The sequence below is a fragment of the Elusimicrobiota bacterium genome (assembly GCA_026388095.1).
GTDB lineage: Bacteria > Elusimicrobiota > Elusimicrobia > UBA1565 > UBA9628 > UBA9628.
Window position 1 is genome coordinate 115,344 of record JAPLKL010000040.1, and the last position, 41,621, is coordinate 156,964.

Annotated in this window: 34 protein-coding genes and 1 pseudogene (1 of these 35 only partly in view); 29 read left to right on the top strand and 6 right to left on the bottom strand. The window is 68.0% G+C overall.

Going from position 1 to position 41,621, the window contains the following annotated elements:
* Window positions 1–840, top strand: partial view of a DEAD/DEAH box helicase gene (locus NTY77_09180; GenBank protein ID MCX5795652.1) — the 3' portion only. The gene continues 444 nt to the left of window position 1, outside the view; 840 of the gene's 1,284 nt are visible here — the last part of the coding sequence; the start codon falls outside the window, past its left edge; its stop codon occupies window positions 838–840.
* A 23-nt stretch (window positions 841–863) separates the two neighbouring features.
* On the opposite strand, the gene NTY77_09185 is transcribed toward NTY77_09180, so the two are convergent.
* From NTY77_09185 to NTY77_09200, 4 genes are all read right to left on the bottom strand, one after another.
* Window positions 864–1,109 (bottom strand): hypothetical protein, encoded by a 246-nt coding sequence (locus NTY77_09185; GenBank protein ID MCX5795653.1) that lies wholly within the window; start codon window positions 1,107–1,109, stop codon window positions 864–866.
* Window positions 1,110–1,113: 4 nt separating this feature from the next.
* Window positions 1,114–1,365, bottom strand: coding sequence for a hypothetical protein (locus tag NTY77_09190; protein MCX5795654.1), 252 nt, complete (start codon window positions 1,363–1,365; stop codon window positions 1,114–1,116).
* Between the two features lie 27 nt (window positions 1,366–1,392).
* The gene (locus NTY77_09195; GenBank protein ID MCX5795655.1) at window positions 1,393–1,557 is read right to left on the bottom strand and encodes a hypothetical protein; all 165 of its coding nucleotides are present in this window, start codon (window positions 1,555–1,557) and stop codon (window positions 1,393–1,395) included.
* A 97-nt stretch (window positions 1,558–1,654) separates the two neighbouring features.
* Window positions 1,655–2,497: a hypothetical protein gene (locus NTY77_09200; GenBank protein ID MCX5795656.1), complete on the bottom strand. Its 843-nt coding sequence runs from the start codon at window positions 2,495–2,497 to the stop codon at window positions 1,655–1,657.
* 156 nt (window positions 2,498–2,653) lie between these two features.
* On the opposite strand from NTY77_09200, the gene NTY77_09205 reads away from it, so the two are divergent.
* The 20 genes from NTY77_09205 (at window position 2,654) to NTY77_09300 (ending at window position 29,486) form a co-directional block, all read left to right on the top strand.
* Entirely contained in the window at window positions 2,654–3,919 is a 1,266-nt protein-coding gene (locus tag NTY77_09205) for a hypothetical protein (GenBank protein ID MCX5795657.1), read from the top strand.
* 98 nt (window positions 3,920–4,017) lie between these two features.
* On the top strand, window positions 4,018–5,460 hold the full coding sequence (locus tag NTY77_09210) for a hypothetical protein (GenBank protein MCX5795658.1): 1,443 nt from the start codon (window positions 4,018–4,020) through the stop codon (window positions 5,458–5,460).
* Window positions 5,457–6,467, top strand: a complete 1,011-nt coding sequence (locus NTY77_09215) for a hypothetical protein (GenBank protein ID MCX5795659.1) — start codon at window positions 5,457–5,459, stop codon at window positions 6,465–6,467. Before NTY77_09210 ends, NTY77_09215 begins: the two co-directional genes overlap by 4 nt.
* Before the next feature lie 45 nt (window positions 6,468–6,512).
* On the top strand, window positions 6,513–10,655 hold the full coding sequence (locus NTY77_09220; GenBank protein MCX5795660.1) for a hypothetical protein: 4,143 nt from the start codon (window positions 6,513–6,515) through the stop codon (window positions 10,653–10,655).
* Between the two features lie 174 nt (window positions 10,656–10,829).
* Complete coding sequence (locus NTY77_09225) at window positions 10,830–13,541, top strand: S8 family serine peptidase (protein MCX5795661.1); 2,712 nt, start codon at window positions 10,830–10,832, stop codon at window positions 13,539–13,541.
* A 26-nt stretch (window positions 13,542–13,567) separates the two neighbouring features.
* Entirely contained in the window at window positions 13,568–13,978 is a 411-nt protein-coding gene (locus NTY77_09230) for a response regulator (protein ID MCX5795662.1), read from the top strand.
* Between the two features lie 328 nt (window positions 13,979–14,306).
* The gene (locus NTY77_09235) at window positions 14,307–14,534 is read left to right on the top strand and encodes an antitoxin, RHH family protein (protein ID MCX5795663.1); all 228 of its coding nucleotides are present in this window, start codon (window positions 14,307–14,309) and stop codon (window positions 14,532–14,534) included.
* Between the two features lie 110 nt (window positions 14,535–14,644).
* On the top strand, window positions 14,645–14,974 hold the full coding sequence (gene trxA / locus NTY77_09240; protein ID MCX5795664.1) for a thioredoxin: 330 nt from the start codon (window positions 14,645–14,647) through the stop codon (window positions 14,972–14,974).
* A 55-nt stretch (window positions 14,975–15,029) separates the two neighbouring features.
* Window positions 15,030–17,627: a DNA polymerase I gene (locus NTY77_09245; GenBank protein ID MCX5795665.1), complete on the top strand. Its 2,598-nt coding sequence runs from the start codon at window positions 15,030–15,032 to the stop codon at window positions 17,625–17,627.
* The gene (locus NTY77_09250; GenBank protein ID MCX5795666.1) at window positions 17,627–18,475 is read left to right on the top strand and encodes a rhomboid family intramembrane serine protease; all 849 of its coding nucleotides are present in this window, start codon (window positions 17,627–17,629) and stop codon (window positions 18,473–18,475) included. Before NTY77_09245 ends, NTY77_09250 begins: the two co-directional genes overlap by 1 nt.
* Window positions 18,475–19,080, top strand: a complete 606-nt coding sequence (gene coaE, locus NTY77_09255) for a dephospho-CoA kinase (GenBank protein MCX5795667.1) — start codon at window positions 18,475–18,477, stop codon at window positions 19,078–19,080. Before NTY77_09250 ends, coaE begins: the two co-directional genes overlap by 1 nt.
* 112 nt (window positions 19,081–19,192) lie before the next feature.
* Window positions 19,193–20,461 carry a transcription termination factor Rho gene (rho, locus tag NTY77_09260; GenBank protein MCX5795668.1) on the top strand — a complete coding sequence of 423 codons (1,269 nt, stop codon included), beginning with the start codon at window positions 19,193–19,195 and terminating at the stop codon, window positions 20,459–20,461.
* An 86-nt stretch (window positions 20,462–20,547) separates the two neighbouring features.
* Window positions 20,548–21,441, top strand: a complete 894-nt coding sequence (locus NTY77_09265; protein MCX5795669.1) for a M23 family metallopeptidase — start codon at window positions 20,548–20,550, stop codon at window positions 21,439–21,441.
* Between the two features lie 50 nt (window positions 21,442–21,491).
* Entirely contained in the window at window positions 21,492–21,845 is a 354-nt protein-coding gene (gene rpmE, locus NTY77_09270) for a 50S ribosomal protein L31 (GenBank protein MCX5795670.1), read from the top strand.
* 50 nt (window positions 21,846–21,895) lie between these two features.
* On the top strand, window positions 21,896–22,957 hold the full coding sequence (prfA, locus tag NTY77_09275; GenBank protein ID MCX5795671.1) for a peptide chain release factor 1: 1,062 nt from the start codon (window positions 21,896–21,898) through the stop codon (window positions 22,955–22,957).
* On the top strand, window positions 22,954–23,865 hold the full coding sequence (gene prmC / locus NTY77_09280) for a peptide chain release factor N(5)-glutamine methyltransferase (GenBank protein MCX5795672.1): 912 nt from the start codon (window positions 22,954–22,956) through the stop codon (window positions 23,863–23,865). The genes prfA and prmC overlap by 4 nt, the downstream gene beginning before the upstream one ends.
* Window positions 23,866–23,916: 51 nt before the next feature.
* Entirely contained in the window at window positions 23,917–25,170 is a 1,254-nt protein-coding gene (gene murA / locus NTY77_09285; GenBank protein MCX5795673.1) for a UDP-N-acetylglucosamine 1-carboxyvinyltransferase, read from the top strand.
* Window positions 25,167–26,441 carry a bifunctional folylpolyglutamate synthase/dihydrofolate synthase gene (locus NTY77_09290; GenBank protein ID MCX5795674.1) on the top strand — a complete coding sequence of 425 codons (1,275 nt, stop codon included), beginning with the start codon at window positions 25,167–25,169 and terminating at the stop codon, window positions 26,439–26,441. Before murA ends, NTY77_09290 begins: the two co-directional genes overlap by 4 nt.
* Window positions 26,434–27,384 carry an ROK family protein gene (locus tag NTY77_09295; protein MCX5795675.1) on the top strand — a complete coding sequence of 317 codons (951 nt, stop codon included), beginning with the start codon at window positions 26,434–26,436 and terminating at the stop codon, window positions 27,382–27,384. Before NTY77_09290 ends, NTY77_09295 begins: the two co-directional genes overlap by 8 nt.
* 188 nt (window positions 27,385–27,572) lie before the next feature.
* Window positions 27,573–29,486: a hypothetical protein gene (locus NTY77_09300; GenBank protein MCX5795676.1), complete on the top strand. Its 1,914-nt coding sequence runs from the start codon at window positions 27,573–27,575 to the stop codon at window positions 29,484–29,486.
* Window positions 29,487–29,492: 6 nt separating this feature from the next.
* Here NTY77_09300 and NTY77_09305 read toward each other — a convergent pair whose 3' ends face one another.
* Window positions 29,493–31,259 carry a tetratricopeptide repeat protein gene (locus NTY77_09305; protein ID MCX5795677.1) on the bottom strand — a complete coding sequence of 589 codons (1,767 nt, stop codon included), beginning with the start codon at window positions 31,257–31,259 and terminating at the stop codon, window positions 29,493–29,495.
* Window positions 31,256–33,106 (bottom strand): tetratricopeptide repeat protein, encoded by a 1,851-nt coding sequence (locus tag NTY77_09310; GenBank protein MCX5795678.1) that lies wholly within the window; start codon window positions 33,104–33,106, stop codon window positions 31,256–31,258. Before NTY77_09310 ends, NTY77_09305 begins: the two co-directional genes overlap by 4 nt.
* A 77-nt stretch (window positions 33,107–33,183) precedes the next feature.
* Here NTY77_09310 and NTY77_09315 point away from each other — a divergent pair, with 77 nt between their 5' ends.
* From NTY77_09315 to NTY77_09350, 8 genes and pseudogenes are all read left to right on the top strand, one after another.
* Window positions 33,184–34,161, top strand: coding sequence for an SDR family oxidoreductase (locus NTY77_09315; GenBank protein MCX5795679.1), 978 nt, complete (start codon window positions 33,184–33,186; stop codon window positions 34,159–34,161).
* Window positions 34,162–35,184, top strand: a complete 1,023-nt coding sequence (rfbB, locus tag NTY77_09320) for a dTDP-glucose 4,6-dehydratase (protein MCX5795680.1) — start codon at window positions 34,162–34,164, stop codon at window positions 35,182–35,184.
* On the top strand, window positions 35,181–35,777 hold the full coding sequence (locus NTY77_09325; protein MCX5795681.1) for a thymidine kinase: 597 nt from the start codon (window positions 35,181–35,183) through the stop codon (window positions 35,775–35,777). The genes rfbB and NTY77_09325 overlap by 4 nt, the downstream gene beginning before the upstream one ends.
* Window positions 35,778–35,819: 42 nt before the next feature.
* Complete coding sequence (locus tag NTY77_09330) at window positions 35,820–37,541, top strand: glycosyltransferase family 39 protein (GenBank protein MCX5795682.1); 1,722 nt, start codon at window positions 35,820–35,822, stop codon at window positions 37,539–37,541.
* 27 nt (window positions 37,542–37,568) lie between these two features.
* On the top strand, window positions 37,569–39,179 hold the full coding sequence (locus tag NTY77_09335; protein MCX5795683.1) for a glycosyltransferase family 39 protein: 1,611 nt from the start codon (window positions 37,569–37,571) through the stop codon (window positions 39,177–39,179).
* Window positions 39,176–40,954: a tetratricopeptide repeat protein gene (locus tag NTY77_09340; GenBank protein ID MCX5795684.1), complete on the top strand. Its 1,779-nt coding sequence runs from the start codon at window positions 39,176–39,178 to the stop codon at window positions 40,952–40,954. Before NTY77_09335 ends, NTY77_09340 begins: the two co-directional genes overlap by 4 nt.
* Before the next feature lie 84 nt (window positions 40,955–41,038).
* Window positions 41,039–41,137, top strand: a pseudogene (locus NTY77_09345) (prepilin-type N-terminal cleavage/methylation domain-containing protein).
* Window positions 41,138–41,483: 346 nt separating this feature from the next.
* Window positions 41,484–41,621: prepilin-type N-terminal cleavage/methylation domain-containing protein (locus NTY77_09350; GenBank protein ID MCX5795685.1), on the top strand; the 138-nt coding region annotated here is incomplete at its 3' end.

Below are 41,621 nucleotides of genomic sequence, written 5' to 3' on the forward strand. Positions count from 1 at the left end.
GTCATCGACGAGGCCGACCGCATGTTCGACATGGGATTCTTGCCCGACATCCGCAAGATCCTCAGGCAGCTTCCCGCGCACCGGCAGACCTTGCTCTTCTCGGCCACCATGCCCGACGACATCCGCAAGCTCGCCCACGAGATCCTGCGCCAGCCGGTCACCGTGCAGGTGGACCACACCGTGCCCCTGGCCACGGTGTCCCACGCTCTCTACCCGGTCGTCGAGCACCTCAAGAGCGAGCTGCTGGCCAAGCTCCTGGCGCAGGCCGGGGGCTCGACCGTGCTGATCTTCACGCGCACCAAGCACCGCGCCAAGCGCCTGGCCCAGCGCCTGCACGACCAGGGTTTGGACGTCACCTCCCTGCAGGGCAACCTCTCCCAGAACCGGCGCAAGGCCGCGCTGGAGGGCTTCCGGGAGGGCAAGTTCAACATCATGGTCGCCACGGACATCGCCTCGCGGGGCATCGACATCTCCCAGATCACGCACGTGATCAACTTCGACGTGCCGGACACCACCGAGGCCTACACCCACCGCATCGGCCGCACGGGCCGCGCGGCCAAGACCGGCGACGCCTTCACCTTCGTGACCCACGAGGACGAGTCCATGGTGCGCGACATCGAGCGCGCCTTGGGCTCCAAGATCGAGCGCCGCAAGCTCGAAGGCTTCGATTATTCAGCCCGGCAGGCTGCCGCACCCCAGCGTCCGCAGCATCACGCGCATCATGCGCACCACGGCGCGCAGGCGCCCAGGCATCCGGCGCCGGTCGAGGCGGGGAAGAAGCCCGCGGGCGGCTTCCACGGGCGTTTCGGCAGGTTCCGCTTCCGCAGGCGCCGGCCGTAAGGAAATCCGTCCGGGACGGCGGGTCAGTCGTCCTTGAGCGAGCGGCGGATATGCTGTTTGCTGGCGCCGGTCTCGCCGGCCACCTTGTCGATGAGTTCGGACCGGCTCAGGCCGCGGCCTATGGAAAGGCCGTATTTGTTGTGGCCGCGCCAGCGCTTCATGCTGGCCTGGATCACCTTCTCGTTCTCCCTGGTCTGCGCGAGCACTCCGGACGGCGAGCCGGCACGCGGGCGGCGCCCTTTCTGCTCTTGGGCCTTGTTGTCGTTCATGAGTTCACTCCCGGTGCCGTCCGGTCTTCGGGTTGGTCGTGCTCTTGCTCCCGAACCGGAAGATGGTGACCTGCTTCTTGTGCTGCAGCTGGGCGTAGAGCTCGGAGAGAAGGTTGCCGAGGCAGTTCAAACGGCCCAGCTCCGGCTCGGACGCAGAGGCGGAGAGCCGGTCGACCAGCCGGAGCTGGTCCTGGATGTCCGGCAGGCCCACGACGATGCGGCAGTGCGGCCCTTGGGCCTTGTCAGAGTTTGCCATTCTGCCTCCTGAGAGCTGTCCGGGACGTCAGGGCCTGCCGCCGCCGGCGTCGAGCGCGGCTTTCCGGTCCCGCATGGTCCTGTGGTGCACGCAAAGGGTGCGCTTGCCGATCTTCTTGAGCCCGCTGCTCTTGAGGCAGCGATGCGCCTCGGAATAGGTCGAGGCGAGGGTCTGGGCTTCGCACTGGTTCATCTTCGAGTCTCCTAGGGCAGTATCCGCTATGATACCTGGTCAAAGTATACCAGTTTATGAATGGGGCGGGGGGATGCGGGCGCCCGGCCTTTGCCGGTCAGACCGACTGCTCGACCTGTTCGGCGAAGAGTCGGGCCTCGTCTTCGATGGCCTGGGTGCTGCCCTTCCGTGCCGCTTCCGTCATCTCCTGGTTGAAGACGTTCCACACGGAAAGGATCCGGCGGATCTGACCGTCGAGAGGCTCTCCGGGCTTGAGCATGGCCTTGACCAGGCGGACCACCTGGGCCTGGACCGTGCGCGCGGCCGCGTAGGCTTGCGGGCTGGGCGCCTTGGATCGGTACTGCTCGGCGTAGCGGGCCAGGCCGGCGTCGAGCATGTCGAGGAAATCCTGGCCCTGCATCCGGCTGGACTTGAGGCCGCGTTCCGCGCCCCAGTCCTCGGCCAAGGTGGCGAGGTCCAATGCGGCTTTGGCCGTGAAAGCCAGCTCTTCTTGCGAAGCTTGCGGCGCGGCCGGGACGGGCTCGGCGGCGCGGCTGCGTCCGGTGAGGATGTCCTCGACCTGGTCGCCCGCTTCGCGCACCTGCGCCGGAGCCGGGGCATTCAGGCGCGAGAGCCCCTCCGTGACCGCCTGCACTCCCGCGCTCATGACCGCGAGCTTGACCGCGGGAGTCCCAGGCGCGGCCGGGAGGTCTTTCGGGGTCATGGCGACCAAGGGCGCGGGGAGGACCGGAATGAATGGCGGCGCGGACAAGGAAAGGCCGGAAGCGATGGTCAGCGCAGAGGGCGAGGCGAGAGCGGGTCCGCCCGCAGTCTGCAAGACGATGGTCTGGGGCGCGGCGCCGTAGGTCGCGGGCCTGAGCATGAGCTGGGCAGCCAGGGGCCGTGCTGAGACGCAGACCGTGAGCGAAGCCGCGAAGATGAGAGGGTGTGGCAAGCGCATCGGTGCATATGATACCCCGCCCGGCGCGCCGGCTCCTGGGCCGAACGGGGCAGCCGCTCGTGAGGAATTGGACCTGCCCATGCTTGGGCCGAATGCCGTGAGACTCTGGGACCGATTGCCCTTCTGCGCGGCCATCGGTGGCGGTAAACTTCCCCCGTGCTCTTGTTAGCGCTGGCCCTGCTCTTGCCCGCACGCCTGGGAGCAGCCCAGATCGAAGCGCGCGCCGTTTCAGGGCCCGTAGGCCTTAACGCCTACTGGGCGGGCCCGCGCACGCCGGGCGTCGGCCAGTCCCCGGCCCTGTCGCTCCTCGCCCCCAGCCTCAGCCCCTCCGTCCTGACGCCCCTCCCGCAACTCGCCGCCCCGACAGTCACTTTCCAGCCCTTGGCCGCGGCGCCCCAGCTCCCGGCCGGAGCCCCGGCAGTCCCCGTCCTCTCCGGTCTGGAACTCTGGTACTCCCAGACCTCCGAGAAGTCCGCGCCGCAGGCCTCGGCTTTGGCCGCGTTATGGGACGGCTCCCAGATCAAGGCCCCGGCTTCAGCCGCGGACGTCGTGTCTCCCGTCTCCGGCTCGGGCGAGGCTTCGGCCCTGGTCAAGGCCGCGCCGGAGACCTCCGGCTCATTCGATCTCTCGCCCGGCAGCATATTCGATTGGAAGCCGGTCGCGCAGTCGCCAGGCCACGGCTTGCCGCCCATTGACCGGCTCATCCGCTGGCTGCTGGGCCGCGAGGACGGGCGTTTCCGGCAGGGCTATGAGATGAGCAACGCGGCGCGGCGCGAGGACGCGCAGGTGTTCTTCTACGGCGAGCGGCATACGGATAAGGGCCTGATCCGCGAGAACATGCGCCGCATCGCGGCTGACATCCGTCCCGGCCGCGGGGCCCTGGTGCTCGATGAGGGATACTTCGGCCCCAAGCTCTTCGGCAGCGCGGCTGTCGAGTACCTGGAGAAAAAGGGGCTCGATCCTGAATGGCTCGGACCTTCGGCCGCCTTCGTCGCGGGCCTCGAACTGGCGGGCTGGGACGAGGAAGACGCCTACGACGAGTCCAAGCATCCGCTTCTGCAGCACCACATGAACCTTCTGGACATCAACGGACATCTCTACAGCACGGAGCGGGGGCTGCGCTACTATACGGAGCTGGCGCGCAAGGCTCTGGCGACCTTCAAGAACTGGCGGGTCCTGCGGCGCTTGGCCATCACGGAGCGCAACCTGGTCTTGGACCGCAGCGTGGCCGCGGCCCTGGAGCAGGCTCAGCGCACAGGCCAGAGCCTGCACGTCATCGCCGGGGCCGAGCATCTCGTTGAGCGGCCTTTGCTCGCTGGTTTTCCTGTGGTCGGCCGGCCGCACATGCGCCGCAGCCTCATTGAGGCTTTGGGCGGGCGGCCTTATTGGACCGGCAAGCCCGCTGACTCCGCCTCGGAATAAGGGCCCAAGCAAAGGCCGGGCCCAGGACCCACAGCCCCCCGGCCTTTAGACCCCTTCCAAACCTCAGAACGACTGTTATTCTTAAGGTGAGGATGACTATGAAGGCCCCTATCAGCAGGCTCAAGCAAGGCGTCGCGGCGGTCCTGGCCGCGGCCCTCATCCTTTTGAGCCCCGGCCTGGGCTGCTACGAGGCTTTCGCCGAGGTGGTCGCAAGCCCCATATCCGGCACGGCCCCGGTCGGCACGGCCCCGGCCAAGATGGGCTCCGCCTCTGTCCTGGGGCAGTCGACGCTTTCCGACAACGCGCGCTCGCTCTCGCTGGCCCCCGCGGCGCTCTCCCAGCTCCCCGTTTCCAACCCGACAGTCGTGGATCACGCCCAGCCGGTGCTCTTGGCGGCGCCGGTCGAATCCCAGATACCCTCAGCCGTCCCGGTCTTGGCGCGCTCCGCCGCGCTCCTTGCGGCCCCGGCCTCGGAAAAGCCCCAAGAGCCCGCGGCCAGCCCTCTGGCCAGCCTGCAGACGAGCCAGGACCAAGTCTCCGCCGTCCTGTCGCGCCAAGTCTCCAACGAAGACGCGACCACGGCTGCGGCCATGCCCTTCGAGGGCGATATCCGGACCGGAGCCATTGAGGCCGAAGCGTCCCCCTTGGAAGTCCCGGTGGCCGCCGCCCCGGCCGCGTCCAAGAGGACGACTTCGGGCCTGCGCCGCGCCGGCATCAACCTCGCCGGCGGCGCCGCGACCGGCATCGCTTTCATCGGCATCCAGCATGCCTTCACCAGCGCCGCCGTCCAAGTCCCGTCCTGGACCGCAGTCCTGGACCTGGTCGGCACGGCCGGCTACTACATCGGCAACGGCCTGGCTTTCGTCTTCGCGGTGCCGCAGATGCTCAAAACCTTCGAGGACGGGCATCACGGGGCCACGCCCATCAAGCGGGCTCTTCTGGGCATGAGCGCATCCTTGGCTTTGGGCCTCATCAGCGCGCCCTTGGCCGGACAGCTTTTCTGGGGCGTGCAGAACATCTTCGGCGCCCTGACCTTGGTCGCGCCGCTCTTGATCGGCAAGGTGCTGGCGCATGAGGGCGTGACGCTTTCAGGCGCCAGGGCCGTGGCTGCCACCGCCGCGGCCAGCGCGGCCTTGCTGGCCGTGAGCTTCGGTCTCTACGCGGCCGCCGCGGCCGTGCTGCCCGCTCTTCTGCCGGCCCTGCTGGGCAAGGCCGGCGTCTCCGCGCTGACCTTGGCCATCCAGGTGGCGACCGGCGCGGCCTTCCTGTTCCTTTTCGCCCCGGACGTCTCGGCCATCTTCAAGAGGAAGGCGCCCACGGGCTTCACGCCCTTCTTCAGCCTGCTCTTCTCCGCCGCTTCCGCCGGCTTCATCGCCTGGACCTTGCAGAAGGCCATAGAGGCGCCGGCCGGCTCCCCGCAGCGCCTGCAGTTCATCATCTACGCGGCCCAGAACATCTTGTACGCCGCGGTGGCCTGGATGAGCTACGTGTACAGCCGGAAGCACGAGCAGAAGGCCAAGGCCGGAAAGCTCTCGGCATGATCGTCTGGCTCGCTCTCGTCCCGGCCCTGGCCGCCTGCGTCCAGGCCGCGGACGTATATGACGCGCCCTTCGCCACGGCTGCCCGCGCCGCGCCGCGCGCGGTCCTGCGCGTGAGCCGCAGCCACGGCCTCTGGAACTTCCTCTGCGCCTTGACCAGCCGCCAGGATTGGGACCAACGCGACCTCGGCGAGCTCTTCGACAAGAGCCGGTTCAACACCCCCGAGCTGCGCAACGACTTCCACCGCTACAAGCCGGCCTGCGACGAGCCCGGGCTCTGGAGGGACATCACCGTCGCTGCGGCCAAGTCCCGCGACATGCAGGACTTCCGCCGCAAGCTCCGCCGGGTCATGCCCAAGCCCAGGGACGCGCAGATCATGCGCGAGGTCCTCTCCGACTTCGAGCCGGCCTACGAAGAGCTGGTCTGGCGGCCCTCGCTGGACAAGGTCCGGGCCTTCCAGGACCAGCTGGCCGAGCTTTCCCGCAAGACCGACTTCGCCGCGCTGCACGCCAAAGCTGCGGCGTTCTTCCAGGCCAAGAACGACGCCCCTTTGCTCATCGCGCTGGCGCCCGTGCCGGGCGGGCACGGCGGCCGCCAGCCGCTGCTCGGAGACGTCTTCAGCCTCGAGATGCCGATCGACGAAGACACGCTCAGCGAGGAGCAGCTGGCCAGCAGCTACGGCGTCATCTTCCACGAGATGTGCCACCTGCTCGACGACCGCAGGCCCAAGAAGCTGGCCCGCCTGCGCGAGGCGATCGCGGGCAGCGGGCTCCATGGCCTGCTCGACGAGCCCCTGGCGCTGAACGCCGGCATCTGGGCCGAGGTGAAGGTCACGGGCAAGGAGAAGGACTGGTGGAAGGATTGCGGCTACGACCAGCGCACCTGCGGTCTGGCCAAGGCCCTGCAGGGCCGCATCCGGGCCTACCTCGACGCCGGCAAGCCCATGGATGAGGATTTCCTGCGCTTCGCCCGCGAGCAGTACGACCTGTTGCCTTTGCCGCCGCAATAGTCCTATACTCGGCCCAAGCTGGAATCTCTCGGTCCAGGGGGCCTCATGAAGGATCTGCCCGCCAAGTTCTCCTCTTTCCTCATCATCCTCGGCCTGACCGCCTCCGCCGCGGCCGCTCCCATCGCCCGTGAAGACGTCCCCGGACCCCTGCAGGGCTGGATCTCCTGGGTGCTCAAAGGGCAGGAAGGCGCCTTGTGCTCCTTCTTCCACGGCCAGGACCGCAAGGAATGCCTCTGGCCCGGCGCCTTGAAGCTGGCCTTGGATGAGAAGGGCGGCCGCTTCGAGCAAGGCTGGCGCGTGGAGGCTCCGGGCTGGGCCGTGCTGCCGGGCGGCTCCGAGCATTGGCCGCAGGACGTGCGGCTCGACGGCGGCCCGGGCCTGGTGCTGCGCCGCGGCGATAGCCCCGCGCTTTTCCTCAAGAAGGCCGGCGCGCATGTGATCACCGGTTCTTTCCGCTGGGAGCGCCTGCCCGAGCAGTTGGTGGTCCCGCCGGAGACGGGCCTGCTGGCGCTCGCGGTGCGCGGCGAGGCGGTGGAGTTCCCGCAGCGCGATGAGCTCAACCATCTTTGGCTGCAGGCCAAGGCCAGGCCGGTGACGAGCCGCGAGGAGGCCCGCATCGTGGTCACGGTGCATCGCCGCCTCGTAGACGAGGTGCCCCTGCAGCTGTTGACGCGCGTGCAGCTCAAGGTCTCGGGACCGGATCGCGAGGCCGTGCTGGGCCGCGCCTTGCCCGAGGGCTTCACGCCCATGGCCCTGGTCAGCCCCATCCCGGCCCGTCTGGACCCGGACGGGCATCTGCGCGTGCAGGTGCGCGCGGGCCTTTGGGACGTGGCCCTTTCCGCCCGGCGCGCGAGCCAGGAAGAAGAACTGCGCGCTCCGGTTCCGGGGGGGACCTGGGACAACGACGAGGTCTGGGTCTTCGACGCCAAGCCGGACCTGCGCCAGGCGGACCTGGAAGGCGCGCCGGCGCTGGACCCGCAGCAGACGCAGCTGCCCGAGGATTGGAAGAGCCTGCCCGCTTTCTTGGTCAAGCCGGGGACCGTCCTGCGGCTGGTCCAGCGCCGGCGCGGCGACGACCCGCCGCCCGCGGACCGGCTGAGCCTTTCGCGCGAGCTCTGGCTGGATTTCGACGGACGGGGCTTCTCCGCGCGCGACCGCATCAAGGGCACCTTGAACCGGAGCTGGCGGCTGGATGCGGCGCCGGGCACGGACCTGGGCCGGGTCTCCGTGGACGACGAGGACCAGTTCCTCACTTCCTTGACCAGCGGCGCCGCAGCCGGGCTGGAGATGCGCAGGCAGGAGGTCAACGTGACGGCGGACAGCCGTTTCGAAGGCCGGCGTCCGCCGGCGGCGGGCTGGCGGCATGACTTCGAGTCCGTGTCGGCCCTACTGCATCTTCCTCCGGGCTGGCGCTTGTTCGCGGCCGGCGGCGTGGACCAGGCCTCCTCGACCTGGACCGGGGCCTGGACCTTGCTGGATTTCTTCTTGCTGCTCATCGCCGTGGCCGCGTTCCAGAAGCTCTTCGGCCGGCCTTGGGGGCTGACCGCCTTGGTGGGGCTGGGCTTGGCTTGGCATGAGCCGGGGGCTCCGCGCTGGCTGTGGCTGTTGGTCATTTTGTGCGCTGCGCTGCACCGGGCTTTGGCCGAGCATCCCTCCGCGGGCAAGACGGTGCTGTGGGCCCGCCGGGGCGCTTGGGCCGTCCTGGCCATGGTCTGCCTGCCCTTCTTCCTGACCCAGGCGCGCACGGGTCTCTTCCCCATCTTGGAACACCCTCTCTCCGTCCAGCCGCGAGGTGGAGACATGGTCGAGCCTGCGTCGCCGGCCGAGACCGTGTCGGACGAGGCTCAGATGGAGACCGAAGTGGACGCGGGCCGGAATATGCCGGCCGCGCCGGCCATGCAAATAGCGGCTTCGCTTGGCTCCGTGGAAAAAGCTCTCAAGAGGAGCTCTGCCAGACAGATGCAGATGAATTATGTGCGGGCCTACCCGGGGAGGAATCTCCTGCAGAACCAACTCGCTCGCGACCCCAACGCGCGGGTGACCACTGGCCCCGGAATCCCGTACTGGCAGTGGAGCACGGCGTCTCTGACCTGGAGCGGACCGGTCCCGCAGGGCCACCGCATGCGCCTTTGGCTGCTTTGCCCGGCCGCGAACCTCGTCCTGGCCTTCGCGCGCATCTTCTTCATCGCCGCGCTGGCTTTGCTCTTGGGCGGCTTCCCGGTCGAGGATTGGCTCAGGCGCCTGCGCGCGCTGGGTCCCCGTCCCAAGATGAGGGCCGCCGCGCTGTTGCTCATCGCCGTCCTGCCTATGAGCGCCGGCGCGCAGAGCTTCCCGCCGCGCGAGCTGCTCGACGAGCTGCGCGGCAGGCTGCTGGAAAAGCCCGAATGCGCTCCGCTCTGCGCGGAGAGCCCGCGCCTGCAGGTGACGGCCGCGGGCAGATGGCTCAGCCTCAAGCTGGAAATCCAGGCCGCCGCCGCGACAGCGGTACCCATCCCCACGGGCGGCCGCGACTGGACCCCCACGCGCGCCTCTTTGGATGGAACCGGCGCATCGGTGCGCCGGGCCGAGGACGGCCAGCTGTGGGCCGTCATACCCGCCGGCTCGCACCAGCTGAACTTGGAAGGCCCTTTGCCGGATAGCGACGCGGTGCAGGTCTCCTTGCCCCTGCGGCCGCGCCGCGTGGACGCTTCCGTCTCCGGCTGGACCTTGCACGGAGTGCGCGAGGACGGCCGGCCCGAGGCCAACCTCCAGCTTTCGCGCTCGCGCAGCGCGGCCGCGGTCCCGACCGCCTCGGCCCGGGCCCAGGGGACTTTCCCGCCCTTCCTCATGGTCCAGCGCACCTTGCGCTTCGGCCTCTCCTGGACCGTGGACACCTTCGTGACGCGCCTGACGCCCACGGGCACGCCCGTGGTGGCGGAGATCCCTTTGCTGCCCGGCGAGTCCGTGACCTCTTCCGATCTGCGCGTGGTCAAAGGCAACGCCCAGGTCAACATACCGGCCCAGGCCATGACCGTGGTCTGGTCCTCGGTGCTCAAGGAGACGCCGTCTTTGGCCTTGTCCGCGCCCAGGAACACGCTCTGGGCCGAGTCCTGGCGCGTCGAGCCCGGCCCTCTGTGGCATGTCACGGCCGAGGGGGTGCCGGCCATGCATCAGGAACCCGGCGCGGCGCCACGTTCCTACGCCTTCCGCCCCTGGCCGGGCGAGTCCGTGGCCGTGACGATCAGCCGGCCGGCCGCCGCCATGGGCCAGACCTTGACCATGGACCAGAGCGTGCTGGAGCTCAAGCCCGGCCTGCGCGCGACCGAGGCGGCCTTGACCGTCGCCTTGCGCAGCAGCCGCGGCGGCCAGCATGTGCTGGCCTTGCCCGCGGGCGCCGACCTGCTCTCCGTGCGCATCGATGGGGCCGCGCGGCCGATACGGCTGGAGGGCGACAAGCTGTCGGTGCCGGTGGCGCCGGGCGCGCACACGGTCGAGGTCTCCTGGCGCCAGGACGGCGGCGCGCGCCTCTTCTACCGCGCGCCAGCCGTCGACCTGGGCGCGCCGAGCGTCAACTCCCATGTCTCCATCACCATGCCGGCGCGGCGCTGGGCCTTGCTGCTGGGCGGCCGGGGCATGGGACCGGTGGTGTTGTTCTGGAGCTTCCTGGTCGTATCGGCGTTGGTCTGCTTCGGACTTTCCAGGACCGGCTTGACGCCTTTGACCTGGGGGGCGTGGTTCCTGCTCTCGGTGGGCATGATCCAGGCCAGCCTCATGGGCTCGGCCTTGGTGGCCGGCTGGTTCCTGCTGGTGGGACTGCGCGGCGCGCTCGTGCCGAAGAGATGGAGGGACCACCAGTTGGCGCAGATGGCCTTGGCGGTCTTGACCTTGGCGGCGGCCGTGGCCTTGTTCATGGCCATCAAGCAGGGCCTGCTGGGACAGCCGGACATGCAGATCGCGGGCAACGGCTCCCATGCCTCCTTGCTCCGGTGGTACAACGACCGCGCCGGCCCGGTCCTGCCTCGGCCTTGGGCACTGACCTTCCCGCTGTGGTTCTACCGTCTGGGCATGCTGGCCTGGTCCCTGTGGCTGGCGCAGGCCTTGATCTCCTGGGCGCGCTGGGCTTGGGGCTGCTACTCGGCCGGCGGCCTGTGGCGCAGGAAGGAAGATGCCCCCAAACCTCCGGACCTGAGCCAGCCGAAAGCGGCCTAGCCCGCGCGGACATCTCAGGCCCATGGCGAGCCTTCCCCATGGGCCCATGGTCCAGCCTCCGGTTGGCCCCTGCCCGCGTCCGCACCGGGCCCAGCGGCCTTGGGCCGATTGCTTCGCCCATTTTGGGACCTAGGACCCGCACGGCCCGTGCCCGGACCCCGCTATAATGGGTGCATGAAGACAATCAAGACCACCCTTTCCCTCATCATCTGCGCCTGCATGCTCGGCGTCACCCCCGGCTTCGATTGCTACCGGGCCGCCGCGGCCGTCGTGCAGACCCAGGTCCAGGCCGTTCCGGCCAACGCCGGCATGAGCGCGGTCGGCGCGTCCCTCACCAACACCGGCGGCATGACCGCCGCACCCTCGATCAGCCTCACCGGTACCTCACTTTCCGGGACCCTCAACGCCAACAGCCCGGTGCCTCAGCTCAAGTCGCAGATCCTGGCCGCCCCGATGCAGACGGCTGTCCCGGTCACGGCCCAGTCTCCGGTCACAGCCGCGCCGCAGGCCGGCGTCACTCCTATCATCATCCGTGAGGCCGTCATCCAGGCCGGAGCTCACCAGGCGGCAGGCCTCGTGAAGGCTCTGCCGAAGGCCGAGCCAGGCCAGGCCCAGAACGGCCTCGTTTGGGGCGCCTTCACCCAGCTCCAGCGCATGGTGCTTTCCTTTACCAAGAGCAAGGGCTCCAAGGGCATGCCGGACTACGACCGCGGCTCCGACGACCACATCTCCGACCCGGACGGCTCGGGCGGCGGCATCGACCCCTTGGGCAACCCCAGCCGCGACCCCAACCGCGACACCGGCCCGGATTCCCGCGACAGCGGCGATTCCTGGGACGGCGGCGGCCGCAGCGGCGGCTCCGAGCTCTTCAAGGGCCTTTCCTTCTCGAAGAGCAGCAAGGGCTCCAAGGGCATGCCGGACTACGACCGCGGCTCGGACGACCGCGTCGCCGACCCGGACGGCTCGGGCAGCGGCATCGACCCGCTGGGCAATCCCAGCCGCGACCCCAACCGCGACACCGGCCCGGATTCCCGCGACAGCGGCGACTCCTGGGACGGCGGCGGCCGCAGCGGGGGCTCCGAGCTCTTCAAGTCTCCGGTGACCGGACTCTCCGCCAGCATCAGCCTCTTCGCCCCGGCCGGCGTGCCGGCCAACACGGCCGCGGCTCCCGTCTCTTTGGACAACCGGCCCGTGGACCTCATCGTGATGTTCGGCGACACGGCCAAGCCCCTCACCCGCGACGAGCACCTCTCCCTGGTGGACGTCAACCAGAGGGGCGGCGTCAGCCTCTACGCGTTCGCCCAGCAGCGCATCATGATGCAGCTCGGCAACGCCGGCCTGGAGGCGGACACCATGGCCGCCTACAACGCCACACCCATCGCCACCTACGCGCGCATCAACGCCGCCACCATCCGCGTCGAGGCCGGCCGCGCCGCCGAGTTCCGCGCGCTCCTGGAAGGCCGCGGCTTCAAGGTCTACGACAACGCCCGGCGCCACATCGTCGAGCCCGTGCCGGTCAAGCCCGAGGATATGGACCCCGTGGGCCGCGGCGCCGTGGGCATGGACGAGAACCTCAAGATATCCAAGGCCGACACGGTCCAGGCCTTGGCCAAGAAGGTCTGGGGCGCGCCCGAGCTGGGCTTCTGGGGCCGGCTGGTCCTCCGGCTCTTCGGCGCCGCCATCCCGCAGCCCGCGGTCGGCGTCATCGACACGGGCGCGGACGTCAATCACCCTCTGCTCAAGCGCCTCAAGGCCCTCGTCAACGCCACCAGCGGGCCCAACATCGACGACAACGGCCACGGCTCCTGGGTTACCAGCATGATCCTCAATTTCGCGCCCTGGCTCAAGAACCTCACCCACTACAAGGTCTTCACCGCGGACGGCGGGGCCACCCTGGACGACATCCTCAAGGCCCTGACCATGGCCGGCAACGACGGCAACCTCATCGTCTCCAACTCCTGGGGCGACGACCAGGGCGACCCTCAGGGTCCGGACGCCCAGCTCGTGCGCAAGCTCGCGCAGGAAGGCCACATCATGGTCTTCGCCGCGGGCAACGCCGGCCCCCGCGCCAACACCGTGGGCGCGCCCGCCATCGTCAGCTACAAGGACGCCAAGACCGGCGCCATCCGCGTGGTCTCCGTGGCCGCCACGGACCGCGCGAAGAAGGTCGCCTACTTCTCCTCCCGCGGCCCCGGCTCGCCGATGACCTCGCACGACCCGAACTACAAGGACCACCGGCCCGACCTCAGCGCGGTGGGCTACAACACCGAGGGCGCCTGGCCCACGACGCAGGCCAACGAGGCCGACCGCGTGGACCCGGTCTTCGGCCCGCTCAAGGCCATCTCCGGCACCTCCATGGCCACCCCGGCCGTGGCCGGAGCCCTCGCTCTGCTGGCCATGGTCTTCGGCGTGACCACCATCGGCGAGAAGCTCGACGCCATCGTCAACGGCGTCATGTCCACCTTGGTCAAGACCGGCCAGAGCGCGGACGCCGAGGGGCAGGGCTTCATCGACCTGGACGCCGCTTTCAAGGCGATCTCCCAGGTCATGACTCCGGTCATCCCCAGTTTCGCCGCCCGCGCGGTGGTGTCTCTGGCGGCGCGCAGCCAGGCCCGCCAGGCCCGCTTGCGGGCCGCGGCCGCGATTCCTGAGGGCGCGGTCTGGGAGTACCGGGCGCTGGGCCATATGCCCCGGCAGATCCAGGACACCCACCTGCGCATGACGCTCGACCAGAGCATCGCCCGCAGCGATGCCGAAGAATACAAGACCGGGGAGTATGAGAAGTACTACACGCAGCGCCACAATCTTCTGACTCGGTATCCGGAACTGCCTCTGCGCACGTCGCTGCTCGGACGGCTGCAGCTGGCCTTGGGCGGAGGCAGGTAGGGGCGGAGTCGCCCCAGGTGAATAAAATGAGAGTCCCGGCCGAAGAATTCTCCATCTGCATCATCGAGGACGACGCGCATTTCCGCGAGACCTTCGCGGACGTGATGGCTTTGCGCGGGGTCAAGGTGCGCGGGGCGGGCACGGCCGCCGACGGCCTGGCCGCGCTGGCTCAGGGTAAGCCTTCCATCGTCATCGTGGACGTGCGCCTGCCGGACATGCACGGCTTCGACCTGTGCCGGCGCATCCGCCACACCGCCGGGCTGGCGGGGCTTCCCATCGTCCTCATCTCCGCCTCCACGCGCTACAACGATCCGCGCGACCGCGTTGAGGGGCTTTTGGCCGGGGCTTCGGCGTTCTTGCCCAAGCCCATCACCATCGAGGACCTTTGGGCCGAGATCTGCGGCGTTTTGAAAAGACCTGCTGCGGAATTCGCCTGAGCCGTTTCCGACCTTAGTCTCATCCTCCTTGGCGGGGTCAGCCCAGGGTATGCGTGCCCCGACATCACCCACTTTCAGCGTCGTCTTGAATGAGGTTCCGGCGCGCAGCGCCGGAACCCGCCCCGACACGAATGTGTCGGGGCCATGCTGTGGCCGGACACAGTTCCCAAGCCGGGTCTGTTCCGCGCTGCGTGCGCGGGATTCCGACGGGCTTCGCCCGTCGGAATGTCAGGACGGCATGCTGTCTGCTGGTCGTGCCCGAAGAACTGGGTGAATTCGAGTATGCGTGCCCCTTGACATGGTGAATCACTAGTGATACACTGAGAATATGCCCACCGAGAAGCCGCGCCTGCTCGTGACCTTGGAGCCCGGCCTCTATGCCAAGGTCCTGGCCATATCCAAGGCCAACGGGACGAACCTCTCCCTCACGGCCCGTGACCTCATCCGCGACGCCTGTAAAGATATCGAAGACCGGGGATTGGCGGCGCTGGCGCGCAAGCGCATGAAGGCCGGGGGTAAGGACGGTTGGCTGACGCATGGCGAGGTCTGGAAGTAGACGCGGAAATTTTCTTGACTTGGCGTAGTGGTCCTGCTATCATAAGATTACGCCTGAAGCAGGCGGTCGCAAGACGCCTTCCTCTTACAAAAAACCCCAGGAGAAAATCGATGGCCGAGATCGAATTGACGGATGCCACCTTCCAGAAAGAAGTCCTCGAGAGCCCCCAGCCCGTACTGGTCGATTTCTGGGCTCCCTGGTGCGGCCCCTGCCGCATGCTGGCGCCCGTGGTCAAGGAGATCGCGGAGGAGTACAAGGGACGCGTGCGCGTGGCCAAGCTCAACACGGACGAGCACCCCAACGCGGCGGGGACCTACCGCATCTCCGCCATCCCCAGCCTCCTGTTCTTCAAGGGCGGCAAGGTTGCCGAGCAGCTCGTGGGCGTGCATTCCAAAGCCGAGATCAAGAAGATACTGGAATCCCTCTTCACCAAAGCCTAGACCTTAGATTTCGCCGTCCTGCATAAACCCGAAACGATAGCGGCCGCCGTTCCTGATGAAGCCTAGGTTCTACCTCGTCGACGCCCACGCCTTCCTGCACCGGGCCTACCACGCCTTGCCGCCCCTGACCAACTCCAAGGGCGAGCCGGTGGGCGCGCTCTACGGCTTCGCGCGCATGCTCCTGCAGATCCTCAAGCGCGACAAGCCCGACCGCATGGCTGTCTGCTTCGACCGGCCCGAGCCCACCTTCCGGCACAAGCTCTTCCCCGAGTACAAGGCCACCCGCAAGGAGACCGACGAGGACCTCGTCTTCCAGCTCAAGCAGGCCCGCGACATGGTCGAGGCCATGGGCTTCGTCTGCGTGGAGAAAGCGGGCTTCGAGGCCGACGACCTCATGGCCACCTTGGCCAAGGCCGGGGCGAAGGACGGCTACGAGGCCGTGCTGGTCACCGGCGACAAGGATGTCCTGCAGCTCGTCGGCCCCGGCATCCGCGTCTTCAACCCCTCCAAGAACGTCTACATGGACGCCCCCCAGATAGAGGAGAAACTCGGCGTCGGCCCCCAGGCCGTGGTGGACTACCTAGCCTTGATCGGGGACAGCTCGGACAACGTCCCGGGCGTGCGCGGCATCGGCCCGGTCGGAGCGGCCAAGCTCTTGAAGAAATTCGGAACCCTGCATGACGCGCTCAAGGCCGCCAAGGCGGCGGACCCCTCCATACCCCCCAAGACCGCCCAGGCCTTGGTCGAGGGGGAGAAGACGGCGGCGACCGCCACGGAGCTCATCACTCTCGACACCAAGGTCCCGGTCGAGGCCAAGCCCTCCGCCTGCAAGCTGCCCGAGCCCGACGCAGAGACGCTCAGGGCCGTATTCGGCCGCTTGGAATTCGGCTCATTGCTCAAGGAGATGCTGCCGCGCAGCGGCGACGGCGCCCTGACCGAGCCTGAGCCCGCGGCGCCGCAGGCCTCCCCGGCGTCCTCGGGAAGCACCGCCGCCCGCGAGGTCCCTTTCGCTGAACTGCGGGCGGAACTCGCCCATGCCAAGACCCTCACCGTGACGGCGCGCCGCAACCCCAAGCCGGACCTGGCCGCGGGCTCGGTCCTGGCCGCCGTGGGGCTTCCCGACGGCCGCACCGCGGTGTTGGACGAGGCGCTCCTGCGCCGCGAGGCCGCGCATCTGACCAAGTTGCTCTCGGGCCCGGCCCTCAAGGTGGGCTATGACCTCAAGGAGACGCGCGCGGCCCTGGAGACCGCGGGCATCGGCGCTTCCGGACGGTCCTTCGACACCATGCTCGCCGCCTACTGCATCAACCCCGCGGAATCGGGCCGCCGGGCCTCGGGCAAGGACCTGCGCGCGGAGCTGCTCAGCGGCGCGGCCGCGGCCTTGGACCACGAGGTCATGGCCGAAGGCATGGACAGCGCCGGGGTGCGCAAGCTCTTCGACGAGATGGAGATGCCGCTCAGCGAGATCCTGCGCGGCATGGAGGCCGCGGGTGTGGCCGTGGATGGCGCCTATCTGGGGCGGCTCTTGACCGAGTTCGAGGCCGACATAGCCGCGCTGCGCGACGAGATCGACCGTCTGGCCGGCGCTGAGATCAATCCCAGCTCCCCTAAGCAGTTGGGCGTGCTCCTCTACGACAAGCTCGGCCTGCCTGTGCCGCACGAGACGGCCAAGGGCGGACGCTCGACGGACGAGGAAGCCCTGCAGATCCTCGCCAAGCAGCATCCCATCCCGGCCAAAGTCCTGGATTTCCGGGAGCTGGCCAAGCTCAAGAGCACCTACATCGACGGGCTGCTGGCCCGCCTGGACCCCAAGGACTCGCGGGTCCATACCCATTTCGACCAGACCGGCACGGCCACCGGCCGGCTCTCCAGCCTCGACCCCAACCTGCAGAACATCCCGGTCCGTTCCCCGGCGGGGCAGAGGATACGCCGGGCCTTCGTGGCCCGGGAGGGCTGCGTGCTGGTCTCCGCCGACTATTCCCAGGTCGACCTGCGCGTCCTGGCGCACGTCTCGGGCGACGAGACCCTTTCCGAGTCCTTCCGTGAGAACGAGGACATCCATCGGCGCACGGCCAGCGAGGTCTTCCACGTGCCGCCGGAGCAGGTGGACAAGGAGATGCGCCGCCGCGCCAAGGCCATCAATTTCGGCATCGTCTACGGTCAGACCGCCTTCGGCCTGGCCGCGGAGCTGGGCATCCCCCAGGGCGAGGCCGGGCGCTACATCAAAGACTACCTGGCGCGCTATCCCGGGGTCGCGGCCTGGGTGGCCAAGAACCTGGAGGCCGCGCGCCGCGACGGTCTCGTGCGCACCCCCTTCGGCCGGATCCGGCACCTGCCCGAGCTGCACGCCAAGAACACGGCCCTGCGGCAGTTCGCGGAGCGCGCCGCGCGCAATACTCCCATCCAGGGGGGCTCGGCGGACATCATCAAGCTCGCCATGATCGCGGTGGACCGGGGCTTGCCCGGCAAGTGGAAGGCGCGGATGCTCCTGCAGATCCACGACGAACTCCTCTTCGAGGTGCCGCGCGGCCAAGTCGGGTCCTTCGCCTCCTGGGCCAAGGAGACGATGGAGAGAGCGGCGAAACTGGACGTGCCGCTGGTGGCCGACGTCAAGGCCGGGGAAAACTGGCAGGACATGGAGGGCCTCAAGTAATGGCGCGCTTCTTCTCCAGCGAGCCTCTCAACCTGCGGCGCATGTCGCCGGGGGTCAAGAACCTCGTCCTGGCCAACGTCGCCGTGTTCGTGGTCAGCTCCATCGCGGGCGGGGACTTCATCCGGCTCTTCGGCTTGGTGCCCCGGCAGGTCCTGCAGGAGCGCTGGGTCTGGCAGCCGGTGACCTACATGTTCGTGCACGGCGGCTTCGTGCACCTGCTCTTCAACGTGTTCATGCTCTGGATGTTCGGCATGGCCATCGAGGCGCAGTGGGGCACCCGGGAGTTCCTGAAGTTCTACTTCGTCTGCGGCCTGAGCGTGGCTCTGGTGAAGGTCGCGCTCTGGCCGCACTCCGCCATCCCGCTCATCGGCGCCTCGGGGGCCCTCTTCGGCCTGCTGGTGGCCTTTGCGATGCTCTATCCGGACTCGGTGGTCTACCTCTACTTCTTCATCCCGGTCAAGGCCGCGCACATGGCCATCCTCTGCGGGGCCATGGAGTTCTTCATGATGCTGGGCCAGGGCAACGGCGGCATCGACCATTTCGCCCACCTCACCGGCCTCGGGGTCGGCTATGTCTATATCCGCTGGTGGTGGGTCCTCAAGCTGCGGCTGAAGTCGGCCCTGTCGGCCCTGTTGGGCCTGGCCGCGCCGCCGGCCCGGGCTTCCTCAAAGCGGACGTCTGGGCGGCCGGCCCGGCCGCGCGGCGCGCCGCAGTCCGAGCCGCCGGCCCCGGCCAGCATGGAGGATGTGGACCGCATACTCGACAAGATCCTGGCCAAGGGGCTCGACTCTTTGACCCAGGACGAGCGCGAGGTCATGCGCCGCTACTCCGACCGGATGAAGCACTGATGGGAAGAGTCCTGGTGGTGGGATTGACGGGAGGCATAGGCTCCGGCAAATCCGAGGCCTTGCGGGCTCTGCGCGGGCTGGGAGCGGCGACCTTGTGCCTCGACGAGGTGGCCCATCGGGTCCTGTCCAAGGGCGGACCGGCCTACGGGCCGGTGCGGCGCGCCTTCGGCGCCGCGGTCCTGGGCCCGGATGGAGAGATCGACCGGCGGGCCCTGGGCCGGGCCGTCTTCGCCGACGCGCGCCGGCGCCGGAGACTGGAGCGTCTGACCCATCCGGTCATCCTGCGCGAGATGCGCCGGACGGTCCGGGCGCGGAGACGGGGGCTTCTGGTCGTGGACGCGCCGCTTCTCTTCGAGGCCGGCCTGGAGCGGGAGTTCGATCTGACCGTCGTGGTCGCGGCGGGCTGGCGCGCGCGCCTGCGGCGCCTGCGCCGGCGCGACGGTCTGCCCGTCTCTGAATTGCGTCGACGGATGACCGCCCAGCTTCCGCTGGCGGAGAAGGCGCGGCGCGCGGATGTGGTCATCGGCAACGACGGGACCCGCGGCCAGCTGCGCCGGACGGTCCGGGAATATCACAGGGCGTTCGAACTGATCTATGGAGGATAAGAAGATGGAGAGCACCAGCGCCGACACCACCCCCGCCGTCACCCCTACGGTCACCCCCGCCGCCGCCACCGGCTCAGCCGCGGCGCCGTCCCGGCAGCCGCCGGTGGCCCAGATGGACGCGACCCAGCTCACCAAGATGACCATCGCGGAGCTGAGCAAGATCGCGCAGAACCTCAAGCTCGAGGGCATATCCGGGCTGCGCAAGCAGGAGATGATCGCCAAGATCCTCGACGGCCAGCTCAAGGCCAACGGGATGATCTACGACGAGGGGGTGCTCGAGGTCCTGCCCGACGGCTTCGGCTTCCTGCGCTCGGCGGTCTACAACTACCTTCCCGGCCCGGACGACATCTACATCTCGCCCTCGCAGATCAAGAAGTTCGGGCTGCGCAAGGGCGACACCGTCTCGGGCTTCGTCCGGCCGCCCAAGGAAGGGGAGCGCTTCTTCGCGCTGCTGCAGGTCAAGAAGATCAACGGCATGGACGCCGAGCAGCCCAAGGAACGGCCTTTCTTCGACAACCTGACCCCCCTGCACCCCGACGAGCGCTTCCTGCTCGAGACCGAGCGCAACGAGCTCACCACGCGCCTCATCGACCTCTTCAGCCCCATCGGCAAGGGCCAGCGCGGCCTCATCGTCGCCGCGCCCAAGACCGGCAAGACCATCATCCTGCAGAAGATCGCCAACGCCGTCGCGACCAACCACCCCGGCGTCGTCGTCATGGTCCTGCTCATCGACGAGCGGCCCGAAGAGGTCACGGACATGAAGCGCTCGATCAAGGGCGAGGTCGTGGCCTCGACCTTCGACGAGCCCGCCGACCGGCACGTCCAAGTGGCGGAGATGGTGCTGGAGAAGGCCAAGCGCTTGGTCGAGATGGGCAAGGACGTGGTGGTCTTGCTGGACTCCATCACCCGCCTGGCCCGGGCCTACAACACCATCTGCCCCTCGACCGGCCGGGTGCTCTCGGGCGGCCTGGAGGCGACCTCCTTGCAGAGGCCCAAGCGCTTCCTGGGCGCGGCGCGCAACATCGAGGAGGGGGGGAGCCTCACCATCATGGGCACGGCGCTGGTCGACACGGGCAGCCGCATGGACGAGGTCATCTTCGAGGAGTTCAAGGGCACCGGCAACTCCGAGATGTGCCTGGACCGCAAGCTCGCCGACCGCAGGATGTTCCCGGCCATCGAGATCAACCGCTCCGGCACGCGTAAGGAAGAGCTCCTCCTCTCCGAGGACGAGATCAACAAGATGTGGATCCTGCGCAAGGTCCTGGCGCCGCTGGGCTCGGTGGAGGCCATGGAGCTTTTGCGCGACAAGCTGCTGACCACCAAGAGCAACAAGGAGTTTTTGAAGTCCATGGAGCTCTCAGAGCTGTCGGGGGCCGATTGATCGAAGTTCGGCGCCCGAAGGGCGCCGAACTCCAAACGCCCCCCCTTGAGGGGGGGCGTTTGTTCCGTTGGGGGGAGCTAGCGCTGTTGTCGTTCCTCCTCCCCGCCTCCCTTTCCGCCGCTACCCCCGCCGCCGTCAACCTGCGCGACTGGTCGCGCTACTCCGTGCTGACCCCGGCGGGCCCCGAAGAGCCCCAGCCGGAGACCTTCCGCAAGGTCAAGCGCCTGCTTTGGGTCTCGCACAAGGTGAACAAGGGAGAATACAGCGCCTCCTACCTGGCCAAGCTCTACGGGACCACGGTCGCGAGCCTGCAGGCCACCAACCGCGACGAGCTCTACCTGTTCGGCAGCGGCCGCAAGCTGGTCGTGCACAACAAGGACGGGATGCTCTATGAGGTGCGCAAGGATACGGAGACGCTCAGCGGCATCGTGGCGAAGTTCAAGGGCGGCGGCCAGCAGGCGCGGCAGTTCCGGGAGTGGGTGGTCAAGGCCAACGGCCTGCCGGGCTACGCAATTCTCGACGATTATGTGTTCGAGAAAGGCAGCCGCGTCCTGCTGCCCGGCATCAAGATCAACTTCGACACCTACCACTACCCAGTCAACAGCGTCCACCGCCTGAGCTCGCGCTTCGGCTTGCGGCGGCATCCCATCTCCCATGAGCGCCGCCGGCATGTGGGCATCGACATCCCCAAGCCCTACGGCACGCCGGTCTACCCCGCGCGCAGCGGGGTCGTCGTCGAGGCGGGTTGGCGGGAGGGCTACGGCATGCTGGTCATCATCCGGCATCCGGACGGCTTCTCCACGCGCTACGGCCACATGTCCAAGATCCTGGTCAAGGTCGGACAGCTGGTCCAGCGCGGCAAGACCCTCATCGGCAAGGTCGGCTCGACCGGGAACTCCACGGGACCGCACCTGCACTTCGAGGTGCGCAACCGCAACGGCGATCCCGTGAACCCCTCCCAGAAGATTGGCCGGCGCTGAAGAAGTTTTTGCTATAATGATTCCCTAATCCACAGAGGAAGGAAGACCATATGAAAGCTGGAATCCATCCCGTCTACACCAACGCGAAGGTGGTCTGCGCCTGCGGCAACACCTTCGAGACCCGCTCTACCAAGGAGCTCATCAAGCTCGAGATCTGCTCGGCCTGCCATCCCTTCTACACCGGCCAGCAGAGGCTCGTCGACACGGCCGGGCGCGTGGAGCGCTTCAAGAAGCGTTTCGAGTCCACGGGCGGCAAGACCGTGGTGCGCAAGCCGGCCAAGAGCGTCAAGAAGGCGCTCGAGCCCGTCAAGAGCAACAAGGCCCTGCGCCGCGCCGTGCTCACCACGGCTCCCAAGAAGGACGAGGCTCCGGCGGGCAAGAAGCCGGCCAAGAAAGAAGCTTAGACCCGCGTCCCGCAACGGTCCCGGCCCGCCAGGGTCGGGACCGCGCATTTATGGATCCCAAGCTCCAGAAGCTCGCGGCCGAATCCCGGGAGATCGAAGCGCGCCTCTCCCAGGGCGGCCTTGCCGCGCCCGAGCTCAAGGAGCTTTCCCGGCGCCACGCCGAGCTGGCCCCCCTGGCGGCTCAAGTCAAGGAGCTGGAGCGTCTCGCCAAGGAGCTTCAGGACCTGGAAGCCCTGCTGACGGGCGGCGACGCGGAGATGCTCGCCCTGGCCGCGGCCGAGAAGCACCAGATCTCGGAGAAGGTCCGCGCGTTGGAGGAGTCCCTGCGCTTGGACCTCGTGCCCAAGGACAAGGCCGACTCGCGCAACGTGTTCCTGGAGGTCCGGGCCGGTGCCGGGGGCGAGGAGGCCGCGCTCTTCGCTTCGGAGCTGTTGCGCATGTACACGCGCTTCGCCGAGGCCAAGGGCTGGAAGACCGAGGTCCACGAGCTCTCGCAGACCGGCCTCAAGGGCCTTAAGCAGGCCGTGATCTTCGTGACCGGCAAGGAGGTCTTCTCCTGGCTGCGCTACGAGGGCGGGGTGCATCGCGTGCAGCGCGTGCCCGCCACCGAGGCTTCGGGCCGCATCCACACATCCACCGTGACCGTGGCCGTGATGCCTGAAGTCGAGGAAGTCGAGGTCGCGATCAAGCCCGATGACCTGAAATTCGATACCTACCGCTCCGGTGGAGCGGGCGGGCAGAATGTCAACAAGGTGGAGACCGCGGTGCGCATCACGCACCTCCCCTCCGGCATCGTGGTGGAGTGCCAGGAAGAGCGCTCCCAGGGACGCAACCGCGAGAAGGCCATGAAGCGCCTGCTGGCCAAGCTGGCTGACCAGGAACGCGAGAAGGCCTTCGCCCTCAACGCCTCGGCGCGGCGCTCCCAGGTGGGAACGGGCGACCGCTCCGAGAAGATCCGCACCTACAATTTTCCGCAGAACCGGGTGACCGACCACCGCCTGGAGCAGTCCTGGCACAACCTGCCCGCCGTCATGGAAGGCGAGATCGGCCCGGTGCTCGAAGCCTTGCGCGTCGAGGCCAGGCGCAAGGCCTTGGAGGAAGCGCAGGCTTGAGCCAGCCAGGCCGCAGGAAGGGGCTGCCGCTTCCCCCTCACCACCGGAACTGGAAGGGCCAAGTCCGGGAGTGGCTTGCCGACGCCGTCGCTTTCCTCCAGAGGAAGGGAGTGCCCGAGGCCGAAGCCAACGCGGAGTTCATCATGGCCGCGGTCCTGGAGACCAGCCGCAACGATGTGAGGCTGGGCTCTTCCCACCCTCTCGACGAGAAGCAGGGCTTCCACTTTTGGGCTTTGGTGAAGGAGCGCGGCGAGCGCATCCCCTTGGCGTACGTGCTGGAGTCGCAGAATTTCATGGGCCTGGACATCGCGCTGACGCGGGAGGTCCTGGTGCCGCGGCCGGAGACGGAGGAGCTGGTTGCCGAGGCGCAAAGCCGCCTGCGCTCTTTGAGCCGGCCTAATCCCGTCATCCTGGAGATCGGCACGGGCACGGGCTGTGTGGCCATCGCCTTGGCCAAGAGCGTCCCGGGGGCCATGGTCTATGCCACGGAGATCAGCCCTGCCGCTTTGGAGTTGGCCCAGAGGAACGCGGCGAAGCATGGGGTGAGCCGCAGCATCCGCTTCCTCCACGAAGACCTTTTCAAGCCGGCGGGCAAGGCTTCGGGCTGGGCGGATTTGGTGGTGTCGAACCCTCCCTACATACCTTCGGCCGAGATCGACGGGCTTGAGCCGGAGGTGCGCAACGAGCCGCGCTTGGCTTTGGATGGGGGCAAGGACGGTCTCGACGCCATCCGCGCCATCGCGGCGGACGCGCCGCAGCGCATCAAGAAGGACGGCTTTTTGCTCCTCGAGATCGGCGCTGCGCAGGGGCCCGCGGTCCGGGATATCCTGGCCAAGGCCGGCGGTCGGGAAGTCGAGGTCCGCAAGGACCTTCAGGGCCTGGACCGCATCGCGGTCGCGCGGTTCTGAGCGCACCCTCCGTCCCGCCTTGGCCTTTATGTATAATTCTCCAACGTAATCATGGACCGCTTCATCATCGACGGCGGCGCGCCCCTGCGCGGCACCATCCATATCAGCGGCTCGAAGAACTCCGCGCTCCCCATCCTGTTCGCCACCTTGCTCACCGACGAGCCCTGCGTCCTGGAGAACGTCCCCACCAAGCTGCGCGACATCCGGCTGACCATCCGGGTGCTCGAGGCCATCGGCAAATGCGTGGATGTCTCCGGCTCCCGCGTCTTCGTCCACGCGGACAAACCCCTCAAGACCCGCGCTCCCTACGACCTGGTCAAGCAGATGCGCGCCTCGGTCCTCGTGGCCGGGCCCCTGCTGGCCCGCTTCGGCTGGGTGCGCGTGCCCATCCCCGGAGGCTGCGCCATCGGCGTTCGGCCCATCGACATCCACATCAAAGGATTCGAAGACCTCGGCGCCCGGCGCGTCCTCGAGCAGGGGGACCTCATCCTCGACTCGCCCATGCGGCCCGGCCGCGTGCATTTCAAATTCCCCAGCGTGGGCGCCACCGAGAACCTGATGATGGCCGCGGCGGCCCTGGACGGGACCACCGTCATCCTCAACGCGGCCCGCGAGCCCGAGATCGAGGACCTCGGCGGTTTCCTCACCGCGATGGGCGCTCGGGTCAGCGGAGCCGGCACCTCCGCCATCACCATCCGCGGCTCCCGGGCCCTGCGCGGGGCCAAGCACAGCGTCATCCCCGACCGCATAGAGACCGGCACCTTCATGCTCGCGGCCGCGGCGACTCAGGGCAGCCTGCTTCTGGCGGGCACGGAGTCCGCCCATCTCAAGGCCCTCATCGCCAAGATGCGCGCGGCCGGGGCCACGGTGCGCGAAGGCCGCGGCCACATCGCCGTCTCCATGAAGGGCCGCCCCAAGCCCGCCTCCATCGTCACCGCTCCGCACCCGGGCTTCCCCACCGACCTCCAGGCCCCCTGGATGGCCTGGATGAGCCTGGCCCAAGGCGCCAGCCGCATCAGGGAGGCGGTCTTCGAGAACCGCTTCATGCACGCGGCCGAGCTCGCCCGCATGGGCGCGCGCATCGCGGTCTCCGGCGAGACCGCCGCGGTCCAAGGCGTGGAGGGGCTCAGCGGAGCCCCCATCATGGCCTCGGACCTGCGCGCCGGCGCGGCTCTCCTGGTCGCCGCTTTGGCCGCGCGGGGCCGTACCGCGGTGGCGCGCGTCTATCACATCGACCGCGGCTACGAGCGCATCGAGGCCAAGCTGCGCGCGGTCGGAGCGCGCATCAAGCGCGTCAAGACATGACATTCCGGGAGGCTCTGCGCGTCCTCGCCGAGCGGCAGGAGAACCGGATACTCCTCGGCCTGTCGCGAGTGCGGGGCGTCTTGAAGCGCCTGGGAAATCCCCATAAGAATCTGCCCTGTGTCCATGTGGCCGGCACCAACGGCAAGGGCTCGACCTGCGCCATCCTGGAGTCCGTCCTGCGCGCCGAAGGAAAGCGCACCGGGCTCTACCTCTCCCCGCACCTGGAGTCCGTACGAGAGCGCATCCAGGTCGGCGGGGAGATGATCCCGGAGCGGGACTTCGCCCGGCTTCTAGGACGGACTCTCGCCGCCGACACGAAAGATGAGCTCACCTATTTCGAGTTGCTGACCTGCGTCGCGTTCCTGCATTTCCAGGGCAGCCGGGTCGAGGTCGCGGTACTGGAGACCGGCCTCGGCGGCAGGCTCGACGCCACCAACGTAGTTCCCAAGCCCCTGGCCTGCGTCATCAGCTCGATAGACTTCGACCACATGCAGTGGCTGGGCCGGAGCTTGGCGCGCATCGCGGCGGAGAAAGCCGGCATCATCAAGCGCGGGGTCCCGGTGTTCTGTCCGACCCTGCCCGGCGCCGCGCTGTCGGTGGTCAAGAGGACCGCCGGGGCTCTGCGGGCCCCCCTGACCGTGGTGGACCGGCCTTTCCTGACCCGTTCGGTCCATTGGAAGATGAACCGGCAGGTCTTGAGCGACGGCCGCAGGAGCTTCGCGCTGTCTTTGCTGGGATCCCGGCAGGGCGGCAACGCGGCCCTGGCCAAAGCGGTCCTCGACCGCGTCAGCCCAGTGAGCGCGGAGTCCTGGAGCCGGGGCCTGCGGCGGGTGCGGCTGCCCGCCCGCTTCAACGTGCTGACCAAGCACGGCAAGACCGCGGTCGTAGACGGGGCGCATAACCCTGAGGCCATGGGCGAGCTCGCGCGCACTTTGAAGGGTTTCCGCCCGGGCCGGGTGCGCTGGATCCTCGGCCTCATGAAGGACAAGGACAAGGGCGCGGTCGTGGGGCGCATGGCGTCCATGCTCACGGACGCGGTCGCCACCGCCCCGCCAGGCTCCCGGGCCCTGCCCGCGGCTGCGCTGGCCGACGAGCTGCGCCGCCAGGCTCCCCGCGCCTCGGTCCAGGTCGAGGCCGAGGCGGCCGCGGCGGTCCGCGGCTGGCTCTGCGACCCGGCCGCGCCGCGGACCGCCGTGGTGTGCGGCTCTTTCTACTTGGCCGCGGAGGCGCTCAGGATCATCGGGAAGGCGCCGGGAGGCGGTCATGCCTAAGCTCGCTTTCGGCGTGGACGTGGGGGGGACCTTCGCCAAGATCGCGGCCGTGACCCCGACGGGCAAGATCCTGCGCATGGATGAGATCCCGACCGACCCCCATTCCGGGCCGGCCGATTTCGTGGAGCGCATCGCCGACCTGCTACGGGGCTGGGGCCGGCAGGGCCTCAAGGCCGAGGCTTTCGGCTTCGCGGTGGCGGGCGACGTGGATCATGAGCGCGGCCGCCTGCGCCTGACCCCGAACCTTCCCGGCTGGCCGGGCTATCCCTTCCGCGACGCCTTCCGCCGGCGCCTGCGCCTGCCCACGGTCATGGAGAACGACGCCAACGCCGCGGTCTGGGGCGCCTACGTGACCGAGCTCGGGCGCCGGCCGCGCAGCATGATCGGCGTGACCTTGGGCACCGGAGTGGGCGGGGGTCTCGTGATCGACGGCCGCCTCCTGCGCGGAGCCACCGGCACCGCCGGCGAGATCGGCCATACCAAAGTCGCCTCGCCGGGCGAGCCCTGCCGCTGCGGCTCCCGGGGCTGTCTCGAGGCCTACGCCGGCACCTATGGGATCCTGCGCCTGGCGCGCCGGCTCCTGCGCGCCCGGCCGGGCCGGGGCCGCCTGTTGCGGGACCTGTGCCCCAACCTCAAAGCCCTGACCCCGAAGGTGCTCAAGGCTGCGGCCGAACGCGGCGACGACCTTGCGGCCGAGGTCTGGGAGCGGACCGGGATCATGCTGGGCCTGGGCCTGGCCGATGCCGTCATGCTCGTCAATCCCGAGGTCCTCATTCTCCTGGGAGGCGTGTCCCGGGCCGGGGATCGGCTCCTGGGCCCGGTGCGCCGCGTGTTCCGCGGCCGGCCCTTCGGCACGGCCTTGCGCGCGGTCAGGCTGCGCTGCGCGGCCAACCCTGACGGCGGCTGCGTGGGCGCGGCGCTGCTGGCCTCGGAGGAGTCCTGATCCTCACCGACCTGCTGCTGGCCTCTCTGCTGGGCTGCGCGGGCCGGGCCGCGGCGGCCCCGGCCTCCCCGTCAGCGTCCACTTCGACCTACGAGCTGCCCGCGGCCCCCGCGGACTCGCACCTGGACTTCACGGCGGAGCACCTGGACTACGACCGCGACAAGGCGCTCATCCATCTCAAGGGCGACGTGCGCGTCAAGGAGTCCACCTGGACGCTCAAGGGCTCCGAGCTCTGGATCGACACGGCGCGCCACCGGGGCCGCTCAGAGGGGTTCCTGTTCATCGACGACGGGGTCAGCGCCGTGACCGGCACATCTGGCGACTTCGACTTCGTGGACCACACCGGTGAACTCTTCAACGCCTCGGCCGGCTACGGAGACTGGCGGGTCCACGCCCGGAGCCTGGTGCTCGACGAAAAACGCCGCCTCCACTACACCGGCGCGGACTTCACGAGCTGCAGCTACGTCCCGCCGCACTACCATCTCCACGCCAGCCGCATGACCGTGGTGCCGGGCAATTATATGTTCGGGCGCAACGTGGTGTATTTCCTCGGCAAGATGCCCTTGTTCTACATGCCGCTCGTCTATAAATCCCTCTCCAAGACCCACTTGCTGCGCTTCAAGGTCCAGCCCGGTTTCGACCACCGCAACGGCGGCTTCCTCAAGGGCACCCTCGTGACCGACCACTCCAGGACCTGGCGCACCAAGCTCTTCCTCGACTACTACACCACGATGGGAGTCGGCACCGGCGGAGAGCTCTGGCACCGCGACGGCGAGGACGCGCGCGGGGTCCTGGCGGGCTACCACATCCACGAAGCCAAAGGCGGGGCCGAGCGCTGGTCCGTCACCGGCGACCTCTACCAGGCCTTCGCCAGCTCATTCGCGGTGCAAGGCCGCGTGCAGGTGATGAACGACGCGTTTTTCAACAACGATTACGCCCGTTCCAGCCTCTTCCCCGTCACGCCGAACCTCATGAACAACGGGGCCTTGGTCTACCGGCTCCCCCAGGTGACGTCCCGCCTGAGCTACTCCCGCGAGGACGACGCCATCTCCACCCACACCTTCGTGAAGACCGCGGAGAGCGCGCCCAGGCTCGACGTGAATTCGGCGCAGCTCAAGTTCCTGGGGCTGCCCTGGCTCAATACCCTCTCCGGCTTCGCGGACAATACCTATCTCAGAGGCCGCTCCTTCATCCAGAAATCGGTCGGCGGCACCTGGGAGATCACGCGCGCCTTCAAGCTCTCTCGGACCGTAAGCTTCACGCCGCGCGCCAATTACAGCGATGTTTATTACAACCAGACGCTGGCGACCAGCACCGGGACCGTCAACCCGCGCGACATCACCGTGGGGCGCTATCTCGCCGCCGGCACCCTGCGAATGAGGAATCTGGCCGGAGACCTCGATATCACGCAGACCTATTCGCGGCGTTTCGTGCCGGATTCGTTCACCGTTGACACCAGCGCCGACGACTACGGCGTGGAGACCAACCTGGTTTCGGTCGTGCAGACCTACCGTCCCACGCGCCTGGTGCTGGCGCGGGTGGGTTCCGGCTACGACTTCCGGGAGTTCCGCAGCCACGCCGTGGGCTTCCACGACAGCCTGCAGCCCATCCAGACCGACGTGATCCTCACGCCCGGTAATGACTTCAATCTCGCCCTCCGCGACGACTACCTGCTCGGGACCGGCAACCGCAACACCATCTTCAACGCCACCGTGGGCGACGAGCTGAAGACTTTCCTTACCGCGGGAGTGGGCTACAACCTGGCCCAGGCCGAACGCTACTATCTCAACACCGAGTTCGGCTGGTCGAACTCGTCCGGGACCCTGCACGTCACCGCGGCTCTGCGCTCCTCGGTCCTCACGCCGGGAGGGTTCCAGCGGCTGCACTCTTTTTACGTCTTCGACCGGGAAGCGCAGGTGGTCAAGCGCTGGCACGACTACTATACCAAGCTGACCTGCCGGTTCCGGCCCGGCAATGTCAGGGAGTTCGGCATCCGCATCGAGATGAAGTTCAGAGGCTTCGATGCGGAACAGCAGAAGGTCCATGACTGGGAATCGGAGTGGTTCCCGGAGCGGGCCCACGGGCGGGAAGACAGGCCTTAGGCCAGGCTAGGGCCTCGGCGGTGGGCTTCCCGGCCTCCGACGCGTCAGGAGGCTCAGGTCCTGGCGAGACCGGACCTCGCTGGATCTGAGCGCCAGAGCCTGCCGCTTGGCGGCGGCGGCATCCTCGGTCCGGCCTTGAGCGGCGAGGACCGCGGCCAGCGCGGCGAGGGCATCGGGGTCCCGGGGGTCGAGCCGGATGCTCCTGCGCAGGCGGCTCTCGGCTTCGGCGAGCCGGCCCTCCCGGAGCAGGCAGAGCCCCATATTGGTGTGGGTCAGGGCGAGGTTCGGGTCCGCCCGCAGGGACTGGGAGAATGCCAGCTCGGCTTCCGCGAGGCGGCCCTGCCCAGCCAGGTCCGCGCCCATGTTGTTGTAGCGCTGCGCGGGGCTGTCCTTGTAGGTCAGAGCTTGCCGGAGCGTGTCGCGGGCGAAGGTCGAATCCGGATAGACCGCCAGCACCGCGCTCCAGAGGCTGATGGAATCCTTCCAGACTCGGAGCTGGCGCACGGTCAGCGCGCTGAGGACGATGAGCAGCGCCGCGGCCAAAGACAGGGCCGCGGCGCGGACCAGCGGCCGGTCCCGGCGCAGCAGCCGCTCCAGGAGCGCTCCGGCTCCGACGGCCCAGCCGAGGCACGCCAAGTAGGTCCAGCGGTCCGCGGCCGCGAGCGTGGTGTTGGTCATCCTGACCAATCCGATTACCGGCGCGAGGCTGGCGCCGTAAAAGACCCACAGCAGGAGGCCCGCTGGCCAGCGGCGCCAAGCCCGGACCGCTGCGGCCGTGAGCGCGCAGACGAGGGCGGCGCAGGCCCAGTAAGGCCAGGTCCGCAGGAGCAGGGGCAGCGGCAGCTCATGGAAGGCACAGAGCCCGGCTGGCCACAAGGTCTTGCCGAGGTAGAAGACCATGCCGTAGCAGGCCTGGCAGGCGCGGGGCATGAGGCCCCAGGACTGCAAGGGCAAGGGGGTCGACCCCGCCATCCCGTGGGCGCGGGTCGCCAGGCTTCCGGCGGCCGCGGCGAGCAGCAGGAACGGGAGCTTCTCCAGCCACACGGGGCGCGTCCCGGGCTCGCCCCAGCGCCCGGGAGCCGGCGGCAGCCGGCGCAGGGGATAGATATCCAATAGGATGAGCACCAAGGGCAGGCTTAGGGCCAGCGCCTTGGAGAGAAGGGCTGCGGCGAACCACAGCAGGGCCCAGCCTTGGCCGCGCCACCAGCCGCCTGCTCCGGAGGCCCGGTCAGCCCCGCGCAGGTACGCCAGGATGCTGAGCAGATAGAAGAACGCGGAGAGGACATCGCGCCGTTCCGAGACCCAGGCGACCGACTCCACGCGCAGGGGATGCAGGGCGAAGACCAGGGCCGAGAAGGCGGCTCCGGCCAGCAGAGGCCAACGCGGGGCCGCGGTCGGGGACGGCGGCGGGGCTATGCGTTCCAGCAAGGATGCCGCCACAGCAAAGAAGACCGCAGCGTTGGCCGCGTGGATCAGCAGGTTGCTCAGGTGATAGCCGAATGGGTCGAGGCCCCAGAGGGCGTAGTCCAGAGCCAGGGACAGCCAGTAGAGGGGCTGGTACAAGCCGCCGTACAAAGTGGTGAACATCCACCTGAGGTGGCCCCAGTCCAGGCCGCGGAAATCGAAGTTCCCCCTAATGTAGAGGGTGTCGTCCCAATTGACGAAGCCGTTGTTCAGGGCCGGTGAGAAAACGGCCGCGACCAGGGCGGCCAGGAGGGCCGCCAGGAGAGCCGGGGAGATGGGGGGCCGCGGCTCGGGGGGCATCGTCATCATGGTCTGGGCGGAGCGCTCCTCGGCGTCCGACCGGACTGGAGCGCCAGAGCCTGCCGCCGGGCGGCGGCGGCCTCCATGACTCGGCCTTGAGCGGACAGGACCGCGGCCAGCGCCGCGAAGGCATCGGCGGCCCGAGGATCGAGCCGGATGCTCCTGCGGAGGTGGCGCTCGGCCTCGGCGGGCCGGCCCTCTCGAAACAGGCACAGCCCCATATTGGAGTGGGTGAGGGCGAGGCCAGGATCGGCCTGCAGGGACCTGGAGAACGCCAGTTCGGCCTCAGGGAACCGGCCCTGCCCGGCCAGTTCCGCAGCCACGTTGTTGTAGTATCTCGCGGTGCCGGCCTTAGTGCCGGCCTTGCGCCGATCGCGCCGCGACAGGGCGATCGCTAGGTCCTGGGAATAGGTCGTCTCCCCCGGAAGCCTGGCCTGCTGCCTGCGCAAATGGAAGACGGCTTCGTCCCAACGGCCTTCGTCGATCAAGGCCTCGCCTAGGCAGCCGTGGGCTCGTGAGGAATCCGGATGCAACGCCAGGACCGCGCTCCAAAGGGTGACGGAATCCTTCCAGACTCGGATCTGGCGCGCGGTCAGCGCGCTGAGGGCCACGAGGATCGCCGCGGCCGAAGACAGGGCTGCGGCGCGGACCAGCACGAGGTCCCGGCGCAGCAGACGCTCGATGGCCGCTCCCGCCGCTAGGGCCCAGCCCATGCACGCGAAGTAGGCCCAGCGGTCCGCGGCGGCCAGACTGGCGTAGCCCAGCTTGAACAAGCCGAGCACCGGCGCTAGGCTGACGACGTAGAACGACCACAGCAGCAGGCCCGCCGGCCAACGGCGCCAAGCCCAGAGCGCTGCTGCGGTGAGCGCGCAGACGATGGCGGCGCAGGCCCAGTAAGGCCATTTCCACAGGAGCAGGGGGAACGGCGTCTCGTAGAATGCGCAGAGTCCGGCGGGCCACAGGGTCTTGCCGAGGTAGAAGACCAAGCCGTAGCAGGCCTGGCAGGCGCGGGGCATTAGGCCCCAGGACTGCAAGGAGAGCGGAGTCCCCACCATCCTCTGGCTGAAGGACGAGATGCTTCCGGCGGCCGCGGCGAGCAGCAGGAAAGGGAGTTTCTCCAGCCACACCGGGCGCGTCCGTGCGTCGCCCCAGTTCCCGGGAGCCGGCGGCAGCCGGCGCAGGGGGTAGATGTCCAGGAGGATGAGCACCAAGGGCAAACTGATGGTTATGGCTTTAGAGAGTAGAGCCGCGGCGAACCACAGGAGGGCCCAACCTTGGCGGCGCCACCAGCTTTCTTCCCCGGAGACCCGGTCCGCCGCGCGCAGGTAGGCCAGGATGCTGAGCAGATAGAACAACCCGGAGAGGACGTCGCGTCGTTCCGAGACCCAGGCGACCGACTCCACGCGCAGGGGGTGCAAGGCGAAGACCAAGGCCGAGAAGGCGGCTCCGGCCAGCAGCGGCCAACGCGGGGCTCCGGCCGGCGAGGGCGGCGGGGCGATGCGCTCCAGCAACGATGCCGCCACCGCGAAGAAGACCGCGGCGTTGGCCGCGTGGATGAGGAGGTTGCTCAGATGGTAGCCGAAGGGCTCGAGGCCCCAGAGGGCGTAGTCCAAACCAAAAGACAGCCAGAAGAAGGGCTGGTAGAGGCCTCCATGCATGGTGGTGAACATCCACTTGATGTGGCCCCAGTCCAGGCCGCGGAAACCGAGGTTTCCCGTTATGTAGAGGGGGTCATCCCAATTGACGAAACCGTTGTTCAGGGCCGGTGAGAAAACGGCCGCGACGACGACGGCCAGGAGAGCGGCCAGAAGAGCCGGGGAAACGGGAGCCTGGCGCTCGGGGGGCATCGCCACCATCGTAGCTCATTGCCCCGGGAGCGGACAAGGCGGCTGCCGGAAGGAGCGGCGGAAATGCTAGACTGGGACCAACTTCCATGATACACAAAGGCAGACTTTGGCTGGTGACGGGAGGAGCCGGATTCATCGGCTCCAACATCGCCGCGGAGCTCGTGCGCCGGGGCGAGCGGGTGCGAGTGCTCGACAACCTCTGCACGGGCAAGCCCGAGCACATGGCTTCCTTCCGGGATCGGATCGAATTCCTGCGGGGCGATATCCGCGAACTGGCGGATTGTCGGCGGGCCGTGAAAGGGGCCTGCACTGTCATCCATCAGGCCGCGCTGCGCTCGGTGCCCAAGTCCGTGGACAACCCGGCCGTCTCTCACGAGTCCAACTCGACCGGGACCCTCAACATGCTCATCGCCGCGCGCGAGGCCAAGGTCAATCGTTTCGTCTACGCCTCCTCGAGTTCGGCCTACGGCGACACCACGCTCTTCCCGCAGCGCGAGGATCATCTCCCCAGGCCCGTGTCCCCCTACGCCGCCCAGAAGCTCGCCGGCGAGCACTACGCCATGCTCTTCACCAAGACCTACGGCCTGGAGACCGTGAGCCTGCGCTACTTCAACGTCTTCGGCCCGCGTCAGGATCCGGAGTCGCTCTACTCGGCGGTCATCCCCAAGTTCATGGAGCAGGCCTACATGGGGGTGCCTCTTGAGGTGCATTGGGACGGCAAGCAATCCCGGGACTTCACGCACGTGGCCAACGTGGTCGAGGCCAATCTGTTGGCTGCCGTCGCGAAGAAAGGCGTCGGCGAGAACTTCAACATCGCCAACGGCAAGTGCTACTCGCTGCTCGACATCATCGCGGTCATCGAGGCCATCGTGGGCCGGCGACTGGAGCGCCGGCACCACCCCATGCGCAAGGGCGACGTGCGCAAGACTTACGCGGACATTTCCAAGGCCCGCCGCCTTCTGGGCTACAAGCCCGTGATGGGGCTCGAGCCTGGACTGCGGGATACCTGGGACTATTTCGTCGAGCACTACTTCCGCGGCCGTAAGACGGCCGTCGCCGCCTAGATGCGCCTCCTGGTCACCGGCGGGCTGGGCTTCATCGGCTCGAATTTCATCCGGCATCTGCTGGCCGCGGACCGGCGGGCCCGCATCGTCAACCTCGACCTCTGCACCTACGCGGGCAACCCGGCCAACTTGGCCGACCTGTCCCGCCATCCCAGGTACCGCTGGGTCAGGGGCGATATCGCCGACCCCAAGGTCGTGGGCCGGTGCATCGAGGGGGCCGAGGCCGTGGTCCATTTCGCGGCCGAGACCCATGTGGACCGCTCCATCCTCGACGCCGCAGCCTTCCTGCGCACCAACGTCATCGGCACCCAGGTCCTCCTGGACGCAGCCCTGCGCCACAAGGTCGGCCGCTTCGTGCACGTGAGCACGGACGAGGTCTACGGCAGCGTGGCTCGGGGGCTCTCCCGGGAGGGGGACCGCCTGGAGCCCAACAGCCCCTACGCCGCCTCCAAGGCCGCCTCGGACCTGCTGGTGCGCTCCTATGTCCGGACCCACGGCCTGCCCGCCGTCGTGACCCGGGCCTCCAACAATTTCGGCCCTTACCAATACCCCGAGAAGGCCCTGCCGCTGATGGTCACGAATTGGATCGACGGTCAGCCTTTCCCGCTCTACGGGGACGGCCGCAACGTCCGGGACTGGCTCTTCGTCCTCGACCATGCCCGGGCGCTCTGGCTCATCCTGCGCCGCGGCCGTCCGGGGGAGATCTACAACATCGGGGGCACCTACTCCTCCACCAACCTGGGGCTCATCGAGCAGGTACGGCGCATCATGGGGGTGGGGCCGCAGCACGTGCGCCGGGTGCCGGACCGGCCCGGCCATGACCGGCGCTACGCCCTGGACTGCTCCAAGCTCAAGAGCCTCGGCTTCCGGCACGCCTACGGATTCACCCAAGCCCTCCAGGCCACCGTGGACTGGTACCGGTCCAACGAGGCCTGGTGGCGGCCGCTCAAGAAAGGCGGCGGTTACCGCCGATACTACAGCCGGCAGTACGCGGCAAGGCTCCGAGGGAGGACCTCCAAATGAAGCGGGCACGGGGAAAGGTCGGCCATCGACCGGCGGCGCCTTTGCATTGGGGACAGGCGGGAGGCTGGATCGAGGCCGTGGTCGGCTCGATGTTCTCGGGCAAGACCCAGGAGCTCATCCGGCGCCTGCGGCTGGCGACCATCGCGCGCCAGAAAGTCCAGGTGTTCAACCACGCCTTGGACACCCGCTATGCCAAGGACCACATCGTGTCCCACGATTCTTCCAAGACTCCGTGCCAGGCCGTGGCCAAGGCCAAGGACATCCTGGACCTGGTCCAGCCGGATACCCAGGTGGTGGGCATCGACGAGGTGCAGTTCTTCGATGAGGCCGTCATCGGCGTGTGCGAGACCTTGGCCGACCAGGGCCGGCGCGTCATCGTGGCGGGGCTGGACCAGGACTACCGCGGCGTGCCTTTCCCCGTCACCAGCCAGCTCATGGGTGTGGCCGAGTTCGTGACCAAGAACCTCGCCATCTGCTCGGTCTGCGGCAGTCCGGCCAACCGGTCCCAGCGCCTCTCCAACAACAAGAAGCTCATCGAGGTGGGCACCGGGGACAAGTACGAGGCCCGGTGCCGGGCCTGTTTCCGGCGTTAGTGTCCTGGACCATAAGATATCCAGCCTTGGCCTCGTGATCCGATGACTTCGCCCCCATCCAGGCTGTCCTGGCGCGGCCCGTTCATCCTGACTTTCGTCTACTGGCTGGCCGTCCTGCTCCTCCCGCCTTTCCAGAACGTCGCCCTCGACGATGACTGGGTCTATGCCTCGGCCGTCAGCTCCATCTTCCGGGGCGGCCTCCAACTTCCCATAAGCGCCACCCCCAACTTCGTCGTCCAGGCCTGGTGGGGCGCGCTTTTCAGAGTCCTGTTCGGCCCCGGCTATGCCCCCTTGCGCCTCTCGACCCTCGTCTTGGGCTGGCTCGGCGTGCTGGCGTTCTACGACCTCTTGCGGCAGCAGCGGCCAGAGGGGGACTCTGGCCTGGTCCTGCCGGCGGCCCTGCTTTTCGCTTTCAACCCTTTGTTCTTCACCTTCTGCCCCAGCTTCATGACCGATGTTCCGGCCCTCTCGCTCGGACTCGTCGCATTGGCCCTGAGCCGCAGGGCTTGCCGCGACGGCCGCTGCGACCGGCGCTGGCTGCTCGCCGGCTCCCTTTTCGCGGCCCTGGCTTACGGCATCCGCCAGACCGCCATCTGCATCCCGGCGGGCCTCAGCGTCTACTATTGGCGCGAACTCTCACGGGAGCGACGCAACCTGTGGGCCGTGTGGTCCATCCCGCTGGCTGCCGCAGCCGGCCATCAAGCCTGGCTGCGCCTCTGGCACGGTCCGACCGGGAACATCTATCTTTGGCTCTGGGATGACGTTCCAAACCTGACCGGCGCGGCAGCGTTGATCTTTGAGCGCTTGGCCGTCACTCTCATTTATTGCGGTCTTTTCAGCATCCCGCTGGCCGCAGCTTTCTGGTGCGACCGTCCTCTGGAAAGGCTGCGGCGCCTGCCGGCTCGGCGCTGGTATCCGATCGCAGTCGTGTCCGCGGCCGTGGCCCTCTTCATGCTCTCCCACGGCGGGCTGCCCTATGCCCCTCTCCCGTGGGGCCGTTGGGGCATGGCTTGCTACAACATCAACGGCATGGACTTCCGCCCGCCCTTCTTCCTCCAGGGCGCCGGCTTCTGGATGGCCCTCAGCGGCCTCTCCTGGGTCTCGCTGGCGACCGTGGGACTTGCCCTCGCGGAAGGTCCTGTCCCCGAGGCCGGCGCACTGGCGACTTTGACGTTCGCGCCACAGTTCGGCATGATGATGTTCGGCGCCTTTATATTCAACCGCTATATGCTGGTGTTGGTCCCCGCGCTTTTGCTCTGCGGCCAGGTCGCGGCCAGCGGCCGCCGCCGCGCGCAGGCCGCCTTGGGCATCGGGACCGCGCTTATGGCCGTGTTCTCCTGGGCCGGGACGTCTGACTATCTGCGCGCCACGGCTGCGGCTTGGAGGCTGGGAGAATACGCCGTGGCCGCAGGATTGCCAGCCAGCGAGGTCCATGCCGACGGCGATTGGTGTTTTGCTTACAACGAGGCCGCCGTCAACGCCGAACTGCGCCGGCGCTCGGCCGCGGGCCAGCGTATCTCCATGGGCGATATCGCGCTCAGCTGCTTAAGGGCGCCTCAGGCGGTCGTCACTTTCAAGACGCCGCCCCGTCCGCCGCACGAGTTGTTGGCTGAGGAGAGCTTCTTCTCCCCTCTTTCCTGGCGCACGGAACGGCTGTACCTTTATCGCCGTGCCGCCATCCGACCGCATCAGCGGCCTTCTGAGCAGGACAGACCCGCAAGGGGGCCTGTCAAAGGTTATAATGCCAAAACGCCGCCGGAGTGAGCCGCCGGATCGGGCAAGAGCCGTCAAGTGAGCGACCTGCAACAGAAGATCTCCCGCCTTGAGGTCGCAACCCTGAGCGGGGCGGCCGTTCTCGCTTTGGCTTCACGCTTCTACCGCTTGGATTACGGGCTTCCCCAGGTCGTCTGGGTGGATGCATTCAAGTTCGTGATACAAGCGGCGATGATGGTCGCGGCGGGGAATCTGAAGCCCATCGACTGCCATTATCCCGGGCTGTTCGTGAATTCTTTGGCGATCCTATACCAAGCCCTGGACCTCAGGTCCGCCTACGGCCGCTATCTGGCGGCCTATGCGGTCGCGGCGATGTTCGGGGCCGCCTTGCCAGTGCTCTCTTGGTTCGCGGCCCGTCCCTTGACGGGGCCGGCGGGTCGGGTCATAGCCGCGATCCTCTGCCTCCTCTGCCCGGTTTGCCTGACCTTCTCCCGCCTGCCCACGACGGACTGCATGGCGGCTTGCTTCATGATGGGAGTCCTGACCATACTGGCCCGTCTGCCACGACGTCCGGCGGCCTACGCCGGGGCCGGGGCATTGGCCGGATTGGCGATAGGCGCCAAGTGGACTGGACTCTTTCTTCTCCCGTTCTTGATGTTGACCGTCTTCGTGGCCGCGGCGCGTTACCAGAGCCGGAGAACGCTTTATGGCGGCCTGAGCGCCGCATTTGCAGCGGCCATCGTCGCCTTCCTTATCACGACGCCTTATTTCCCGCTCCTTTGGCGGGACTATCTCCACGGTTTCTATTTGGAAAGCGTGGTCCAGTCCCGGGGCACCATCGGGGAGGTCCAACTGGGCTGGTTCGATTATCTCCTTTCACGGACCCCGGCTTGGGAGACGCCTTGGCTGGGAAGCTCCCTCGCGGCGAACCTCGGACCTGGCTGCCTCATCTTGGGGCTGGTCGCCGCAGTCTGCGGGCTGAGCGCGCGTTTTGGATTCCCCCTTCTCCTTTACAGCCTTTATGCGCTGCTCTACTTGGCCTGCGCATCAAGGCCGGGCCATGCCAAGACGATCCGCTATTTGATCCCTATCCTGCCCGCGCTTTTTGTCCTCATCGGCTGGCTCCTGGAGCGTGCGGCTGATAAGGTCGTTCCGCGTCTGCGCACGGCCGCTCTCCTCGCCGCTTTCATGCTCGTGGCCGCGGTGCCAGCCGCCAAGTCTGCCCGTTACCTCTTCCGCCTCAGCCGTCCTTCGACTAATGACGAGGCGCGGGCGTGGGCTAGACGCAGCATCCCTCCCGGTACCTCAGTCTACCTTTCCCCATTCTATACTCTCGATTTCCTTGCGCTCCCCCTGCGGCTGGGCACGATACCGGACGCAGGTCAAAGGATCCATGACCTGCCCGCGGGGCTGGGCAGGAGCCCGGAGCGCGACTTCGTCTATTATCCGGGCTTGCTTGATGAGTTGCGCGCGGCTGGCGTGCGCTATTTGATTTTCAATTCCTACTTCGACGCGGCCTTCTCCGCGGTCCCGGAGAACCTGCGGTGGTTCCCGAAGGCGGTGGCGCAGCGCGCTGCCTTCATGGCCCGGGTCCTCAAGGAGACCGAGCCTGTCTATGCGGTCCGTGGTGAAGTCGAGGGCCGTTTTGGTCCGGACATAACCGTGTATCGCATCAAGGAGCCTCGATGACCCGGGTTCCTGAAGACCGTGACTGGCCAGGCCTTGGGTTGGGTCTGGCGCTGTTTCTCTTGGCCTGCCTCTGCTTCGCCGGCATCCTGCGCAACGAGTTCGTGTGGGACGATTGGGCGTTGGTGGCCGACACGGTTGGTTTTCGGGGCTGGGACGCCCGGCACCTGCGTTGGATGCTCACCACTTCGCGGATGTCCAATTTCACGCCGCTGGCGTGGCTGTCCTACGCGATGGACTACTCGGCGTGGCGGCTGGACCCGTTCGGCTATCATCTGACGAACCTCCTGCTGCACGCCGCCAACGCGGTCCTCTTCTACGGGCTGGCCCGGCTGCTTCTCGGCCGGGTCTTCCCTCAGGAAGACCGCGCCGCGCTGGGAGCCGGAGCCACCCTGGCCGCGCTGGTCTTCTCAGTCCATCCCTTGCGGGTCGAGAGCGTGGCCTGGATCAGCGAGCGCCGCGATCTCCTGGCCGGGGCGTTCTTCCTGGCGACGCTCCAGCTCTACGTGCGGGCCCAGGCCCGAGAGCCCGGGCGGCGCTGGGGGCTCATGTCCGCCTCGGCCGCGTGTTTCGCGTTGGCCGCCTTGTCGAAGCCCAGCGTCGTGCCCCTGCCGGTCGTCCTCCTCATATTGGACTATTATCCTCTGCGGCGGCTGCCGGCGCGGCCCGGAGCGGCGGTCGGGGTGCTGGTCGAAAAGGTCCCGTATCTCCTCATCGCGTCCGCAGCCGCGTTGATGGCCATTCGCGCGCAGGCGATCACCCACAACTTCGTCGCGATGGCCCAGCACGGCCTGGCCAGCCGCCTGGCGCAAAGCCTGCACGGGCTGGGGTTCTATCTGGAGAAGACCGTGGTGCCGGCGCGTCTGTGCGCCCTGTACCCGCTCCCGGAGAGCCTGAGCCTCATGGACCCAATGGTCTGGCGGAGCCTGCTCGTCCTGGCGGCGGCGGCCTGGGCCTTGCGCCGGTGCGGGGTCTCCGGCAGGGCCGCGGCGGCCTCTTGGGCGTATTACCTGGCGATGCTCGCGCCCGTGCTGGGCTTGCTCCAGAACGGACCCCAGCTCGTGGCGCTGCGCTATTCCTATCTGTCTTGCCTGGGCTGGGCGCTCTTGGCCGGGGGCGCGGCGGTTCAGGCTTGCCGCGACTGGAAGGGGCGCCGCTTCTGGTCGCGCTGGTCCTGCGCGGCCGCCGCGCTGGGCTTGGCCACGGCGGTCAACGCCGGGCTGGTCCAGGCCCAGATCCACGTCTGCCATGATGACGTCAGGCTGTGGGCCGCCGTCCTGGCCCAATATCCCGATTCCTTGAACGCCAATCTCAACCTGGCCGACGCCCTGATCCGCTCCGGCGACCCTCGTTCCGCCGTCTCCTACGCGCGGGCGGCCCTGCGCCGGTCCGGAGCGGACGATGGCTTGGCCACTTTGTGCCTCGCCAAGGCCCTGGCCGGAGCCGGTCTGCTTCCGGAGGCGCGCCTGCGGCTCGAGCGCCTCGTCCGGGAGCGGCCGGATCGGAGCGCGGCGCATGATCTCCTCGGGGTGGTCTTGGCGGAACAAGGGGAAGCGGGCCAGGCGCTGGAGCGATTCCGCAGGGCCGTGGCGCTCGATCCGCGCGCCGCCCAGGCGCAGGGCAATCTCGGGGCCATGCTGGCCCGGCAAGGCCGCTTCGCCGAGGCCGTCCCTTGGCTCGAGGCGGCCGCCAGGCTGGCGCCGGACGAACCCCGTCATCTGGCCGTCTTGGAGCAGGCCCGGCTCGACCTGAGGCGGCCTCCCCGCACGCGGCGCTGAACACAATTCGCCCACATTTCGGTTGTACAAAATACATGTGGTTTATGCATAATGTCCATGGCTGGATTCGTCGAGGTGGAGGTTATGAGGACCCAGGATAGAAGCCGAGGTTTCACGCTCATCGAGTTGCTGGTGGTGGTCCTCATCATCGGCATTCTTGCCTCAGTCGCCATCCCGCAGTACTTCAAGGTCTTGGAGAAGGGACGCGTCTCCGAGGCTGTGGCTTACGTGAGCACCCTGAGGCGGGCCCAGGATCGGTACTGCTTGTACCGGAGCAACTACGCCGGCGATGCCAACATGTTGGATGCGTCCCTGCCCAACTTCAAGTACTTCAGCAATGCCGCGTCCGTGGTAGGCGGGTCTCCCACCGCGGGCTGGACGGTCACCATCACCCGCAACGCGGGCGCCCCGGCCAACTACGGCGCCTACACGGTCACCTTCAACTCGCTCACCGGGATCTTCAGCTCCAACGCCGCCAATGCCGTGAACGACTTGCTGCCGCAATGACAGGGGAAGGAAGGGAGGGGATATGACGAACAAGAGGCGGACCCAAGGCTTCACGCTCATCGAGTTGCTGGTGGTGGTTCTCATCATCGGCATCCTCGCCGCAGTCGCCGTCCCGCAGTACTTCAAGGTCGTGGAGAAGGGCCGCGTGGCCGAGGTGACC

What these genes read in the sequence shown, in the direction of transcription:
- NTY77_09185 (MCX5795653.1), bottom strand. Translation starts at nt 1,109, where the DNA reads ATGAACGACAACAAGGCCCAAGAGCAGAAAGGGCGCCGCCCGCGTGCC.
- NTY77_09190 (MCX5795654.1), bottom strand. Translation starts at nt 1,365, where the DNA reads ATGGCAAACTCTGACAAGGCCCAAGGGCCGCACTGCCGCATCGTCGTG.
- NTY77_09195 (MCX5795655.1), bottom strand. Translation starts at nt 1,557, where the DNA reads ATGAACCAGTGCGAAGCCCAGACCCTCGCCTCGACCTATTCCGAGGCG.
- NTY77_09200 (MCX5795656.1), bottom strand. Translation starts at nt 2,497, where the DNA reads ATGCGCTTGCCACACCCTCTCATCTTCGCGGCTTCGCTCACGGTCTGC.
- NTY77_09210 (MCX5795658.1), top strand. Translation starts at nt 4,018, where the DNA reads ATGAAGGCCCCTATCAGCAGGCTCAAGCAAGGCGTCGCGGCGGTCCTG.
- NTY77_09215 (MCX5795659.1), top strand. Translation starts at nt 5,457, where the DNA reads ATGATCGTCTGGCTCGCTCTCGTCCCGGCCCTGGCCGCCTGCGTCCAG.
- NTY77_09220 (MCX5795660.1), top strand. Translation starts at nt 6,513, where the DNA reads ATGAAGGATCTGCCCGCCAAGTTCTCCTCTTTCCTCATCATCCTCGGC.
- NTY77_09225 (MCX5795661.1), top strand. Translation starts at nt 10,830, where the DNA reads ATGAAGACAATCAAGACCACCCTTTCCCTCATCATCTGCGCCTGCATG.
- NTY77_09230 (MCX5795662.1), top strand. Translation starts at nt 13,568, where the DNA reads ATGAGAGTCCCGGCCGAAGAATTCTCCATCTGCATCATCGAGGACGAC.
- NTY77_09235 (MCX5795663.1), top strand. Translation starts at nt 14,307, where the DNA reads ATGCCCACCGAGAAGCCGCGCCTGCTCGTGACCTTGGAGCCCGGCCTC.
- trxA (MCX5795664.1), top strand. Translation starts at nt 14,645, where the DNA reads ATGGCCGAGATCGAATTGACGGATGCCACCTTCCAGAAAGAAGTCCTC.
- NTY77_09245 (MCX5795665.1), top strand. Translation starts at nt 15,030, where the DNA reads ATGAAGCCTAGGTTCTACCTCGTCGACGCCCACGCCTTCCTGCACCGG.
- NTY77_09250 (MCX5795666.1), top strand. Translation starts at nt 17,627, where the DNA reads ATGGCGCGCTTCTTCTCCAGCGAGCCTCTCAACCTGCGGCGCATGTCG.
- coaE (MCX5795667.1), top strand. Translation starts at nt 18,475, where the DNA reads ATGGGAAGAGTCCTGGTGGTGGGATTGACGGGAGGCATAGGCTCCGGC.
- rho (MCX5795668.1), top strand. Translation starts at nt 19,193, where the DNA reads ATGGACGCGACCCAGCTCACCAAGATGACCATCGCGGAGCTGAGCAAG.
- rpmE (MCX5795670.1), top strand. Translation starts at nt 21,492, where the DNA reads ATGAAAGCTGGAATCCATCCCGTCTACACCAACGCGAAGGTGGTCTGC.
- prfA (MCX5795671.1), top strand. Translation starts at nt 21,896, where the DNA reads ATGGATCCCAAGCTCCAGAAGCTCGCGGCCGAATCCCGGGAGATCGAA.
- murA (MCX5795673.1), top strand. Translation starts at nt 23,917, where the DNA reads ATGGACCGCTTCATCATCGACGGCGGCGCGCCCCTGCGCGGCACCATC.
- NTY77_09290 (MCX5795674.1), top strand. Translation starts at nt 25,167, where the DNA reads ATGACATTCCGGGAGGCTCTGCGCGTCCTCGCCGAGCGGCAGGAGAAC.
- NTY77_09295 (MCX5795675.1), top strand. Translation starts at nt 26,434, where the DNA reads ATGCCTAAGCTCGCTTTCGGCGTGGACGTGGGGGGGACCTTCGCCAAG.
- NTY77_09305 (MCX5795677.1), bottom strand. Translation starts at nt 31,259, where the DNA reads ATGATGACGATGCCCCCCGAGCCGCGGCCCCCCATCTCCCCGGCTCTC.
- NTY77_09310 (MCX5795678.1), bottom strand. Translation starts at nt 33,106, where the DNA reads ATGGTGGCGATGCCCCCCGAGCGCCAGGCTCCCGTTTCCCCGGCTCTT.
- NTY77_09315 (MCX5795679.1), top strand. Translation starts at nt 33,184, where the DNA reads ATGATACACAAAGGCAGACTTTGGCTGGTGACGGGAGGAGCCGGATTC.
- rfbB (MCX5795680.1), top strand. Translation starts at nt 34,162, where the DNA reads ATGCGCCTCCTGGTCACCGGCGGGCTGGGCTTCATCGGCTCGAATTTC.
- NTY77_09325 (MCX5795681.1), top strand. Translation starts at nt 35,181, where the DNA reads ATGAAGCGGGCACGGGGAAAGGTCGGCCATCGACCGGCGGCGCCTTTG.
- NTY77_09330 (MCX5795682.1), top strand. Translation starts at nt 35,820, where the DNA reads ATGACTTCGCCCCCATCCAGGCTGTCCTGGCGCGGCCCGTTCATCCTG.
- NTY77_09340 (MCX5795684.1), top strand. Translation starts at nt 39,176, where the DNA reads ATGACCCGGGTTCCTGAAGACCGTGACTGGCCAGGCCTTGGGTTGGGT.